The sequence below is a fragment of the Pseudomonas sp. LAIL14HWK12:I10 genome, assembly GCF_900184205.1.
GTDB classification, from domain to species: domain Bacteria; phylum Pseudomonadota; class Gammaproteobacteria; order Pseudomonadales; family Pseudomonadaceae; genus Aquipseudomonas; species Aquipseudomonas kermanshahensis.
In genome coordinates this window covers 1-57,671 of the sequence record NZ_FXWU01000018.1, presented here as the reverse complement: position 1 = coordinate 57,671, position 57,671 = coordinate 1, and the positions used below count along the sequence as shown (strand labels likewise).

47 protein-coding genes, 4 tRNA genes, 1 rRNA gene and 2 pseudogenes (1 of these 54 running past the window's edge) are annotated in these 57,671 nt (G+C 60.2%); 18 read left to right on the top strand and 36 right to left on the bottom strand.

Going from position 1 to position 57,671, the window contains the following annotated elements:
* The 3 genes from gdhA to QOS90_RS25920 form a co-directional block, all read right to left on the bottom strand.
* On the bottom strand, positions 1 to 1,001 hold the 5' portion of the coding sequence (gene gdhA / locus QOS90_RS25930; protein WP_027594530.1) for an NADP-specific glutamate dehydrogenase. 340 nt of this gene lie to the left of the window's left edge; only the first 1,001 of its 1,341 coding nucleotides appear in the window; it begins with the start codon at positions 999 to 1,001; its stop codon lies beyond the left edge, outside the window.
* Between the two features lie 323 nt (positions 1,002 to 1,324).
* Positions 1,325 to 2,992 carry an energy-dependent translational throttle protein EttA gene (gene ettA / locus QOS90_RS25925; RefSeq protein ID WP_085274306.1) on the bottom strand — a complete coding sequence of 556 codons (1,668 nt, stop codon included), beginning with the start codon at positions 2,990 to 2,992 and terminating at the stop codon, positions 1,325 to 1,327.
* 261 nt (positions 2,993 to 3,253) lie between these two features.
* The gene (locus tag QOS90_RS25920) at positions 3,254 to 3,664 is read right to left on the bottom strand and encodes a hypothetical protein (protein WP_085274305.1); all 411 of its coding nucleotides are present in this window, start codon (positions 3,662 to 3,664) and stop codon (positions 3,254 to 3,256) included.
* A 270-nt stretch (positions 3,665 to 3,934) separates the two neighbouring features.
* Between QOS90_RS25920 and QOS90_RS25915 the strand changes: the two genes are divergently transcribed.
* The 7 genes from QOS90_RS25915 to QOS90_RS25885 all read left to right on the top strand — a co-directional run bounded on the left by QOS90_RS25915 (position 3,935) and on the right by QOS90_RS25885 (position 15,186).
* Positions 3,935 to 7,765 carry a sensor domain-containing protein gene (locus QOS90_RS25915; RefSeq protein WP_027594533.1) on the top strand — a complete coding sequence of 1,277 codons (3,831 nt, stop codon included), beginning with the start codon at positions 3,935 to 3,937 and terminating at the stop codon, positions 7,763 to 7,765.
* A 301-nt stretch (positions 7,766 to 8,066) separates the two neighbouring features.
* Entirely contained in the window at positions 8,067 to 9,320 is a 1,254-nt protein-coding gene (gene glyA, locus QOS90_RS25910; RefSeq protein ID WP_027594534.1) for a serine hydroxymethyltransferase, read from the top strand.
* A 143-nt stretch (positions 9,321 to 9,463) separates the two neighbouring features.
* Positions 9,464 to 10,054, top strand: coding sequence for a hypothetical protein (locus QOS90_RS25905; protein ID WP_027594535.1), 591 nt, complete (start codon positions 9,464 to 9,466; stop codon positions 10,052 to 10,054).
* 70 nt (positions 10,055 to 10,124) lie between these two features.
* The gene (locus QOS90_RS25900) at positions 10,125 to 11,084 is read left to right on the top strand and encodes an arsenic resistance protein (RefSeq protein ID WP_085274304.1); all 960 of its coding nucleotides are present in this window, start codon (positions 10,125 to 10,127) and stop codon (positions 11,082 to 11,084) included.
* 99 nt (positions 11,085 to 11,183) lie between these two features.
* The gene (locus tag QOS90_RS25895) at positions 11,184 to 11,717 is read left to right on the top strand and encodes a sigma-70 family RNA polymerase sigma factor (RefSeq protein ID WP_027594537.1); all 534 of its coding nucleotides are present in this window, start codon (positions 11,184 to 11,186) and stop codon (positions 11,715 to 11,717) included.
* Positions 11,710 to 12,678: a FecR domain-containing protein gene (locus QOS90_RS25890; protein ID WP_085274303.1), complete on the top strand. Its 969-nt coding sequence runs from the start codon at positions 11,710 to 11,712 to the stop codon at positions 12,676 to 12,678. The genes QOS90_RS25895 and QOS90_RS25890 overlap by 8 nt, the downstream gene beginning before the upstream one ends.
* A 78-nt stretch (positions 12,679 to 12,756) precedes the next feature.
* Complete coding sequence (locus QOS90_RS25885; protein WP_085274302.1) at positions 12,757 to 15,186, top strand: TonB-dependent siderophore receptor; 2,430 nt, start codon at positions 12,757 to 12,759, stop codon at positions 15,184 to 15,186.
* A gap of 70 nt (positions 15,187 to 15,256) precedes the next feature.
* Here QOS90_RS25885 and QOS90_RS25880 read toward each other — a convergent pair whose 3' ends face one another.
* From QOS90_RS25880 to QOS90_RS25830, 11 genes and pseudogenes are all read right to left on the bottom strand, one after another.
* Entirely contained in the window at positions 15,257 to 15,673 is a 417-nt protein-coding gene (locus QOS90_RS25880) for a hypothetical protein (protein ID WP_085274301.1), read from the bottom strand.
* A complete protein-coding gene (locus QOS90_RS25875) occupies positions 15,670 to 16,152 on the bottom strand; it encodes an ImmA/IrrE family metallo-endopeptidase (protein WP_085274300.1) in 483 nt (160 codons plus the stop codon). The genes QOS90_RS25880 and QOS90_RS25875 overlap by 4 nt, the downstream gene beginning before the upstream one ends.
* Positions 16,153 to 16,315: 163 nt before the next feature.
* On the bottom strand, positions 16,316 to 17,245 hold the full coding sequence (locus QOS90_RS25870; RefSeq protein ID WP_085274299.1) for a malate dehydrogenase: 930 nt from the start codon (positions 17,243 to 17,245) through the stop codon (positions 16,316 to 16,318).
* Between the two features lie 142 nt (positions 17,246 to 17,387).
* Complete coding sequence (locus QOS90_RS25865; protein ID WP_085274298.1) at positions 17,388 to 17,615, bottom strand: hypothetical protein; 228 nt, start codon at positions 17,613 to 17,615, stop codon at positions 17,388 to 17,390.
* 536 nt (positions 17,616 to 18,151) lie between these two features.
* Positions 18,152 to 18,397 (bottom strand): hypothetical protein, encoded by a 246-nt coding sequence (locus QOS90_RS25860; RefSeq protein ID WP_085274297.1) that lies wholly within the window; start codon positions 18,395 to 18,397, stop codon positions 18,152 to 18,154.
* A gap of 386 nt (positions 18,398 to 18,783) precedes the next feature.
* On the bottom strand, positions 18,784 to 20,235 hold the full coding sequence (locus tag QOS90_RS25855) for a hypothetical protein (RefSeq protein WP_085274296.1): 1,452 nt from the start codon (positions 20,233 to 20,235) through the stop codon (positions 18,784 to 18,786).
* Positions 20,232 to 25,211: an AAA domain-containing protein gene (locus tag QOS90_RS25850; protein WP_085274295.1), complete on the bottom strand. Its 4,980-nt coding sequence runs from the start codon at positions 25,209 to 25,211 to the stop codon at positions 20,232 to 20,234. The genes QOS90_RS25855 and QOS90_RS25850 overlap by 4 nt, the downstream gene beginning before the upstream one ends.
* 193 nt (positions 25,212 to 25,404) lie before the next feature.
* Positions 25,405 to 25,799, bottom strand: a pseudogene (locus tag QOS90_RS25845) (integrase domain-containing protein); the annotation flags it as partial.
* A 1,076-nt stretch (positions 25,800 to 26,875) separates the two neighbouring features.
* A pseudogene (locus tag QOS90_RS25840) lies at positions 26,876 to 27,804 on the bottom strand (Fic family protein); the annotation flags it as partial.
* A 283-nt stretch (positions 27,805 to 28,087) separates the two neighbouring features.
* Positions 28,088 to 28,163 (bottom strand) — tRNA-Thr (locus tag QOS90_RS25835).
* Positions 28,164 to 28,233: 70 nt separating this feature from the next.
* Positions 28,234 to 28,644, bottom strand: coding sequence for a pilin (locus tag QOS90_RS25830; RefSeq protein ID WP_027594556.1), 411 nt, complete (start codon positions 28,642 to 28,644; stop codon positions 28,234 to 28,236).
* 217 nt (positions 28,645 to 28,861) lie between these two features.
* On the opposite strand from QOS90_RS25830, the gene QOS90_RS25825 reads away from it, so the two are divergent.
* Genes QOS90_RS25825 through yacG form a run of 4 tightly spaced genes read left to right on the top strand, consistent with a single transcriptional unit; the run spans position 28,862 to position 31,759 of the window.
* Positions 28,862 to 30,070 (top strand): type II secretion system F family protein, encoded by a 1,209-nt coding sequence (locus QOS90_RS25825; RefSeq protein ID WP_085274294.1) that lies wholly within the window; start codon positions 28,862 to 28,864, stop codon positions 30,068 to 30,070.
* Between the two features lie 2 nt (positions 30,071 to 30,072).
* Entirely contained in the window at positions 30,073 to 30,939 is an 867-nt protein-coding gene (locus QOS90_RS25820; protein WP_085274293.1) for a prepilin peptidase, read from the top strand.
* Positions 30,939 to 31,562 (top strand): dephospho-CoA kinase, encoded by a 624-nt coding sequence (gene coaE, locus QOS90_RS25815; RefSeq protein WP_027594559.1) that lies wholly within the window; start codon positions 30,939 to 30,941, stop codon positions 31,560 to 31,562. Before QOS90_RS25820 ends, coaE begins: the two co-directional genes overlap by 1 nt.
* Entirely contained in the window at positions 31,559 to 31,759 is a 201-nt protein-coding gene (yacG, locus tag QOS90_RS25810) for a DNA gyrase inhibitor YacG (RefSeq protein WP_027594560.1), read from the top strand. Before coaE ends, yacG begins: the two co-directional genes overlap by 4 nt.
* A gap of 165 nt (positions 31,760 to 31,924) precedes the next feature.
* On the opposite strand, the gene QOS90_RS25805 is transcribed toward yacG, so the two are convergent.
* Positions 31,925 to 32,605 (bottom strand): energy-coupling factor ABC transporter permease, encoded by a 681-nt coding sequence (locus QOS90_RS25805; RefSeq protein WP_085274292.1) that lies wholly within the window; start codon positions 32,603 to 32,605, stop codon positions 31,925 to 31,927.
* A gap of 259 nt (positions 32,606 to 32,864) precedes the next feature.
* Between QOS90_RS25805 and QOS90_RS25800 the strand changes: the two genes are divergently transcribed.
* From QOS90_RS25800 to QOS90_RS25790, 3 genes are all read left to right on the top strand, one after another.
* Positions 32,865 to 33,494 (top strand): DUF1780 domain-containing protein, encoded by a 630-nt coding sequence (locus tag QOS90_RS25800; protein ID WP_013970766.1) that lies wholly within the window; start codon positions 32,865 to 32,867, stop codon positions 33,492 to 33,494.
* Positions 33,495 to 33,626: 132 nt separating this feature from the next.
* Complete coding sequence (locus QOS90_RS25795; RefSeq protein ID WP_013970765.1) at positions 33,627 to 33,800, top strand: DUF3094 family protein; 174 nt, start codon at positions 33,627 to 33,629, stop codon at positions 33,798 to 33,800.
* 84 nt (positions 33,801 to 33,884) lie between these two features.
* A complete protein-coding gene (locus QOS90_RS25790; protein ID WP_027594562.1) occupies positions 33,885 to 35,180 on the top strand; it encodes an NAD(P)/FAD-dependent oxidoreductase in 1,296 nt (431 codons plus the stop codon).
* 306 nt (positions 35,181 to 35,486) lie between these two features.
* Here the strand turns inward: QOS90_RS25790 and QOS90_RS25785 are convergent.
* From QOS90_RS25785 to rluD, 6 genes are all read right to left on the bottom strand, one after another.
* Positions 35,487 to 35,562 (bottom strand) — tRNA-Lys (locus QOS90_RS25785).
* Positions 35,563 to 35,568: 6 nt separating this feature from the next.
* Positions 35,569 to 35,645: transfer RNA gene (locus QOS90_RS25780), tRNA-Pro, on the bottom strand.
* Between the two features lie 4 nt (positions 35,646 to 35,649).
* Positions 35,650 to 35,725 (bottom strand) — tRNA-Asn (locus tag QOS90_RS25775).
* 400 nt (positions 35,726 to 36,125) lie between these two features.
* Entirely contained in the window at positions 36,126 to 38,690 is a 2,565-nt protein-coding gene (gene clpB / locus QOS90_RS25770; RefSeq protein WP_027594563.1) for an ATP-dependent chaperone ClpB, read from the bottom strand.
* A gap of 185 nt (positions 38,691 to 38,875) precedes the next feature.
* On the bottom strand, positions 38,876 to 39,616 hold the full coding sequence (pgeF, locus tag QOS90_RS25765; RefSeq protein WP_085274291.1) for a peptidoglycan editing factor PgeF: 741 nt from the start codon (positions 39,614 to 39,616) through the stop codon (positions 38,876 to 38,878).
* Positions 39,613 to 40,575 (bottom strand): 23S rRNA pseudouridine(1911/1915/1917) synthase RluD, encoded by a 963-nt coding sequence (gene rluD, locus QOS90_RS25760; RefSeq protein WP_085274311.1) that lies wholly within the window; start codon positions 40,573 to 40,575, stop codon positions 39,613 to 39,615. Before rluD ends, pgeF begins: the two co-directional genes overlap by 4 nt.
* Positions 40,576 to 40,722: 147 nt before the next feature.
* Between rluD and QOS90_RS25755 the strand changes: the two genes are divergently transcribed.
* Together QOS90_RS25755 and QOS90_RS25750 are read left to right on the top strand one after the other, a co-directional pair.
* Positions 40,723 to 41,742 carry an outer membrane protein assembly factor BamD gene (locus QOS90_RS25755; RefSeq protein ID WP_085274290.1) on the top strand — a complete coding sequence of 340 codons (1,020 nt, stop codon included), beginning with the start codon at positions 40,723 to 40,725 and terminating at the stop codon, positions 41,740 to 41,742.
* Positions 41,743 to 41,836: 94 nt separating this feature from the next.
* A complete protein-coding gene (locus tag QOS90_RS25750; protein WP_027594567.1) occupies positions 41,837 to 42,067 on the top strand; it encodes a PP0621 family protein in 231 nt (76 codons plus the stop codon).
* Between the two features lie 129 nt (positions 42,068 to 42,196).
* Here QOS90_RS25750 and thiO read toward each other — a convergent pair whose 3' ends face one another.
* The 5 genes from thiO to QOS90_RS25725 are packed head-to-tail and all read right to left on the bottom strand — an operon-like array spanning position 42,197 to position 45,052.
* Entirely contained in the window at positions 42,197 to 43,294 is a 1,098-nt protein-coding gene (gene thiO / locus QOS90_RS25745) for a glycine oxidase ThiO (protein ID WP_085274289.1), read from the bottom strand.
* A 55-nt stretch (positions 43,295 to 43,349) separates the two neighbouring features.
* Positions 43,350 to 43,739 carry a type IV pilin protein gene (locus QOS90_RS25740; protein WP_027594569.1) on the bottom strand — a complete coding sequence of 130 codons (390 nt, stop codon included), beginning with the start codon at positions 43,737 to 43,739 and terminating at the stop codon, positions 43,350 to 43,352.
* 1 nt (position 43,740) lies between these two features.
* Positions 43,741 to 44,205 carry a hypothetical protein gene (locus QOS90_RS25735; RefSeq protein ID WP_085274288.1) on the bottom strand — a complete coding sequence of 155 codons (465 nt, stop codon included), beginning with the start codon at positions 44,203 to 44,205 and terminating at the stop codon, positions 43,741 to 43,743.
* Positions 44,202 to 44,849 carry a PilW family protein gene (locus QOS90_RS25730; protein WP_085274287.1) on the bottom strand — a complete coding sequence of 216 codons (648 nt, stop codon included), beginning with the start codon at positions 44,847 to 44,849 and terminating at the stop codon, positions 44,202 to 44,204. The genes QOS90_RS25735 and QOS90_RS25730 overlap by 4 nt, the downstream gene beginning before the upstream one ends.
* Positions 44,846 to 45,052, bottom strand: coding sequence for a prepilin-type N-terminal cleavage/methylation domain-containing protein (locus QOS90_RS25725; protein WP_085274286.1), 207 nt, complete (start codon positions 45,050 to 45,052; stop codon positions 44,846 to 44,848). Before QOS90_RS25725 ends, QOS90_RS25730 begins: the two co-directional genes overlap by 4 nt.
* Before the next feature lie 109 nt (positions 45,053 to 45,161).
* Between QOS90_RS25725 and QOS90_RS25720 the strand changes: the two genes are divergently transcribed.
* On the top strand, positions 45,162 to 45,644 hold the full coding sequence (locus QOS90_RS25720) for a GspH/FimT family pseudopilin (RefSeq protein ID WP_085274285.1): 483 nt from the start codon (positions 45,162 to 45,164) through the stop codon (positions 45,642 to 45,644).
* On the opposite strand, the gene ispH is transcribed toward QOS90_RS25720, so the two are convergent.
* From ispH to murJ, 6 genes are all read right to left on the bottom strand, one after another.
* Positions 45,645 to 46,592, bottom strand: coding sequence for a 4-hydroxy-3-methylbut-2-enyl diphosphate reductase (ispH, locus tag QOS90_RS25715; protein WP_085274284.1), 948 nt, complete (start codon positions 46,590 to 46,592; stop codon positions 45,645 to 45,647).
* 14 nt (positions 46,593 to 46,606) lie between these two features.
* Positions 46,607 to 47,044 carry an FKBP-type peptidyl-prolyl cis-trans isomerase gene (gene fkpB / locus QOS90_RS25710; protein WP_085274283.1) on the bottom strand — a complete coding sequence of 146 codons (438 nt, stop codon included), beginning with the start codon at positions 47,042 to 47,044 and terminating at the stop codon, positions 46,607 to 46,609.
* Positions 47,037 to 47,552 carry a signal peptidase II gene (gene lspA / locus QOS90_RS25705; RefSeq protein ID WP_027594576.1) on the bottom strand — a complete coding sequence of 172 codons (516 nt, stop codon included), beginning with the start codon at positions 47,550 to 47,552 and terminating at the stop codon, positions 47,037 to 47,039. Before lspA ends, fkpB begins: the two co-directional genes overlap by 8 nt.
* Entirely contained in the window at positions 47,545 to 50,376 is a 2,832-nt protein-coding gene (gene ileS, locus QOS90_RS25700; protein WP_027594577.1) for an isoleucine--tRNA ligase, read from the bottom strand. Before ileS ends, lspA begins: the two co-directional genes overlap by 8 nt.
* Positions 50,373 to 51,323 carry a bifunctional riboflavin kinase/FAD synthetase gene (gene ribF, locus QOS90_RS25695; RefSeq protein WP_027594578.1) on the bottom strand — a complete coding sequence of 317 codons (951 nt, stop codon included), beginning with the start codon at positions 51,321 to 51,323 and terminating at the stop codon, positions 50,373 to 50,375. Before ribF ends, ileS begins: the two co-directional genes overlap by 4 nt.
* A 118-nt stretch (positions 51,324 to 51,441) precedes the next feature.
* Positions 51,442 to 52,980 carry a murein biosynthesis integral membrane protein MurJ gene (gene murJ, locus QOS90_RS25690; protein ID WP_085274282.1) on the bottom strand — a complete coding sequence of 513 codons (1,539 nt, stop codon included), beginning with the start codon at positions 52,978 to 52,980 and terminating at the stop codon, positions 51,442 to 51,444.
* Positions 52,981 to 53,229: 249 nt separating this feature from the next.
* On the opposite strand from murJ, the gene rpsT reads away from it, so the two are divergent.
* Positions 53,230 to 53,508, top strand: coding sequence for a 30S ribosomal protein S20 (rpsT, locus tag QOS90_RS25685; protein WP_003247625.1), 279 nt, complete (start codon positions 53,230 to 53,232; stop codon positions 53,506 to 53,508).
* Positions 53,509 to 53,714: 206 nt separating this feature from the next.
* On the opposite strand, the gene QOS90_RS25680 is transcribed toward rpsT, so the two are convergent.
* The 4 genes from QOS90_RS25680 to rrf form a co-directional block, all read right to left on the bottom strand.
* Positions 53,715 to 56,015: a PqiB family protein gene (locus QOS90_RS25680; protein ID WP_027594580.1), complete on the bottom strand. Its 2,301-nt coding sequence runs from the start codon at positions 56,013 to 56,015 to the stop codon at positions 53,715 to 53,717.
* Complete coding sequence (locus QOS90_RS25675) at positions 56,008 to 56,631, bottom strand: paraquat-inducible protein A (protein WP_027594581.1); 624 nt, start codon at positions 56,629 to 56,631, stop codon at positions 56,008 to 56,010. Before QOS90_RS25675 ends, QOS90_RS25680 begins: the two co-directional genes overlap by 8 nt.
* A complete protein-coding gene (locus QOS90_RS25670) occupies positions 56,618 to 57,277 on the bottom strand; it encodes a paraquat-inducible protein A (protein ID WP_085274281.1) in 660 nt (219 codons plus the stop codon). Before QOS90_RS25670 ends, QOS90_RS25675 begins: the two co-directional genes overlap by 14 nt.
* 163 nt (positions 57,278 to 57,440) lie before the next feature.
* Positions 57,441 to 57,556, bottom strand: a 5S ribosomal RNA gene (rrf, locus tag QOS90_RS25665).
* Positions 57,557 to 57,671 lie beyond the last annotated feature (115 nt).

Sequence of the window (57,671 nt, the reverse complement as noted above, 5' to 3'; positions counted from 1 at the left end):
AGCAGGGTGCGGGCGTCTTCGGTGTCCAGCTCGTTTTGCGTGGCGCACGGCAGGGCGATGTCGCACGGCAGGCTCCAAGGGGTCTGGCCCTTACGGAACTCAAGGCCAAATTCGCCGGCCAATGTGCTGAGGCGGCCACGCTTGACGTTTTTCAGCTCCATCACGGCGTCCCACTGGGCGTCGCTGAGGCCGGCTTCGGCGTACAGGGTGCCTTCGGAATCGGACAGCGAGATAACCTTGCCGCCCAGGTCCATGACCTTGCGCGCAGCATACTGGGCCACGTTGCCGGACCCGGAAATGGCCACGCGACGGCCATCGATGCGCAGGTCACGGCGCTTGAGCATTTCTTCAGCGAAGTAAACGCAGCCGTAGCCGGTGGCTTCCGGGCGAATCAGGCTGCCGCCATAAGTCATGCCCTTACCGGTCAGCACCGAGGTGAACTGGTTGGCCAGGCGCTTGTACTGGCCGAACATGAAGCCGATTTCGCGCGCGCCCACACCGATGTCACCGGCTGGTACGTCAACGTCGGCGCCGATGTGGCGGTACAGCTCGCTCATGAACGCCTGGCAGAAGCGCATCACTTCCGCATCGCTCTTGCCCTTGGGGTCGAAGTCCGAGCCACCTTTACCGCCACCCATGGGCAGCGAGGTCAGGGAGTTCTTGAACACCTGCTCAAAGGCCAGGAACTTGAGCACGCTCAGGTTCACCGACGGGTGGAAGCGCAGGCCGCCCTTGTACGGGCCGATGGCGCTGCTCATTTGGATGCGGTAGCCGCGGTTGACCTGGACCTTGCCTTGGTCATCGACCCACGAAACACGGAACAGCACCGCGCGCTCGGGCTCGACCATGCGCTCCAGGATACCGGCCTGCAGGTAATGAGGGTTGGCTTCGAGGAACGGCCACAGGGTACGCAAGACTTCTTCCACCGCCTGGTGGAATTCAGGCTGGGCAGGATCGCGTTGCTTGAGGCGCGCGAGGAAATTGTCGACAGATTCGATCATGGTAGACATCTCACCAAGAGGGATTGGACTTATTGGTTTTTTTTCGAATGTACCAAGAAGCAATCGCACGAGAACAGGGCGTAATGTCGTTTTTTTGAAATTATTTGGTGCGTTTTATATAAATGTATACAAAACGATGAAAATATTGTTAGCAGAATCGGCCTCTTCGCGGGCAAGCCCGCTCGCACAGGGCCCTGTGCAAGACTGAGATTGCGGGTGATTCAGTGGGAGCGGGCTTCCCCCGCGAAGGGGCCAACGCCGATGCCTGCCAGGCACAAAAATGGGGCCCCTGAGGGCCCCATTCTAGTGCAGCTAAAACCGGCTTACTGGGCCAGCTTCTTGTGCCGTACACGGTGCGGCTGGGCAGCAGCATCGCCCAGGCGCTTCTTGCGGTCGGCTTCGTACTCGGTGTAGTTGCCTTCGAAGAACATCACGTTCGAGTCGTCTTCGTACGCCAGGATGTGGGTCGCCACGCGGTCCAGGAACCAACGGTCGTGGGAAATCACAATGGCGGCGCCCGGGAAGTCCAGCAGGGCTTCTTCCAGGGAACGCAGGGTTTCGACGTCGAGGTCGTTGGACGGTTCGTCGAGCAGCAGGACGTTACCGCCCTCCTTCAGGGTCAGGGCCAGGTGCAGACGGCCACGCTCACCACCGGACAGGTCCTTGACGAACTTCTGCTGGTCGCCGCCCTTGAAGTTGAAACGGCCCACGTAGGTGCGCGACGGGATCTCGTAGTTGCCGATGCGGATCTGGTCTGAACCGTCGGAGATCTGCTGGAACACGGTCTTGGAACCGTCCAGGTCTTCGCGGCTCTGGTCGACGCAGGCCAGTTGCACGGTTTCGCCGATTTCGATGCTGCCCGAGTCCGGCTGCTCCTTGCCCATCAACATGCGGAACAGGGTCGACTTACCGGCGCCGTTACCGCCGATCACGCCGACAATGGCGCCCTTCGGCATGGCGAACGACAGGTTGTCGATCAGCACGCGATCGCCATAGCCTTTGGAAACGTTCTTGAACTCGATGACCTTGTCACCCAGGCGCGGGCCGGCCGGGATGTAGATCTCGTTGGTCTCGCTGCGCTTCTGGAACTCTTGCGACTGCATTTCTTCAAAGCGCTGCAGACGTGCCTTGGATTTGGACTGGCGGGCCTTGGCGCCTTTGCGCACCCACTCCAGTTCCTCTTTCATGGCCTTTTCGTGGGCGCTCTGCTGCTTGGATTCCTGCGCCAGACGGTCCGACTTGGCTTCCAGCCAGCCCGAGTAGTTGCCTTCGTACGGGATGCCGGCGCCGCGGTCCAGTTCGAGGATCCAGCCGGCGACGTTGTCGAGGAAGTAACGGTCGTGGGTAATCGCTACCACGGTGCCCGGGAAGTCGTGCAGGAAGCGCTCCAGCCAGGCCACCGAGTCGGCGTCCAGGTGGTTGGTCGGTTCGTCGAGCAGCAGCATGTCGGGGGCCGACAGCAGCAGGCGGCACAGGGCCACACGGCGCTTTTCACCACCGGACAGGTGTTCGATTTTCGCGTCCCAGGCCGGCAGGCGCAGGGCGTCGGCGGCGACGTCCAGTTGGCGCTCGAGGTTGTGGCCGTCGGAAGCCTGCAGGATCGACTCGAGCTTGGCCTGTTCGGCGGCCAGCTTGTCGAAGTCGGCGTCGGGTTCGGCGTAGGCGGCGTAGACCTCGTCCAGGCGAGCCTGGGCGTCCTTGATCACGCTGACCGCCTCCTCGACCACTTCACGCACGGTCTTGGCGGGGTCGAGTTGTGGTTCCTGCGGCAGGTAGCCGACGTTGATGTCGGGCATCGGACGGGCTTCGCCGTCGAATTCCTTGTCGACGCCCGCCATGATGCGCAGCAGGGTCGATTTACCCGCGCCGTTCAGGCCGAGTACGCCAATTTTGGCGCCTGGGAAGAACGACAGGGAGATGTTCTTGAGAATTTCGCGCTTCGGCGGCACGACCTTGCTCAGCCGATGCATGGTGTAGACGTATTGAGCCAAAACCAAGCCCTCTAAATAGGTAAAGACATCGACCAACGCCCCGGCAGTGGGCCAGGGGGATGTGTTTACGGGGTGTCATTGAACAAAGTCGACCATTCTACGCCAACGCGCGGCGTTGCATAGGAGGGTCGGATGGGGGATGAACAGGGGCCGCTGTGCGGCCCATTCGCGGGCAAGCCCGCTCCCACAGGTCCGTAAGTTTGGCAATACCTGTGGGAGCGGGCTTGCCCCGCGAAGAGGCCAGAACTGACCTTGAAAAGCTCAGACGTGACGCTGCTTGACCTTGCCCCGCGGCAACCGGCAACGGTCGCCCTGCTCGGCCAGGCGCGCGGCCCAGGCAGACTTGACGCTGAACCCGCCACTGCGAGCAGGCTGCTCAACGGCCTTGGCCGGCTGCGCCGCAGGCACGCTAACGACCTTGGCCGCGACCGCGGGCACTGCCGGTGCTGCCGGTGCTGCCACGGCTGCCGGTGCTGCTGCCGCCTTGGCGGTCTTGCGCAGTTCGGCCAGCGACGGGGCCTTGCTTTTCGAGGCGGCGGCCGCCTCCGGTTTGACCAGCGAACGCTGGCACGACTTGCAAGATACGTCCGCGGTCACGGCAGTGCTGACAAGGGTCTGACTGCTGCGCCCACAGGCGGAATCGAGGCCATTGGAGGAAAAGTGAGTAACCAAAACCGAACATCTCCGAAGCGTTGTCATTGAAGCGGGCGGCATTCTCGCACAGGTTGCAGGGGCTTGCCGAACCACAGGGCGCCACCACGACCGTCGGCAGGGCGACCATCACCGGACAAGGGGACTGGCACTTTGCCATAATCCTAGGCATGCTAGCCCGTTTAGGGTGTCCGGCCTTATAGTGCGCCACCGCGGTCTGGCAACCAGACACCGGCACCAACCGTGCATGATCAATCCCTGCCATCGCCAGCCCAATCGCAGGACCAACGCTTGACCAATCTCTCTCAACCGTCGTCGCTGCGTCCCGCACCAATGGCCCCCGTCGCTTCCCTGCGCGGGTCGATCAAGGGTGCGCTGGCCCTATTGGCCCTGATTCTGCTGGGCCTGTTGCTGTGGCAGCTGTTCGCCCAGTTCCGCCACACCCAAGCCGACCTGCGCAAGCAAAGCCTGGAGGCCACCGCGGAGCTGGCCGACCACCTCAGCCTGAACATGGCGTTGAAGGCCCAGCAGGCCGTGAATGTGGTGCAGCCCTACGTCAATGCGCCGACGCCGGCAGCCCTGCCCAGCCTGCTCGATACCCTGCGCACCCGCCTGCCCGCCCTGCGTGACCTGGCCTGGCTAGACACCAGCGGGCAGATCCGCGCCGACAGCCTGGCCGGCAGCCCTGACCGCCAATTAATTGGCGAGCTGCTGACGCTGAACCAGGGTCGCCCGTATTTCTTTGCCAACTCGGCGGACAACCGCACCATTTACCTGTTGCTGCGCCAGTCCACCGAGCAGGATCGCGGCTACTGGCTGCTGCGCCTGTCCGACGCGTATTACCGCACCCTCACCGTGCACCTGGACAGCCCAGGCCACCCCTTGTGGCTGCTGGAAAACAGCCGCAACGGCGCGGTGCTGGACCGCCACGCCATCGCGCAGACCAGCCCGGCACCGCTGCAGAGCGTGATGCTGGCGTTCATCGACAACAGCACCTGGCAACTGCGCGGCCTGTTCGACGCCCAGCGGGCCCAGCAGAAGCTACTACCGGCACTGATCGGCAAGTGCCTGCTGGTGCTGTTCTGTGCCCTGCTGCCGGTGCTGGCGTTGATCAACATGCGCCGCCGCCAGCGCGCACTGCAGGAAGACCGCCGGCGCTATCAAGAAATTTTCGAAGGCACCGGTGTTGCCTTGTGCGTGCTCGACCTTTCCAGCCTGCCCGGCCAGCTCGACCGCTACCACCTGCGCAACCACGCTGCGCTCAAGCACAGCCTGGCCCTGGACCCTAACCTGCGCCGCTCGCTGTTGCAGGAGCTGAAGATCACCGAGATCAACCAGGTGGCGCGCCAGTTGCTCAACGTCGAATGCCACGAAGGTGCCTGGCAGCGCCTGATCGACGGCAGCGGCGATGGCCGCGACAGCATCGGCATGCAACTGATCGATGCACTGATCGAACAGCGCTCGCTGCTGGAATTGGAAGTGCGCCTGCCGGCGCCACTGGGCGGCGAACTGCACCTGTGGCTGATGGCCCGCCTGCCGCTGCAACGCCGCGACTACCAGGCGGTGATCCTCAGCATCAGCGACATCACCAGCCGCAAACAAGTGGAGCTGTCCCTGCTCGAACGCGAGAGTTTCTGGTCGGACGTGGTGCGTACCGTGCCCGACCAGCTCTACGTGCAGGACGTGCCGAGCCAGCGCATGATCTTCAGCAACCGCCACCTCGGCCAAACCCTGGGCTACGACCGCACCGAGCTGGCGCAGATGGGCGACCGCTTCTGGGAGCTGCTGCTGCACCCCGAAGACGCCACGCACTTCCAGGCCCTGCGCCAGCATCAACGAGCCACCGGCCACAGCCAGCCACTGCACTGCCAATTGCGCTTCCGTCACCACGACGGTGGCTGGCGCTGCTACGACATTCGCGAACAGGTGCTGACCCGCGACCACGACGGCCAGGTGATGCGCATCATCGGCGTGGGCAAGGACGTTACCGTACAGATCGAGGCCAGCCAGTCGCTGCGCGACAGCGAACAGCGCTACCGCATGCTGGCCGAAAGCATCAGCGACGTGATTTTCTCCACCGACAGCCAACTGCAGCTCAACTACGTCAGCCCCTCGGTCAAAGCGGTACTGGGTTATCAGGCTGAGTGGATTTTCGACAACGGCTGGCAATCGATCATCGCCAACCCGGCCCAGCTGACCGGCATCTACAGCCTGATGGAGCGCGTCAGCAATGCCATGGGCGACGGCGAGCAACTGGCCCAGTTGCGTGGCCAGTTGCCCACCCAACTGTTCCTGTTCGACTGCCTGCGCGCCGATGGCCGCAAGATCCCGATCGAGCTGCGCCTGGTATTGGTGTGGGACGACCAGGAACGCTTCGAAGGCGTGCTTGGGGTTGGCCGCGACATCAGCCAGCAACGCCGCGCCGAAAAAGACCTGCGCATGGCCGCCACGGTATTCGAGCACTCGACCTCGGCCATCCTCATCACCGACCCAGCCGGCTACATCGTCCAGGCCAACGAGGCGTTCAGCCGGGTCAGCGGCTATGCCGTCAGCGACGTGCTCGACCAGCTGCCTGGCATGCTCACCGTCGAGCAACAGCAGGAAGGCCACCTGCGCTACGTGGTCAAGCAGTTGCACCAGCGTGGCAGTTGGGAAGGCGAAGTGTGGCTAAAACGCCGCGACGGCGACCACTACCCGGCCTGGGTCGGCATCACGGCAGTGCTGGACGACGAAGGCGACCTGGCCAGCTACGTGTGCTTCTTCACCGACATCAGCGAGCGCAAGGCCAGCGAACAGCGCATCCACCGCCTGGCCTACTACGACGCCCTCACCCACCTGCCCAACCGCACGCTGTTCCAGGACCGCCTGCACACGGCCCTGCAACAGGCCGAACGGCAAAAGGCGTGGGTGGTGCTGATGTTCCTCGACCTGGACCGTTTCAAGCCGATCAACGACTCCCTCGGCCATGCCGCAGGCGATCGCATGCTCAAAGACATGGCCCTGCGCCTGCTGGCCTGCGTGGATGACGACGACACCGTGGCACGCATGGGCGGCGACGAGTTCACCTTGCTGCTGCAACCGCGTGCGACCCGCGAGATGGCGCTGAACCGCGCCATCCATGTGGCCGAGAACATCCTCGCCAGCCTGGTACGGCCCTTCGTGCTGGAGAACCGCGAGTTTTTCGTCACGGCCAGTATCGGCATCGCCCTCAGCCCGCAAGATGGCAGCGAACTGAGCCAGTTGATGAAAAACGCCGACACCGCGATGTACCACGCCAAGGAGCGCGGCAAGAACAACTTCCAGTTCTACCAGGCCGAGATGAACGCCAGTGCCCTGGAGCGCCTGGAGCTGGAAAGCGACCTGCGCCATGCCATGGAGCAGAACGAGTTCATCCTCTACTACCAGCCGCAGTTCAGTGGCGATGGCAAACGCCTGACCGGCGCCGAAGCCTTGCTGCGCTGGCGCCACCCCACCCGCGGCCTGGTGCCGCCGGGCGACTTCATCCCGGTGATCGAAGAGCTGGGCCTGGTGGTGGACGTCGGCGACTGGGTACTGCGTGAGGCCAGCCGCCAACTCAAGGCCTGGCACAAAGCCAAAGTGCGGGTGCCGAAGGTGTCGGTAAACATCTCGGCGCGGCAGTTCTCCGACGGCCAGCTGGGCACGCGCATCGCCACCATCCTGGAAGACATCGGGCTACCGCCGGCGTGCCTGGAACTGGAGCTGACCGAAAGCATCCTGATGCGCGAGGTGAATGAGGCCTTGCAGATTCTCGCCAGCCTGAAGAATCTTGGCCTGAGCATTGCGGTGGACGACTTTGGCACCGGGTACTCGTCGCTCAACTACCTCAAGCAGTTCCCCATCGACGTGCTGAAGATCGACCGCACCTTCGTCGACGGCTTGCCCGAGGGCGAGCAGGACGCGCAGATTGCCCGGGCGATCATTGCCATGGCCCACAGCCTGAACCTGGCGGTGATTGCCGAGGGCGTGGAAACCCATGAGCAGTTGGAGTTCTTGCGTGAGCATGGTTGCGACGAGGTGCAGGGCTACCTGTTCGGGCGGCCGATGCCGGCGCATCAGTTCGAGGCGCAGTTCGCCAACGAGACGCTGTTCATGTTCCAGTAGCAAACCACTGCCGTCTTTTTTGTAGGAGCAGCCTTGTGCTGCGAAGAGGCCGGCGACCGCGCCCTGAATCTTTGCTGCTGTCACCGGCCTCTTCGCAGCACAAGGCTGCTCCTACAGGCACAGCGCCGACGTTGTATTTTGCACCGCAAAAAAACGGACCTTGAAGTCAACTCCAGCCCAGGCAGGCCGCGGGATGCAACATGAAGGCCTTTGGTCCGCGACTTGACGTCACTTCATATGCCAGGCCCGAAGCAATCGGTTAGAATGCCCCCCCAATTCAGCCCGATCCTTGAGGACCGCCATGTTCAGCCGTGATTTGACCATTGCCAAGTACGACGCCGAGCTCTTCGAAGCCATGCAGCAAGAAGCTCTGCGCCAGGAAGAGCATATCGAGCTGATCGCTTCGGAAAACTACACCAGCCCGGCTGTCATGGAAGCCCAGGGTTCGGTTCTGACCAACAAGTACGCTGAAGGCTACCCAGGCAAGCGTTACTACGGTGGTTGCGAATACGTCGACGTGGTCGAGCAACTGGCCATCGACCGCGCCAAAGAGCTGTTCGGCGCCGACTACGCCAACGTCCAGCCGCACGCTGGCTCCCAGGCCAACGCCGCCGTTTACCTGGCCCTGCTATCGGCCGGTGACACCATCCTGGGCATGAGCCTGGCCCACGGTGGTCACCTGACCCACGGCGCCAGCGTCAGCTCTTCGGGCAAGCTGTACAACGCCATCCAGTACGGCATCGACGGCAACGGCCTGATCGACTACGACGAAGTCGAGCGCCTGGCTGTAGAGCACAAGCCGAAGATGATCGTTGCCGGCTTCTCGGCTTACTCGCAGGTGCTGGACTTCCCACGCTTCCGCGCCATTGCCGACAAGGTCGGTGCCTACCTGTTCGTCGACATGGCCCACGTTGCTGGCCTGGTTGCCGCTGGCGTGTACCCGAACCCTGTGCCGTTCGCCGACGTGGTCACCACCACCACCCACAAGACCCTGCGCGGTCCACGTGGCGGCCTGATCCTGGCCCGTGCCAACGCCGACATCGAGAAGAAGCTGAACTCCGCTGTTTTCCCAGGCGCCCAAGGCGGCCCGCTGGAGCACGTCATCGCGGCCAAGGCGATCTGCTTCAAAGAAGCCCTGCAGCCTGAGTTCAAGGCTTACCAGCAGCAAGTGGTGAAGAACGCCCAGGCCATGGCCAGCGTGTTCATCGAGCGTGGTTTCGACGTCGTTTCCGGCGGCACCCAAAACCACCTGTTCCTGCTGTCGCTGATCAAGCAGGAAATCTCCGGTAAGGACGCTGACGCCGCACTGGGCAAAGCCTTCATCACCGTCAACAAGAACTCGGTACCGAACGACCCACGTTCCCCGTTCGTCACCTCGGGCCTGCGTTTCGGCACCCCAGCCGTGACCACCCGTGGCTTCAAAGAAGCAGAGTGCAAGGAACTGGCCGGCTGGATCTGCGACATCCTGGCTGACCTGAACAACGAAGCGGTGATCGATGCCGTGCGTGAGAAGGTCAAGGCCATCTGCAAGAAGCTGCCGGTTTACGGCAACTGATTAGCGCCAGCCTGATGTGAAAAAGCCCGGCCTTGCGCCGGGCTTTTTTATGCTTGCCCGCTTCGCGGAACCTGTTCCAAATGGGTCCCCTGCGCAAGACACCCTAGCCTGCAGCCTCCCCTACGCCAAACCGGAGGCACCCCATGGCAGATAACAAAACACGTTCCTTTACAGCCACCCTGCAGATCGCCGAATCACCGGTGAACAGCTTGGACTGCCTGTGCACAGGGCCCGTGAGCCTGGTCACACCCAACGAAGTGCCGGGGTACGCCATTGAAGGCGCCCACGCACTCGGCATGCTCAACGGCACGGACGATGATTGGCAGCACGGTCAGGAGTTTGGGTTGATCCCGTTCGACAAAGGCGACGATCAGTGCGCGATGCTGCTGTATTTTCGCTACAGCGATGCGGGTTATCGACTGTATGTGCGCAGCGGGCCTCATTTCGGTAAAGGCATATTCACCACCGCCGAAGGCCTGGTGGCCGCTCAGGCCATCAAGGCCCAAGACCCTAGCCTGTGGACCTTGATCGATGCGCAGACCGGCGCCCCGTTCGACCTGGCACAACTTGAAGATGACCGGCGAGAAATCCAGATGATCGCCAGCAACGGCCACCCCATGGAGATCCACAACCTCTACCCAGTGGGCGGCTTTCTGGCGTGCTACGCCGCTGCCCAGCAATGCACCCTAAGCCTGTTGATCACGCAACGCGGGGTGGATTGGCTGAACACCTGATGTCGCCTGCACGGGCCTTCACGTATTACCCTGTGCCGCTTCAAAACCCGAGCGCGCACAGGACCCTGCCTTGACCAGAGAGCAACTCGAAACCCATCAAATCCCGGTCTACTTCGCAGCCGTGCTCGCAGCCCTTGCCTTCGGCCTGCTGGCCACCGACACCGCACACCACCTGCAAGCCCTGATCACCCCCGCCATTGCCGTGCTGATGTACGCGATGTTCCTGCAGATCCCCTTCCTCGACCTGCGCCAAGGCCTGGGCAACCGCCGCTTCATCAGTGCACTGCTACTGGCCAACTTCGTCCTTATCCCACTGCTGGTCTGGGCCATCACCCGCGGCTTGGTCGCGCACCCGGCCATCCTGATCGGCGCCCTGCTGGTGTTGCTAACCCCCTGCATCGACTACGTGGTGGTGTTCACCCACATCGGCAAAGGCGACTCACGCCAGACCCTCGCCGCCACGCCGCTGCTGCTGTTGGTGCAATTGGTCCTGCTGCCGGTGTACCTGGCGTTGATGCTGGGTGACGGCAACGCCGTGGCAATTTCCATCGCGCCCTTCGTGGAAGCGTTTGCCCTGTTGATTGTGTTGCCGATGATTCTCGCCGTGCTGACCAGCGCCAGCGCCCGCCGCTCCCGCGCGGCATCGAAGTGGAACGACGCCTGGGCGTGGATGCCGGTGCCGGCGATGGCATGCGTGCTGGTGGTGGTGATCGGCTCGCAGATTGCCGCCGTGCTGCGCGATTTCGAGCGCTTGCTGCCCGTGATCCCGGTGTACCTCGGCTTCATGCTGCTGGCGCCGGTGATCGGCTTTGCCACCGCGCGGCTGATGCGTTTGCCAGTGGCCGAGGTGAGGTCGGTGACGTTCAGCGCTTCGACGCGCAACTCGCTGGTGGTGTTGCCGTTGGCGTTGGCGTTGCCGGAAGACCTGCGCGGGTTGGCGGCGGCAGCGGTGATTACCCAAACGCTGATGGAGTTGGTGAGCGAGTTAATTTATGTGCGCGTCGTGCCCGCATGGGTGCGAGACAGATGACGCTATGAGGGTTCAGCAAACGCTGAACCTTTTGCTTGCACCTGGCCGAACGTATGCTGATAGAATGCGATGAATTCTCATTAACATCTATCGTATCCCGTGCAGTCCACCTCATCGGCAAATCATCACCCGCATCAGGCCATCGATCAGCTCTACAGCCACCACCACGGCTGGCTGCAGACCTGGCTGCGCAAGCGCTTGGGCAGTGCCGCCGATGCTGCGGACCTGGCCCAGGATACCTTCGTGCGGCTGCTCAGCAGCGCAACCGGCGAGGCGCTGAACTACACGGCCCCGCGCGCCTATCTGGCCACAATCGCCAATCGCCTGGCCCTCAACTTCTATCGCCGCCGCTCGCTGGAGCACGCCTACCTGGCCGCGCTGGCGGAAACGCCAGAAGCGCTGGCACCGTCGCTGGAACACCAGGCGCTGGTGCTCGAAGCCCTCGATGAAATCGACCAGGTACTCGCCCTCCTGCCCGCTCAAAGCCGACAGGCGTTTCTGATGGCGCAGCTGGAAGGCTATACCCAAGAAGAGATCGCCAGCCGGCTCAAGCTCAGCGTCCGTACCGTGCAACGCCACCTGGCGCGGGCGTTTGAAGAATGCATCGTGCTCGCCAGTACGCACGATGAGTAATGCACCCATCGACCGGCGCATTGCCCGCGAAGCCGCCAGCTGGTTCGTGCGTTTGCAGAACAGCAGCGCCGGCGCCGCCGAACATGCCGCCGGCGCCGAATGGCGGGCGCGGCACGCTGACCATGAGCGCGCCTGGCAACTGGCCGAGCGCTTCAGCAGCCGTGCCCAGCAACTTAGCGGGGACCCCACCCGCGCGGCGCTGGAGCGCCCGCGCAGCCTGGAGCGCAGGCAGGCACTCAAGACCCTTGCATTGCTGATTGCCACCGCCCCGCTTGGCCTCGCAGCCTACCGCGGGCTGCCGTGGCGCGAGTGGCAGGCGGACGTGCGCACGGCCACCGGGGAGCAGCGCAGCGTGCCCTTGCCGGATGGCGGGCAACTACGCCTGAACACCGGCAGCGCGGTCGATATCGCCTACGACGACAGCGTTCGCCGCGTGCGCCTGATCGCCGGTGAGATGCTGGTCGAAGTACCCCGTGAGCCTGCCAGGCGCCCGTTTATCGTCGATACCGCCGAAGCGCACATCAGCCCGCTCGGCAGCCGCTTGCTGGTGCGTCAGTACCCAGGCAGCACATTCCTCGCCGCGCTGGAGGGCGCTGTCGAAGTGCGCCCGCGCCTGGCACGGGGTGACGACGGCCTGGTGCGCCTGGCGGCCGGCCAGCAAACCCAGGTCAGCCTCCAGGCTGTGCAGCCCCCCATGCCACTGGCCGAGCAGCGCCTCGACTGGCTCAACCATGTGCTGCGGGTCGAAAAGACGCGCCTGGATGACTTCATCAGCGAGCTGGGGCGCTATCGGCCTGGCTTGCTGCGTTGCGACCCCGCCGTGGCCAGGCTGCTGATCTCCGGCACCTTCCAGCTGCGCGATACCGATCAGGTTCTGCGCGCCTTGAGCCAGACGCTGCCGGTGGACATCCACTTCCGCACGCCCTACTGGGTCACCGTCACGGCGCGCGCGAATACGTAACAAGAATCATTGTCGTGTTTTGCTCAGGTTGCGTGTCCCTTCCGTAAGCACATCACTTTTACAGGGCGGGACGAACACATGGCGACGACGCAGGGCATGCAACCATTGGCGCGGGCAGTACACGCTGCTGCATTGGGCCTGATCATCACAGGTGGCGGCCTGACTGCAGCCGTGTCGCAAGCCGCCGAGCACAGCGCGCAGCAGGGCCGGACCTTTCAGGTGCCCGCCGGCAACCTGAGCAGCGCCCTTTCCGATTTCGCCAGCCAAGCCGGTATCACCCTGCCCATCGAACCAGGCCTGGTCGAAGGTTTGCGCAGCCCAGGCCTGAACGCCGCCACCAGTGTGGAAGGCGGCTTGCAGCAACTGCTGCAAGGCACCGGCCTGCAAGCGTCACCGCAGGGCAATGGCCTCTACCTGCTGACACCACAGGCCACGGGCACTGGCCTGGAACTGGGCGCTACCAGCATTACCAGCCAAGGCCTGGCGGCGACCACCGAAAACAGCGGGTCGTACACCACCGGGACGATGCAGACGGCCACCAAGCTGCCCTTGAGCCTGCGCGAAACCCCGCAGGCCGTCAGCGTGGTCACGCGCAAGCGGATGGACGACAAGGCCATGACCACCATCAGCGATGTGGTCAAAAGTGCGCCGGGGATCTTCCTCAGCAACTCCGGCGGTGCCGGTCGGCCCTCATTCAGCGCCCGCGGTTTTGACGTCGACAACATCATGTACGACGGCTTCCCCACCAGCTTCCTGACTTACCTGCCCAGCGGCGAAGCCAACCTGGCCATGTACGACCGGGTCGAGATCGTGCGTGGGGCCACCGGGCTGGCCCAGGGCGCTGGCAACCCCGGGGGTGCCATCAACCTGGTGCGCAAGCGCCCGACCCATGAATTCCAGGGCACCCTCACCGGCAGTGCCGGCAGTTGGGACGATTACACCGGCACGCTGGACATCGGCGGCCCATTGAATGAAACCGGCACCCTGCGCGCCCGTACCGTGGTCTCCAAGCAGGACGCCAAAAGCTTCCGCGACTCGGTGGAGAGTGACCATGACCTGTTCTACGGCGTGGTCGACGCCGACCTGAGCGAAAGCACCACCATCACCCTCGGCGCCTACCGGCAGAAAAACCACACCAACTACATTTGGGGCGGTTTGCCCATGGCCCGTGGCGGCGGCCACCTCGGGCTGCCACGCGACACCTTCCTCGGCCATGACTGGGAATATTCCGACAACCGTACCACCGGCTATTTCGCCACCCTCGAGCAAGGCTTCGCCAACGACTGGACACTGCGCCTGGCGGCCATGCAGACCAAGACCGACACCGACGTGCTGGCCTCTTCGATATGGGAATACGACCGCCACTATCTGTGGACCGAAGCCATGGAGCAAAAGGAAAAAGGCTACGACCTGGCCGTCAGCGGCCCCTTCCAGTTGCTCGGTCAAACCCATGACCTGACCGTTGGCGTCAGCAAGCGCCAGCTGGATTATCGGTCTGGCAAGGCCTGGAGCGATTTCATCGACGACGGCAGCAACCTCTTCGAATGGAACCCCCGCGGCCATGCCAAGCCGGATTACGTCACGGGCCCTAACGGCCTCCCCGAGACCACCACCCAGGACAGCGTCTATGCCAGCAGCCGCCTGCGTTTGACCGACCCGCTGTCGCTGATTCTGGGTGGCCGTCTCGACTGGTACGAATTCGACGACAGCGAAAGCAGCGAAAACAACTACAAAATCACGCGCAACCTGACCCGCTATGCCGGCCTGGTCTACGACCTGGACACCAACCACTCGGTCTACGTCAGCTACACCGATATCTTCAAGCCGCAGACCAGCAAAGGCCTGGACAGCAAAGCTCTCGACCCTGTGGTGGGCGAAAACTACGAAGTGGGCATCAAGGGCGAGTACTTTGGTGGCGCGCTGAACGCCAGCCTGGCGGTTTTCCAGATCGACCAAAAGAACCGCGCCCAAGAGCTGCCCGACGTCAAAGGGTGCGGTTCAGGCGCCGCCAGTGCTTGTTACGAGGCGGCCGGCCTGGTGCGCAGCAAAGGCATCGACCTCGAAATCCAGGGTGCCCTCACCGACAACTGGCAACTGGCTGCCGGCTACACCTACACCCAGACCAAGTATGTCAGCGAGGCCAACAAAGCCCGCGAAGGCGAAGACTTCGACCGCGCCAAACCGCGCCAACTGTTCAAGCTGTCGACGATCTACACCCTGCCCGGCGAACTGCAGCGCTGGCGCGTGGGTGGTGATATCTACCAACAGAGCCGCATCCGCACTTCGGGGGGCGCCGGTTCTACAGCATGGGACAACCAGCAAGGCTCATACACCGTGGTGGGGTTGGTGGCAGGCTACAAAGCCAGCGAACAGCTGGACCTGCAGGTCAACGTCAACAACCTGTTCGACCGCACCTACTACAGCAGCGTAGCCAATGGTGGGTGGAGCCCGTATGACATTTATGGCGACCCACGGAACGTGAAACTGACTGCGCGGTATAGCTTCTAGTCGCTATAAAAAGGGCCACGCATTGCGGGCCCTTTGGCCGCGGGTGTTGGGTGTGGTTTGAGCGGCGACGCTAATGCGCCTTCATCGCATCAGTCGTTGCCTTGATAATCTCTTTCGCTGCTTCAACGCTGATCGGCAAGGGGGCCTGCGAATCATCCTGCTCAGGCTTTGGCCGATGATGGAAGTAGCGTAGTAACGCAATCAGTAGCAAGGTTGGGACAGTCGATAAAGCCACGATGATGGGAATATCACCCGTCGAATGAGGTTTGACGGAAGTGAAAAAGTACCAAGCGCCTGCGGAAATACGAATATTGCCGAGGAATACGAAACCTAGCAGTGCGAGGTAAAAAATGATGACCAACGCCACGGTGACAGTAGTCAACCGCTTTTCCCATCTGAAACGCCAGGATTCACGCCTCAGATAGTCGCTGACCAAGCCGGTATTTTCCGCTTCTCCAAGAGACAGATCATCACTCGTGTCTGTCATAAGAACCCAATCGCTTTCAGCCTGAACTCCATGGCTGCCGTCGATACGCCGAAGGCTCTCGCCAACCGAGCAAGGTCAGTGACCCTCTGCTCCATAACCATATGTTTGACCAAGGCAGCAGGCATCAACAAAGCCGCAGCGAACCTATTGGCAGCCACCTCTTTGGGGTCTCGTGCTTTTGCACTGAATTGCTCGAAGGTATCCCGCGGAGCATCCAGATCACCATGCACATGGTGGCCGATTTCGTGAGCGATGGTGAAGCGCTGACGTACAGGCGCATCCGTGACGTTGTAGGTAATCAACGGTTTGCCATTCCGATAGGAATAGTGGCCGCTCTCGTTCGGACGCCAGCACTCCTGATCGAATGGGGTGAGCGGCTTGACCTCAATACCCATGGCCTGAGCGATGGCGAGCGGGTTTACCGGCACTCGACCATCCCAATGCGCTTGCAGGACGTCGTTTGCAGTGCGGTACTCCATTCGGCCTCCTGAATCTGGGTGGGTTTTTATCAAAACTGAGGGGCAATTCTGCGCAAGTCATGGAAGTGTGTTCAAACTCAGGTGAATACACGATGTATCTGTCGTTCTTACGATGAATAAGGGCCGGTACGCCATTCCCCAACCGGCCCCACTATCCCGCTGCTTACAACGCATTCATCTCAGCAATATCCCGCACCACCTGATCCGCAGAGTGGTCAAACATCGCCTGCTCCTGCCCATCCAGCGGCAACTCGATCACCCGCACAATCCCCTCCTCCGCCAGCACACACGGCACCCCCATGGCGATGTCGGTTCGCCCATACTCGCCCTCCAGCACCACCACCGCCGGCAAAATGCGATTTCGCCCATTGGCGATGGCATCCACCATCTGCGCAATCGCTACACCCGGCGCATCACAGGCACTGCCCATTTTCTTCAACCCCAAAATCTCACCGCCCCCCTTGCGCGTGCGTTCCACAATCCGCTCTATCTGCTCGCTGGACAGGAAGTGCGACAACGGCACCGACCCCACCTGGCAGTAGCGCATCAACGGCACCATGCTATCGCCATGCCCGCCCAGCACCAGCGCCGTGATATCCCGAGCAGAAAACCCCGTCTCCTCGGCAATGAAGCACTTCATGCGCGCGGTATCCAGCACCCCCGCCTGCCCGAACACCTTGTTACGGCCCTGCCCGCTGAGCGACCAGGCGCGATAAGTCAGCACGTCGACAGGGTTCGACACCACCAGCACCGTCGCCGCTGGCGCATGGCGTTTGATATCCCGCATGACGCCATCGAGAATCGGCAGGTTGATACTCAGCACATCCTGCCGCGACTGCCCCGGCTTGCGCGGCACACCTGCCGTGATCACCACCAGCTCAGACCCCTTCAGCATTTCGGCCTTGGCCCCGCCGTAAACTCGCGTATCGGACCCAGCCTCGACCGCCGCCTGCCACACATCCAGCGCCTTGCCCTGCGCCAACTCACCCTGCACATCGATCAACGCCAGCTCACGGCAGAACTCATCCCGGGCGATGATCTGAGCCGCCGCCTCGCCCACCATCCCGGCACCCACGATTGATAGCTTGTTCACCTGACACCTCCCAGCGGCGCGTGCCACCAGGAACACGCCTGCGTATAGAGAGAAGTATTGCCTGCTAATGCCCAAAGGCCACCCTGAGGTGGCCAGTGGTCGTTTAAAAGGGGGGACGGTTGGCTTGCAGGCACTACGCCGGTTAATCGGCCGGGCACTGCTCGCGCTGTGACATCACCTTCCCGCACTGCTCACTGGCCAGGCGGCTGATGATCTGGATCGCTTGATGGATGCCCGCCGTGTTGCGGAAGCTCAGGCGCGGGTTGTGTTCGCATTCCAGCATTTCGTCGTGCTGGACCAAGGCTTCACCGAGCAGTTCTAGGGTCCAGGCGTAGCTTTGGATCGTGGAGAGGCGTTCGTGGTCAGTCATGGGGGGCCTCCTGGGGTTTGGAGGTGGGGTGGGATTGGGTGTTGAGGGGGTAGAAACGGTGGGGGGTGGCGGCCGGCGAAGGGCGGCGGCGGAGAGCGGATGCGAGGATCCTTAATGGACTTAAAGTGAGCATGCATGAGGTCCTTTTCGGTTGAAGCACCACGCTGACCGTCGCCAAACGATTAGGGTGGCAGCTGTACGCGGGTTGGCGAACCGAGGAAAAGGAACCCGGCAGACCCGAAGGTCTCCCACGCACAGCCGCCATTACACGAAACTGCGGACGCAAAAAAAGCGCCTGCAATCGTGATCGGGGCGCCGTTGCGCCTTTTCGTACGGGTCGCCAAACCCGGTCGCGGAATGGTCCGCGACTTGAGCAAGTTATCTGGGTGGGCTTGGTATTGCAAGGTTCGGGGGTGTGTGAATATTCGCCGAGAAGCGTAGGTTTCTCGGCGCTGGCCAAGGACTCTACTGTCGAGGCTGAACGATAAATTCTGGGCAGCGTGGCGCATCCAGTTTCCAATACGTCCCGGCGCTTTTCAGCGGAGCAAGCTACGAATCACCACAAACAGTATTACCGAGCCCACAATCCCAGAGGCGACCAGCCAGCCCGTTGAGGCCATCGCGTGGAAAAACCCAGGGAAGAGTGGCGTCTTCTCAAGCTTCACAAGCACAAGGCAGAGCCATGGCATGAGGATGACGTAAAGCAGTGGAACATAAACGATTGTCTGAAGGACCAGTGTCAGTCCGCCAGCCCAGTCGTTCCAGTCGTGTGGTTTGGCCATGGTGTTTTCCTTTTCTTGAATGAGATGAGTGAATCATCCGCTTCCTATTGACTCAACCCGGGTCCTTACGATCGGGACGCCGAGACTGCTACGAAACGCTTTAATGGTGCGGAGACAGGAATCGTATCAACACAAAAGCCATTGAATTTGGTAGCTATCATGCGTAATGGCGGGACTCTTTATCTCTAAAATTATCCTCAGGCTTTCTCCAGCTTGCGAACGTCTATGAAAAGTAGCCCTAGCAGAATAGTGGAAGGTGCCAATGGGTTCAGCCAGCCATGGGGCAAAGTCCCACTCAGGTGCTTCTCACGGATGGCTTACATCGACCCAAGCTGTGTGGGGGAATGCAAGACCCAAGCAGATGGTTCTGCCTGGGCGTGGAGTGGTTACTCTTCTGGTAGATCAAGATCTTCTTCGGCTACCCGCTCTTGGGGAACTACCAGAGGGCCGTATTGCTTGAGATATTCCTCTGTTCGGAAAATTACAAGTGGATCAACACTCATGAACCCTAGAGGAACAACATGACCGGAGGTGGAGGTGCCTGGTAAGTGGATCAATACGCCAACTGCTACTCCTGGCACCAAAAATATTTCCACCGACTTAGGGGGGCTGCCAGTATCGAAGTACTGCTTTTCCGTGAAGGCTCTGTGAGGACCATGCCATTTTTTTTCAAGCATAATTACTGACGCTGGAGGTGCCTCCTCATCTCCTAGTTTGTCGGCAATTAGCGATTGAACTTTCCCCACAATATTTGGGAGTGCACGAGTTGCTCCCCAGAAGCGTCTAAGAGGTGCCCGCCAGTAGAATTTTGCGGGAATGCAGATTGCAGGAGTGTAGACAACCGCACGAGCCACTGCTTCGAGAAGCACTTCCGCATTTTTATCCGAGAAGAAAGGGCCGACTATGGCTACGGTTTTTCTGTTGATTTTAAACTTATGATCCTTAAGACTTACGGCATCGCGAAGATACCGATCGACAGCGAGCCCACTCTTCGTTGAATAACTGCGAAGAAATTCTGGCGCGAGTTCAAGCAGTAGTTTGTAGTCAGCCATAACATGTTCGTGATACTGCACGCGAAGGCTTTCAACAAACCGTCCAATTGCTCCCGCAATAGGTGCTCGGTCATCGAGCTCATGATCCGGGCGCCACTCAAGAAGATCCGGTTCGCCAATATTAAGAGAGGGTTGCGACGCCTTTACGATAATTGGAACGACTGCGGAAAATTTGTCCTCCGGCGAAACACTGTCGATCGAGTACAAGGACCTCTTGAGCAGCGAACGTAAGCCTTGCTTGGCCGTAATTTCCGCAAAATGTTTTTTGAAGGATGGAGGAACTTGATCCTTGCCTCTACTAACCAAATTCTGGTCCACTTCAAGTACATGAAGATGATTGTCGAAAGGCTCGGTTCTATCTTTATCTTGGGGAGCAAATGAGACCAGATCGAAACCGTGAGTCCAAGTACGCTTTTCGACATTGAATATCTGGGGTTCGTCGTCGTTCTGCAAGAAAAGCCCTCTGCCAGCAGGTGTTAGCCACAGGCGCCCAGCCTCTCTGCTGACATAGTCAAGACTGACCGCATCATTGAGCAGGAAGGTCATCTCTTGAGGTGAGAAGTCGAAAAATTTCGCGACCTCGGCTTCAGGAATTCCATCGACAGAATGAACCAGTCTTAGTAGGAATTCTGTAGTCAAAGAGACCTTCCCAACCTCGGCAATCTTATGTTCGATCTTATAGTTTCGACATGGAAGAAGAGCGTCATAAACGCCGATAATTACTTCTGTCGATTGCTCTTCGTCCTGAGAGGCATTATTACGATTCAATGTCAGCGTTCTGTTCATGACACCACCTTCTTAGAGCGCGAAATTTTAGATGAAGTCGAAGATGGTTCTTGCGCTGCCCGTTGCTCTTCCAGCAGCTTTCCTGCTTCAACGTGCACAGCATTACCCAGTGTTTCCTCTACATCGAAATATCTGCGCAGCTCGGCCATAGGTCCGCCCTCCAGCCATCGATCTCTAGCGCCGACAATAACCAGCTTGTCCATTGCCCGACTGACCGCGACGTTGATGCGATTAGGGCGTGACATAAACCCAGGTTTAATGGTCGGCTTGCCGTTTACTAGTCTCCCGTCGGCGTTGTTTCGAACAAGAGAAAGAATGACGATGCAGTTCTCTTTCCCTTGGTAGCTATCGACCGTATCAATCTTTAGCGTTGACCTCATAGCATCGCTAAGACTAACTACGCGCAACTTATGCTTCAGAGCGCTCGCCTGAGCTCCGTATGTGCAAATGATACCAATTGCGGGCGCTGGATCTGCTCGGTTGGTGAGCCAGTCAACGAACGGGGGATGGCTGTCCCATTCAAGAATCATACTAATGATAAGTTCAATCTCTTTGGGATTGGTCAGTGACTTTCTAGATTTACCTTGTTCAGGCTTTTGATGCCCCTTATCTAAAAGGTCATCGGTATATACCCATGTAAGTGGCTGCTTCAGGCTCTCCGGGAATATTGTCGAGCCCGCCTGGGGAACATTGCGACCTGGACTCAGGTCTCCGCCATAGAATGCGTTCGATACGACATTGCCAATTGGAGGCAGCATACGGTATTGCGTTGTGATGCGCTCCGATATCTCCCGACCAACGGACGATTCAAAAACCCTCTCAAAATCGCTCTTAATGATCTCGCTTGGAGAAAATCCAGTCGCGTCAGCTACCAACGAAACAACATTTTCCTTGTATCTTGGCTCAAGTTGCTTTTGATCGCCGACCAGTACCACCCAACTACCAGCTTGCATTGGTACGGCCAGTTCGCCAGCCGTCGCCCGAGCGGCTTCATCGATCACAACAAGGTCAAAGACTGTGGATGTTAGTCCTAAAGAGGATCTGCCTAAACCAACGCAGGTTCCCGCGACGATATGTCGAGTGCCAGCAAGAAAGGTTTCAAAACTTCGGTCGACCGTTGATACGCTCCCGATGATGTCCCTTGTGAGTCTGGCGATCGAGCGGAACCTTGCTACTAATTCCGTTGAGCACCCATAGCGATCAGCAACAGCATCGAAGATTTCGGCTTCAAACTCCTCGAGAGGAAGGTCCACCAAATTTGGAAGTTCGATGCCGAGGTCATGATTAGAGCTCAGGCTATCTAGAGTCCCAAAAAGACTTTGGATCCGCTGCAAACTTCCTTCTTGTTCCGTATCTTCAGCCAATGTGTTGATTTGCTCAACGACTGGTCTAACGGTGATTTCAATCAGGATAAATATATTGGCGAGGTGCTCTGGAATACCAATCGCCGTCGCTACAGTGAGAAGCCGCTCCTTCACGGTGGCCTGAAACTTGTCTTTGTATAACTGTTCTACCCGAGCGACATGGAATGGCAACAGTTGATCTGAAACGTTACCTTCTTGTCCCACACGGATAATGCTAGGTGCCTCAAGTGGCGCAGGATAAAGCTTCAGAACCGCCTCTGCAGCGTTGTTCACTGCCTCATGGGACTGGCTTGAAAGCAGTACGTTGCGAACGTAACCTCGCGTCAATGCATAATGAATGAGCGCTCCGATGAAGCGGGTTTTTCCTGTTCCAGGGGGGCCTTGCAGAAGACCGAGCGGCCGTACCTTGAAAATCGAAGCAAAGGCACTCGCCTGGCTCTCATTGAAGCCGTAAAGTGCTCGGACCTCCTCAACATCGACGTCTATAGGGGCATGTGTGATGGTGGGGTTATTGTCCGGATTGAAGTAATCAATCAGATTTTTCACAGCCGATCGACGTTCAAGAATGCGGGTAACAGCTGCACTTCGCCGATCAATATTTGCTTGCTCCATCTGGCTTTGGAATCGTAACCGCTGATCAATTTCGACTAAGCTACCGCCTGCAGGCATCCAGCCCATAGCATCAACTAAGATGAATTTGTCACTTGATGAGCTAACATCAAGAATACCGATTTTTTGCCAGCCCCGAGCCCCCATCCGCTCGACAAATACTTTGTCATTGCGAGAGAATTCGAATGAGCCACACTCTAGCTCAATTGGAATGGCGTGAAGCTTGGTTTCCTTTCTATAGCTACTAGGTCCTGACGCTACAGCTTCTATGGTTAAGTCTTTCTCAACATCAACTAACGTGCGCCAAAGTTTAGGTACACTCGCAAACGATCTGTGTTGTTCGGATTCGACCAACTCAGTAATCGCATCTTCGTTAGTTTCGGCCTGAGTGAGAAGCTCCTCCGAATCATCTAGATCTTGGTCATCTTGCTCTTCAACCTCGGTGGATTCTCCAGGGGTATTATTTTTTAGCAATTCTGCAAATGGAGCCTCGTCGAAAAGGCTCTGAAAGTCAGCATATGAGTTCGTGATTTCGCCAAGAACCTCGACCTCAATAGCAATCGTTCCTATCTGTCGGCGAGATAAGCTGCCGTTCAGTAGGTGAGGCATTTCTACCAATTTAGCAGATGTGATTTTTTTATTTTTTACCATGAAGTAGATGGTTTTCGTAGCACCCCGAAGATAAAACTGTCCTTTGTCAAATCCGTAACCGAATACTCCTTCGTCAGAAAGGACTTCCTGCGACTTAAAATTACTCAGAGCTATTGTCAGCCGGCGAGCTGCATTCTGCGTTTTCGGAGCTAGAACCTCTTCCAATGCATCTTGCAAAGGAAGGAGCGTCGCGTTCTCCGGTACCTCGCCACGGCAGGTGTCAATAGCTTGGCGAATACGGTGCAGGGTTTCGGCAGGGGCATCTAATCCTTCGATAAGCTCGTTAGCAATGACAGTCACCGCGAAACGATCGCGCTCGTAGCGCCCGCCTTTCATTGGCGCGTATGCAGATGTCTGAATTTCGCCATCGGCGAGACATGAGAAGTCGTGATAGTCTACAAAGTGAGGCTCGAATGGTTCTTTTGACACAAGAATGTTGCTAGGCTTAAGGTCACCGTGTGCGACGCCAGAGTCATGCATCGCGATTACTGCTCGAGCCAGTGATAAGAGAAACGCGAGGACAGCATCAGGTGTTACATCGCTTCTAGCACAACTTAAAGCGTGTTCGCTTAAGTTCGGCGCGTCAAAGTACAGTTGTATTATAACGATCGCATCCTGTAGCCAAATTGCGTCTTTTATTGGCACGCAATTAGGTGGCGGGGAACTAGCTAGCTCACGCGCTCTTTCCAGGAAGTCCAGAATTTTGGGGTAATCAGAAGAACCGTCGCTCCAAGTAGCGCGTTTCCAAACCTTTACTACTAATCTCTGCTCGTCCTTATCTGACACCCACATTTCAACGTAGTTGTCTTGCTTAAGCTCCCTAGTAAACGGATAGAGCCTTATGAGTTGCATCTGGCTACCAACGGTCTTAAAAGCGTCAAGCCGCCTCAGGACGGTAACTCCGGAGTTCTGATTTCTCGACAAGGCGTTGAAGCAATCAAGCATTTCTACAGCATTTTTGAAGCGTTCTGAGGCATCCCACGACAAAGCGCGTGCAAGCACTTCATGGACCTGCATGTAAGTGCCATCGGCGTCAATGTCTGGATTCCACTCCGGCGGGTCGGTGTCTCTTGATTCGGGATAGGCCCCGAATAGGATTAAGTGCATCAAGCACCCGAGGTGATAGACATCTTTTTGCGGGGGTATCGAGGGAGCTTCTAAAATGTCTTCAGGCGTTTTTACGCTTGAGAGGAATTGGTACCTCGAATTCCCAAGCGAGTTGGCTTCTGGGTATCGGGCAGACATCAAGTGGGAAAGCCGTACTACAGACGGGAGTTCCACCCAGACACTGTGGGGACCAAGATCCAGGTGGGCTGCTTCGTAGGAGTGCAACACTTGAGTTTGAGCAAGCAGTTGGCGAACAAGCTCCATACGCTCATTGGGGCGAAGCGCTGGTAGCTCGCTGGTCACGAACTCAGAAAGTCGCTTCATTTTTCGACGCTTTTCGTACACCTCCCAGTAATCAACACCTTGCGTGATATCTTCAGCTTTAGGTTGAAGAACTGCGGCCTCACAGTCAGTACTGCGATCATTCAGCCACGAGATGACGCTCCGCTCACGGCCAGCGATCTCTCGTCGGCCATCTTCAGTTTGAAACCGTGTATCGGCTTCCGAAAAATCCCAGCGGCGAAGTAGGCCAGCGGATTGGGCAGCATTATCATCAACGACATTAAATTCGCTATAGATTCCAGCCTGGTGTCGGTATGTCCAACTGCGCGAATCCGTAGCGACATACCCACCATACCGGCGCATTCCCTCCCTGAAGTGCCCATCCCTCACATTAAAAAACTTCTGGAGCTTTGGTCTCCATTCATCCGAGGAGAGAGGTCGCTTGTAAAAGCTATGATGAGCTTCGGGAAAGCGTTTGAGCCGCTTTCTTGTGTCTGAGACAGTCGATGCAAAATCCTTAAGTGTGAATACATGCCCGACCTCAGTAGGAGCTATACCACTTAGATCATTACTGCTGGAAAGGACTACTACGCCCTCGACGCGAGGCGTGGGCAACCTGGTGTACTTGGTGCGTTTTGCATGCTCATCTAAAAAACTGCTCAGCAAAATCATCACTTGCTTAGCGTTGTCGAGAATTTTCTTTACCGGGGATCGGCCTTGGGAATGACCATTGTGACTCCAGTCGCCATCGACACTTTCATAGCACCCATGGCCATCCTTGAGGTCGATCAGGATGATTCGGTCGGAAGCAAACAGGATGACATCAATTTCCCTAGCCCCGTTTGAGAGTGACAAGTCGAGGTTTGTGTGCGCTACCCAGTCATCTGGAAGATTGTTTTTGAGGTAGTCGATTCCCGGTACTTCACGCTCGTGAATTCCATGGCCATGGTTGATGATTTTCATGAAGTCCCTTTTCCATCCTCGGCTGTAGATAGCGGTAAAGGTAAACTGAGTTGATGCCCAATTGCCAGCATGCAGCGCGACTGCTGGGAAACTCAGGTCAGCATTGGTAGCCCGACTTGTGATGCAATGACCCTCTGCTCAGCCACCGCAGCAAGCCTTGCCCATGAGACAGATGAGCTTCTCCGATTTTGAATCCCTTCGGCACCGAGTGACGACCTCCATTACGCTGTATACCCAGCGCCTCGCTCGGACTTGGCAATTTCAGCAAAGGATCACCACTATGGTTCGGCTAACGCTGGATAACCGGTTATGTGCGGTGCTGACAGTTAGGTCACCGCGCCCAACCACATCGCGCAGATACGCCGCATAGTCGGCCAATACCTTCCGCTCAATCTGCCGCGCATCATTGATACCGAGCCCCTGTTCGGAGCGGCACCACTTCACGAAAGCCAGCCACCGGTCATAGTGCGCTTTGACTGCGCCGTAATGGCCGCCGCCGAACATATCTTTCAACGCCTGCGATCCTGCGTAGCTCAGTTGCCTGCCGTAACCGAAGCTTCGGCCATTGCGTCTACCCACCAATACCATGTCGGTCACCTCATCTTCTGCTCTCCGGTCCTCGCCCCACGTCATCCCGCCAAGAATGCTGAGTGTTATCAGGGATCAAGGCCCCTGCGACCTGTGGGGGATGTCCTCTAACGCAGGACTGGCGGCTCCTTACGACCGGGAGCAAGGGCATCTCATGATCTGGCCTCCTGGACACCGTTACCGGTGGGCGGGTGGAGGCAGCACTGGCTGACGAAACCAGCGCCTGATGATCCTGAGCCGAGTGAACGCAGCGGTGCAATGACCGGGGCATGCCTGACTGTCAGTCAGGTGCAGTCCATTCCGTGGTCTGCGGCACCATCATCTACAGCGCTGTTGCTGGTGGCATCGGCGTTTGTCACGCCGATTGTCACGAGGGGGATTGCCGCAAAGCCATGTGCGTTCCGGGCTGCAGAAGTGGTTGTGACGCCCCTTAAAACACAGGTGAAAGAAAGGAGCGCAGGTTGGCTCAAGATTCGGCCAAACGGATAGGCTGCGTCAGGACTGCGAAGTAGGAAGGGTCGTCTAGCGCGCGAGGGCCGAGTATTGCGCCGCATTACGCACTGGATGGCACGGGCTTCGCCCGTTTCGCGGGCAAGCCCGCTCCCACAGGGTAAGCAACTCGCTTGCGATCGTTATTCTCTGCGCGAAAGCGCAGCCCAAAAGGCTGGGTCATCTCCCACAAGGATCACGCCTGTTTTAGATTTTTTGGGAGACGGTGGCTGCTACAGGGATCGCGCAAGCGCTGGAAATTCGTGCAAGGCGGCTGCACTAGCAGGTACGGTGCAATTTGTTCACTACATGTAATTGCCCGCCTTGGCAGACCAGGATCGACGCTGCTCCGAGATACCTTGAAAGACAGTCGTAGCGAGATTGGATTGGATAGCAGGGCGCATGATTACGGCAGGTCAAAAAATGCAGGGGCCGCGTTCCGACTCTTTGCGACCGGCGCGTCGCCCCGCCAAGGCCGCCACTACCCTCGATGTAGAAGCTTCGTGCAGCGCACTTGCATCTCGGCTTTCAGCGTCATTCATGATGAAAGGCAACATCAAGCTGATCCAACACGACCCTGCAATTTTTCAAGGCTTGTCGAGGGGGGCAGGAATGAAACCCTGCTCCCTCAGCGCCTTGATTACCCCACGCACCAGGTAGTTGTTGGAGAAGCCAATGGTGTATTGCCTCGCCCCCGGATTAACCGGCAAAAGCATCCATTGCTCAACCAGATTTTTAATCTGATACGTGCGTTGGTTGGGGGTGAGCGTAGGAAGCGCCCGAGCAATATCACTTGATTTCACTACTTTCGTCTTTATCACACAGACAAGGATCTGCTCCTCAGTCTCGGTGATCCACTCCCGACTGCGTGCAAAGCTCACCGCTGGGTGCAGAATGCATCTCGTGAGATAGGCATAGTCAGTGAGCTTGTCCACCTTATCCAGCTCGTCCCGAATGCCCTCCAGCACGTAGGTACACCATGCCTCCAAGCCCGCAGTGGTACCGGAGCCAGCCACCCCCAGCATGGTGTAGTAGTTGTCCCGGTCATTGCAGAACACTACCGTGGGGTTGAGCACTCGCCCACCCGTGTTGACGTTGTAGCCGTACTTCATCAACAGCGCATAGGTAAGCAGCCTCACCACCGCCCATTGCCATTGCCATTGCCATTGCCGAATGGATGAATCCAACCGAAGCGGTGGTGCGCCAGGGCGACCTTCATCAGGGCGTATTTAGGCGAGTCGTCACGGTTGATGAAGCTGACCAACTCTTGCATGTACTGCGGCACCAACACACCGTCCGGCGGTAGATGCTCCGCCTGAGCGATCCTGACGGCGCCTTCCCGGTAGGCGCCAGGCGTTTTATCGCCTTCGCGCTGCAGCCCCGGCACAGTCATGGCGTGCAGCTCTCGAATCGTATGCTCTGTCAGGTCTTCACCGTGCTTCATCACCTCTTAGATGTAGTCCATTGCCTTTTCGATATTGGCAATTTCCAGCAACTGGTCGGTGCTCTCAGCTTTGCTGCAGGTCGTAGTGACAAAACTGGGGCATCTGAAAATTCTCTCTAGACGAAAAAACATTATCTAGAAAAATTCGGCCTTTCCCCCCGTAATCGTTGGTCAAAACCGAATCAACAGATAACCACTATCTAGAAAGCCGTGCGACCTTAAGTGAAAAACCGCGCCGCATTAAGTCAAAAACAAGCAGATCAGCAGAGTAATAAGCAGGCACAAAAAAACCCGCACAAGGCGGGTTTCTTAGTACAGCCAACAAGCGAAAAATCGCCACGGGCCAATCTGAATGTGGTGCCGGAGACAGGAATCGAACCTGCGACCTTCGCGTTACGAGTGCGCTGCTCTACCGACTGAGCTACACCGGCGTGTAGCGCAACGTACCACTGCCGCAGCCGTTACGCAAACCCCTGTTTCCCTTCGTTTATTGCCCTACCCTCACGCCCCTTTGCAACCCTTCGGCGCCAGGTCTGCCTCGATGTTGGTGGTGCAGGTCCATCCGGTCGCGGAGCGGGTCAGGGTGATGGCCTTGCCAACCACGGTGGCCGGGGCGTCGACCAGGGTGCATTCGATGATCCCGGTGCCGTCAGCAGCCTTGCCTTCAGCTTTGATCGCGCAATGCGCCGTCGCTGGCTGGCCGCCTAGCGACCCTACATCCAGCACGTCCTTGCCTTCGTTCAAGCGCAGGTCCATGGGGGGCTTGAGTGAGGTGATCTCCAACAGCCCGGCCGCCGCCTTGGCGCGGGACTGGTGGTTGGTGTACATCGGGATGGCGATGGTCGCCAGAATGCCGATGATCGCGACGACGATCATCAGTTCGATCAGGGTGATACCGCGTTGCCCTTTCATGAACGTTTTCCTTGTTTATACGCATACACATTTGGGGTCACTCTCGACCCCAGGCCGGCAGCGGCGCAGTAGGCCTGAACAGACACCTTTTGTCACCCCTGCCCGCCTGGGCGTCACCTTCGCTGAACTACTCTAGTGAGCATCAGGGAAGCACGCCCTCTCATGGACACGGCAAGCTGTTTCCAAGCTTGTCGCTCGGGCAAAAAAGGACCTTTGTATGAACCATTCGATACGCCTCTACGCTTGGCAGGGCACCGACGCCAATGGCCTGGCCGTCCGCGGGCAAACACCTGGGCGCAGCCCGGCTTATGTGCGCGCGGGGTTGCTGCGCCAGGGCATTCTGGTGGCCAGTTTGCGGCCGGCCGGTGGGCTGGCGTGGCGGTGGCCGAAGCGGCCGGAAAAAGCTGACCCGGCGGGCTTCAGCCGGCAGCTGGCGACCTTGCTGAAAGCCGGAGTGCCGCTGCTGCAGGCGTTCGAGGTGATGGGGCGCAGTGGGTGTGATGCGGCGCAGGCGGCGTTGCTGGTGCGATTGAAACAGGATGTGGCGTCGGGGCTGGGGCTGGCGGATGCGCTGCAGCGCCACCCGGGGTGGTTCGATACGTTGTACTGCAACCTGGTGCGGGTGGGTGAGCAATCCGGCACGCTGGACCGGCAGCTCGAGCAACTGGCGGGCATGCTGGAACAGCGCCTGGCCCTGCACAAGAAGGTGCGCAAGGCGATGATTTACCCGCTGTTGCTGCTGCTGACGGGGTTGGGGGTGTCGGCGGTTTTGTTGCTGGAGGTGATTCCGCAGTTTCAGAGCCTGTTCGCGGGGTTTGATACTGCGCTGCCGGCTTTTACGCAGTGGGTGATCGACTTGTCCACAGGGCTGGGGCGTTATGCGCCGCTGTTGCTGGGCGGTATGGCGATGCTGGGTTTGGCTGGGCGCCAGCTTTACCGGCAGCATGCGCCAGCGCGCCTGTGGATATCTCAGCGGGTCCTGGGCCTGCCGGTGTTCGGTGCGCTGTTAAGGCAGGCGGCGATGGCCCGTTTTGCGCGTAGCCTGGCAACGTCGTACGCCGCTGGGGTGCCGCTGCTGGATGCCATGGGGACGGTGGCCAAGGTGAGTGGTGGTGAGTTGCATGAACACGCGATTTTGCGGTTACGCCAGGGCATGGCCAATGGGCAGGGGCTGAACCAGGCGATGGCGACTGAGCCGCTGTTCCCGCCCCTGCTGGTGCAGTTAGTGGCGATTGGTGAATCCAGTGGCACGCTGGACACGATGCTGGAAAAAGCCGCCAGCCACTACGAGGAACAGGTCAGCCAGGCGCTGGAGCAGTTGACCAGCCTGCTGGAGCCCGCCATCGTGCTGGTCCTGGGCCTGCTGGTTGGCGGCCTGGTGGTGGCGATGTACTTGCCGATCTTCCAGCTGGGTAGCTTGATCTGAACATGACTTTATGGACCTTCCTGGCTTTGCAGCCGGCTTACTTCATCACCTTGGCGACCGTGCTGGGGTTGTTGGTGGGCAGTTTTATCAATGTGGTGGTGTACCGCCTGCCGATCATGCTGGACCGCCAATGGCAGCGTGAAGCACAGGAGGTGCTGGGGTTGCCGGTGGCCGAGCATGCGCGTTTCGACCTGTGCCTGCCGGCCTCGCAGTGCACCCAGTGTGGGCATCGGATTCGGGCGTGGGAAAACGTCCCCATCCTCAGTTACCTGGCGTTGCGTGGGCGTTGCTCTGCCTGCAAGCAGCGCATCAGCGCGCGTTATCCGTTGGTCGAGCTGGGTTGTGCGCTGCTGTCGATGGCGGTGGCCTGGCGCTGCGGGGCCAGTGTCGAGGCACTGGCGCTTTTGCCGCTGACGTGGGGTTTGCTGGCCCTGAGCTTGATCGACCATGACCAACAATTGCTGCCTGACGCCATCGTGCTGCCGGGGCTGTGGCTTGGGTTGATCGTTAATTACTTCGGCGTATTGGTGCCCTTGCCCGATGCGGTGTGTGGTGCCGTGGTCGGGTACCTCACCCTGTGGACGGTGTACTGGCTGTTCAAACTGGTGACCGGCAAAGAAGGCATGGGCTATGGCGACTTCAAGCTGCTGGCACTGATCGGTGCCTGGGGTGGCTGGCAGGTGCTGCCGCTGACCTTGCTGCTGTCGTCGGTGGTGGGGGCGTTGGTGGGCGTGTTCCTGCTGCGGATGCGCAAGCATTCCATCGGCATGGCCATGCCGTTTGGCCCCTATCTGGCAATTGCGGGGTGGATTGCTGTGCTCTGGGGTGATGAAATATACGCCTCTTACCTGCAACTGCTTGGATTCTGATGACCACTGCAGCTTTCACCCCCTGGATTCTCGGCCTGACCGGTGGCATCGGCAGCGGCAAGAGTGCCGCCGCCGAGCGCTTCATCGAGCTTGGCGTGCACCTGGTCGATGCCGACCAGGCCGCGCGCTGGGTGGTTGAGCCTGGTCGCCCGGCGCTGGCCAGTATCGTCGAGCGCTTCGGCCCAGGCGTGCTGCTGGACGACGGCCAGCTCGACCGCGGCGCCTTGCGCCAGCTGATTTTCGCCGACCCGGCCCAGCGCCAATGGCTGGAAGCCCTGCTGCACCCGCTGATCGGGCAGGAGATTTTCAGCTACCTGGCCAAGGCGCAGTCGCCGTATGCGGTGTATGTGTCACCCTTGCTGATCGAGTCTGGCCAGCATCGCAAGACCCAACGCGTGTTGGTCATCGATGCCCCGCAGGCGTTGCAGGTGCAACGTACCCTGCAGCGGGACAACACCAGCCCCGAGCAGGTACAGGCCATTTTGCAGGCCCAGCTGGCCCGCGAAGAGCGCCTGCGCCATGCCGACGATGTGGTGGTTAATGACCGCGACCTCGCGGCGCTGCACGAGCAGATCGACCGTCTGCACCACTTTTACCTGACTTTACGAGGAGGCCAGCCATGAGCCAGCCATTGACCGTCGATTGCCCGACCTGTGGCGCACCTGTGGAATGGAACGAGAAAAGCGCGTTCCGGCCGTTTTGCTCTGACCGTTGCAAGCTGATCGACCTGGGGGCTTGGGCGGCTGAGGAGCACAAGATCGCGGGTTCGGAAGAGTCCGAAGATGAGCTGTATTCCGGAGACCTGGAGCCGCGGCACTAAGCTGATCCCTGGGTTGCTGTGAGGCCCTTTCGCGGGCAAGCCCGCTCCCACATGATTTGCGCAGACTCAAAGGTTAGCGCCACACCAGTGGGAGCTGGCTTGCCGGCGATGAGGCCGGAACAAGCAACAGAAAGCCAGTTACTGCCACAGGGGGCCCACCACCACTCACTGGTCATCCTTCCACGGCGCCTGCAGGTACCGCGTGCGGTTGAACGTTTCCAGCCACTCCGGACAAAACACCACCAGCGCACTGATCACCATGCCGTTGATGAACGCCTCGGGGAACATCATCAGCCACAGGTAGCCCACAAAGTCACTCAGCCACTCCGGCATGGCAAAACGCCCGTCCAGCCACAAGATACCCAGCCCGGCCAACAGGCACACCAGCACCGTCAGCGCCGCCGGAAAGAACCCTGAACAAAAGATATACACGAACAGGTTACGCGGTTGCGCGCGTTCGACCGCGATGGCGCACAGCTCGGTAATCAGCACCGGCAAGCCAATCAACAGCAGGCCGTTCACACCAAGTGCCGCCAGGTCCTGACGCCCCAGCGCCAGCAACCCCAACTGAGCCATAAAGCCCCCCAGCACAGCCAGCGGCCAGTCCAGCAGCAGGGTCACAGCCGTCATGCCAATGAAGTGATACGACACGCCCGTATCGAAATCGCGCCTGACCAACCACAGGACAAACAGGCAGAACACCGTGCCAAACAGAAGGTGCTGGCGGCGCCGGTCGGTGAACAGCTCCACCCAGCGAGCGCGGCTGGCGGCCCAGAGCAACAGTGGCACGTAACCCAGCCAGCCCAACGTGAGGCTGGTGCCCGACAACACCTGTGCACTGATCACCGGACGAATACCCCTCTCTCCCTTGTGGATAAAGCTGAGTCTACACCCATTCTCCGTTTCCTCCGGCTGCTGTAGGCTGGCGCCTCCCCGCGCTTAACCTGGCCTGATCTGGCGGCCGCCCTTTCTGCATGCGGATGCTTCTGCCTGGGGTTTGGCGTGGTGCATCTGCTAGGTATCGTGCAGCAGTGGCCGGTGCTGAGCTGATTTCTACGCACAAACAGCATCTTACCGTCATCGATTAGCGACTAAGCTTGTCTGCATGGATGACTCAGACTACCTGCGCCTGCTTACCATCCAGGCCGAACAAGCCAATGCTTTTCTCTCCAATGCACGCAAATGGGAGCGTGAGCGTTGGGTATGCCAACGCCTGCTGCAAGGGTTGAACATTCCCTACCGCAGCGAGGACTTCACGCCAGCCGGCCAGGAGCCACCAGACGTGCTGTTCCGCGATGCGGCGTTCGAGGTGTTTTTCGTGCTGGACGAAGGCCGTCGCCTCAACGATGAGTGGCGCGAAGAACTGCAACGCCGGCGCAGTGCGTTTTCCCTGGCGCAACTGGTGCGCCGTGAAGCACGCCCGCGGCGTATCAGCGCGACTGAACTGCTGGGGCGGTTGGCCCCGACCTTGCGCAAGAAGGCGCACAACTACCGTGAACGTGGGCTGGAGCTGAACGAGCTGGACATCATCGCCTTCGCCAGCCTCAAGCGAGAAGTGCTCGACCTCAACACTCACTTCCCGCCGCCCACCGAATACCTGCGCCAGGGTTGGCGCTCGTTGTCACTGGTCGGGCCGACGTTCGCCAGGGTGTTGTTCGCCCACCCGGATGCGCCAGACTTCTTGCGCGGCAACCTGGGGCGCAGCATTGTGTTCGATGTGGGGATCAGTCTTTGATCCAGTGCCGAGAGTCTTTGCGATGGCGTACACTCGGCGCCAGAGATAGAAAGCATTATCATTTGTTTCAAGCGCTTGCCTGAACGCTGTAGCGTTTGCGCAGTCACAAACGTCTATCTGACGAGGCCCACCATGACCAGCCGCCTGAATCCAGAAGATCAGCGTCGTGTCGATGAGTATCTACGCGCCCCCCAGCACCAAGTCGAGCGCAGGCCCTTCCGGCCGTGGTTGCTCCTTGTACTGGTGGTGGCCGTGACCATTGGTCTGGGCCTCATAAGCCGCCTGTTGAGTGGACTGGTGCTATGAGCTGCCTTGCGCTCGCCCTCCCCTCGTGCAGTTTGCGGCCGGCCCCCAGGGCCACGAATTCCGTAAACCTTATGAGATATCCCCATGACTCATCGCATCGTGATTGTCGGCGGCGGCGCCGGCGGCCTGGAACTGGCGACCCGCCTGGGTAAAAGCCTGGGCAAGCGCAAGCAAGCCGACATCACCCTGGTCGACGCCAACCTGACGCACATCTGGAAGCCGCTGCTGCACGAAGTGGCAGCCGGCTCGCTGAACTCCTCGGAAGATGAACTGAACTACGTGGCCCAGGCCAAGTGGAACCACTTCAACTTCCAGCTGGGGCGCATGAGCGGCCTGGACCGTGAAGGCAAGCAGATCCAACTGGCCGCCACCCTCGATGAAGAGGGCCGCGAGCTGGTGCCTGCGCGCACGCTGAGCTACGACACGTTGGTCATCGCCGTGGGCAGCAACACCAACGACTTCGGCACCTTGGGCGCGGCGCAGCATTGCCTGTTCCTGGACACCCGCAAGCAGGCCGAGCGTTTCCACCAGCAACTGCTCAACCACTACCTGCGCGCGCACGCTGGTGATGTGGCCAGCGAACAAATCAGCGTGGCCATCGTCGGTGCCGGTGCCACTGGCGTAGAGCTGGCGGCCGAGCTGCACCACGCGGCGCACGAGCTGGCAGCCTATGGCCTGGACCGCATCCAGCCCAAGGACATGCACATCACTTTGATCGAGGCTGGCCCACGGGTTTTACCTGCGTTGCCCGAGCGCATCAGTGTGCCGGTGCACAAGACCCTGGAAAAACTGGGGGTGAAGGTGATGACCAATGCTGCGGTCAGCGAAGTGACCGAGGATGGCCTGAAAACCAAGGACGGCGAAGTGATCCAGGCCAGCCTTAAGGTGTGGGCGGCGGGTATCCGTGCGCCGGGGTTCCTCAAGGACATCGATGGGCTGGAAACCAACCGCATCAACCAGCTGGTGGTACGCCCTACCCTGCAGACCACGCGCGATGACAACATCTTCGCCTTCGGTGACTGCGCCGCATGCCCGCAACCGGGTAGCGACCGCAATGTGCCGCCACGGGCCCAGGCCGCACACCAGCAGGCTTCGATGCTGGCGCAAAGCCTGAAGGCGCGATTGGAGAACAAGGCGCTGCCGACTTATGAATACAAGGACTACGGTTCGTTGGTATCGCTGTCGCGCTTCTCGGCGGTGGGTAACCTGATGGGCAACCTGATGGGCAGCGTGAAGCTGGAGGGCTGGCTGGCGCGGATGTTCTATGTGTCGCTGTATCGCATGCATCAGATGGCGCTGTACGGGTTCTTCCGTACAGCGATGATGATGTTGGGTAGCAAGATTGGGCGCGGGACAGAGCCGCGGTTGAAGCTGCACTGACAGCTAAGCCCAGCCCCTCAGGCTGGGCTTTTTTGTGGCAGATCACCCAGCCCTTTGGGCTGCGGCAAGCGGCTACCAAAACCTGTGGGAGCCGGCTTGCCGGCGATGGAGGCGCCGCGGTGCATGGCACCGGCTTCGCCGGTGTTCGCGGGGCCCGCTCCCACAATGCGTCAATTTTTAGAAATTGCGCAAGACAGTTGCTCCCAAAGGGCCCCGCTTAAACAGAAACCTTAACGGGTGCTTTTTTCGTGGGTTAAATTCGAGGCAAAAGAAAAAGGGCATCTCAGTCGAGATGCCCTTTTTACATGGTGGGTCGTGTAGGATTCGAACCTACGACCAATTGGTTAAAAGCCAACTGCTCTACCAACTGAGCTAACGACCCTGAAAATGGTCGGGGTGAGGGGATTCGAACTCCTGACATCCTGCTCCCAAAGCAGGCGCGCTACCGGACTGCGCTACACCCCGAGATTGGCTCCGCGACCTGGACTCGAACCAGGGACCCAATGATTAACAGTCATTTGCTCTACCGACTGAGCTATCGCGGAACTGAACTTCGGTACATCTTTACTACTTCGAAGTCTGTGTTAGCTTCGATCTCTTCAGCTTCTCTGCTTTCGCTTTGTCGCTGCTGAGGCCGGCTATTCTACATTCTTCGTTTTGCTTGTCAACCACTTTTTTTCATTCAACTTACTGATTTCTAAGTTGTTTTGCTAACACCGATGTTCCTGGTGATTCGCTTAGTGCCTGACAACGCGGCGTATATTAGGGGCACTCGATTTTAGATGCAAGCAGAAATTTCAAAATTTTCAGCAAGTTATCAAAAAAACCTGCGAGGCCCCGATTTTACGGTGTTTGCCGGGCCTCTTCGCGGGCAAGCCCGCTCCTGCAGTGGCATCAGGGGCATAAAAAAGCCCCGCAGGTGCGGGGCTATTTTTTTCAGCTGGATCAGGCAAAGACGATTTCGTCGCCTTCCACCTTGGCAGTAATCGCCGACCCTGGCAGGAATTTGCCAGAGAGGATCAACTGCGCCAGCGGGTTTTCGATCCAGCGCTGGATCGCACGCTTCAGTGGCCGTGCGCCATACACCGGGTCGTAACCCACTGCGATCAGCTTGTCCAACGCCTCAGGGCTCAGGCTGAGCGACAGTTCACGTTCCAGCAGACGGCTGCGCAGGCGGCCCAGCTGGATTTCGGTGATGCCAGCGATCTGGTCGCGGCCCAGGGGCTCGAATACCACCACTTCGTCGATCCGGTTGATGAACTCCGGACGGAAGTGCGAACCCACCGCATCCATCACCGCAGCACGCTGCGCCTCACGGTCACCGACCAGTTCCTGGATCTGTGCAGAGCCCAGGTTGGAGGTCATCACGATCACGGTGTTGCGGAAGTCCACAGTACGGCCGTGGCTGTCCGTCAGCCGGCCATCCTCAAGCACCTGCAGCAACACGTTGAACACATCCGGGTGCGCCTTCTCCACCTCGTCGAGCAGCACCACCGAATAAGGCTTGCGCCGTACCGCTTCGGTCAGGTAACCGCCCTCCTCGTACCCTACATAGCCTGGTGGAGCGCCGATCAGACGAGCCACGGAATGTTTCTCCATGAACTCGGACATGTCGATGCGCACCATCGCCTCTTCCGTGTCGAACAGGAACTCGGCCAGGGCCTTGCACAGCTCGGTCTTACCCACACCGGTCGGGCCGAGGAACATGAACGACCCACTTGGCCGGTTCGGGTCGGACAACCCGGCGCGGGAGCGGCGTACTGCGTTGGCCACGGCGGTAACGGCTTCGTGCTGACCGATCACGCGCTGGTGCAGCAGCTCTTCCATCTTCAGCAGCTTTTCGCGCTCGCCTTCGAGCATCTTGGCAACCGGGATGCCGGTCCACTTGGACACTACTTCTGCAATTTCTTCTTCGGTGACCTTGTTACGCAGCAGCTGGTTTTCCGACTTGCCGTGCTGGTCGACCATCTGCAGGCTGCGCTCCAGGTCTGGGATCACCCCATACTGCAGCTCGGCCATGCGGCTCAGGTCGCCTTTGCGACGGGCGCTTTCAAGCTCTTGGCGGGCCTGCTCGATCTTTTGCTGGATCTGCGCCGAGCCCTGCACCTCAGCTTTCTCGGAAGCCCAGATCTCTTCGAGGTCGGAATACTCACGCTCCAGCCGCTCGATTTCCTCGTGCAGTTTTTCCAGGCGTTTTTTCGCGGCTTCGTCTTCTTCTTTCTTCAGCGCCTGGGATTCCACCTTCAGCTGAATCAGACGACGGTCCAGACGGTCGAGCACTTCAGGCTTGGAGTCGATCTCCATGCGAATGCGGCTGGCCGCTTCGTCGATCAGGTCGATGGCTTTGTCCGGCAGCTGGCGGTCAGTGATGTAGCGATGGCTGAGCTTGGCCGCCGCAATGATCGCGCCGTCGGTGATGGCCACCTTGTGGTGCACTTCGTAGCGCTCTTTCAGGCCGCGCAGGATGGCAATGGTGTCTTCCTCGCTCGGCTCTTCTACCAGTACCTTCTGGAAGCGACGCTCCAGGGCGGCGTCCTTTTCGATGAACTGCCGGTACTCGTTGAGCGTGGTGGCGCCAACGCAATGCAGTTCGCCACGGGCCAGGGCCGGTTTGAGCATGTTGCCCGCGTCCATGGCGCCCTCGCCTTTACCGGCGCCGACCATGGTGTGCAGTTCGTCGATGAACAGGATGATCTGGCCTTCCTGTTTGGACAGCTCGTTAAGCAGCGACTTCAGGCGCTCTTCGAACTCGCCGCGGTACTTGGCACCGGCGATCAGCGCCCCCATGTCCAGCGCCAGCAGGCGCTTGCCTTTGAGGCCATCGGGCACTTCGCCGTTGATGATGCGCTGGGCCAGGCCTTCGGCGATGGCGGTTTTACCCACGCCAGGCTCACCGATCAGCACCGGGTTGTTCTTCGTACGCCGTTGCAGCACCTGCACGGTACGGCGGATTTCGTCGTCGCGGCCGATCACCGGGTCCAGCTTGCCCTCTTCGGCACGCTTGGTCAGGTCGACCGTGTACTTGTCCAGAGCCTGGCGCGACTCTTCGGCGTTGGCGTCGTTGACTGCCGCGCCGCCACGCAGGTTATTGATGGCGTTTTCCAGGGCCTTCTTGGTCACGCCCTGGCTCAACAGCAGCTTGCCGAGCTTGCTGTTCTCGTCCATGGCGGCCAACAGCACCAGCTCGCTGGAGATGAACTGGTCACCCTTCTGCTGGGCCAGGCGATCGGCCTGGTTGAGCAGACGCGCCAGGTCCTGGGACATGTTCACGTCGCCCGTGGGGTTCTGGATTTTCGGCAGTTGGTCGAGTTCTTTCACCAGTGCCTGACGCAGGCTGTTGATGTCGAAGCCGACTTGCATCAGCAGCGGCTTGATCGACCCGCCCTGCTGTTCGATCAGGGCCTGCACCAGGTGCAGGGGCTCGATGGCAGGGTGGTCCATGCCTACGGCGAGGGACTGAGCGTCGGATATTGCTAATTGAAGCTTGCTGGTCAAACGGTCTATTCGCATGGGAGTACCTTCCTGTTAGGGCAGGTCGGAGCGATGGACAGCGCCTTTAATGAAGAAACCTGCCAGAGATGACCAATAGATATGGGTGATTCTGGAAGATTCAAGCGTAGCGGGGTTGACCGAGGTCAACCTGATGGATTAGTGGTGGCTGCGTTGAGGGCTTGCCCGCGTAGAGGCGTGATACGTCAGCGAGGGGCTAGCCAGACCAACGAGGCAAACCGCCCACCTTGAGGCGTGCGGCGATACGAGAAGAACCGCGAGTCGCTGACCGTGCAGAAACCACCGCCATACACCGCTGTCACGCCACGTGCCGCCAGGCGAATACGCGCCAGCGCATAAATGTCGGCCATCAGCTTGCCCGGCCGCTCACCGTCGACAAAGGCCTTGGCAGCCTCCGGGTGCACGGCAGTAAAGGCATCACGCACTTCCAGCCCCACTTCGAACGCCTGTGGGCCAATGGCCGGGCCCAGCCACACCAGCACGTCTTCAGGCGGCAGGGCCAAACGGTCGAGGGTCGCTTCCAGCACCCCGCCCGCCAACCCGCGCCAGCCAGCATGGGCTGCAGCCACGCGGGTACCCGCACGGTCACAGAACAGTGCGGGCAGGCAATCGGCAGTCATTACGGTGCAGGCGATACCGGGCTGATCAGTCCAGCTGGCGTCGGCCTCGGCCACCACGGCCGGCTCGGCATCCGCCACCACCAAGCCATGCACTTGCTTGAGCCAGGCAGGCTGGATAGCAAATTCATCGCTCAGACGGCGGCGGTTTTCGGCGACTGCGACTGGGTCATCACCCACGTGATCACCCAGGTTGAACGCTTCATAGGGCGGCAGGCTGACGCCGCCCTGACGCGTAGTGACACAAGCGCGAACCGAGGCCGGGGCCGGCCAGTCAGGAAACAGCAGCGCCTGCGTCAGACCGTTCATCCGATAAAGCTCTCGCGGTCTTCGTTCAGCAGTGTCAGCAACCAGAGGAAATCATCCGGCAACGGCGATTCCCACTTCATGATTTCACCGGTAATCGGGTGGGCCAGCGCGAGGAAACGCGCATGCAGCGCCTGACGCGGGAAGGTCTTGACCGCCTCGACCATGGTTGGGCTGGCAGCCGGCGGAATGCGGAAGCGCCCACCGTACGTCTGGTCGCCGACCAGTGGGAAGCCCACATGGGCCATGTGCACACGGATCTGGTGGGTACGGCCGGTTTCCAGCTTGACCCGCACGTGAGTGTGGGAGCGGAAGCGCTTGAGCACACGGTAGTGGCTGACCGCCGGCTTACCGCCGTCGGTTACCGCCATGCGCTGGCGCATGCCGCCGTGGCGACCGATCGGGGCGTCGATCTTGCCGCCGGAGGTCACCACACCAATCACGATGCACTCATAGATGCGGCTGACCTTGCGGCTTTGCATTTGCTCGACCAGCCGGGTCTGCGCCTGCAGGGTCTTGGCCACCACCATCAGACCGGTGGTGTCCTTGTCCAGACGGTGGACGATACCGGCGCGCGGCACGTTGATGATGTCTGGCACGTGGTGCAGCAAGGCATTGAGCAGGGTACCGCTGGCATGGCCGGCGGCCGGGTGCACAACCAGCCCGGCAGGCTTGTTAATCACCATGATATGGTCGTCTTCGTAGACGATATCCAGCTCGATGTCTTCTGCGATCCACTCGCCCTGGGCCTCTTGTTCGGCCTGTAGGGCAAGCAAAGAGCCACCATAGACGGTGTCTCGAGGGCGCACGACGGCACCATCGACCGTCAGGCGGCCCTCTTTGATCCACGTAGTAAGCCGCGAACGCGAGTACTCGGCGAACAATTGGGCGGCGACCTGGTCGAGGCGTTGACCGCCCAGATCGGACGGTACCTCTGCGCTAAGTTGAATGATCTCGGACATGCTCGATTCGGCGGGCGCACAGCCTTTGGTTTCGGCTGCGAGCTTGTGGTTAAATACGGCTTCTTTTGTCCCGGGGTTGGCCGGGGCGCTCATCATAACAGGACGGCACCGCCCAAGACAGCGGCCGTCAAAGGGACGCAAGCCGCCATGCAAGTGAAACACCTGCTGCTGATCGCCATCCTCGGGCTTACCGCGGCCTGTTCCTCTAACAAGGAAGTCATTGACGAGAACCTCAGCGAAGCCGAGCTGTACCAGCAGGCCCAGGCTGACCTGGACAATTCCAGCTACACCAGCGCCGTGAACAAGCTCAAGGCTCTGGAGTCGCGTTACCCGTTCGGCCGTTACGCCGACCAGGCGCAGCTCGAACTGATCTACGCCAACTACAAGAACACCGAGCCGGAGGCCGCCAAGTCCGCCGCCGAGCGTTTCATCCGCCTGCACCCGCAGCACCCGAACGTCGACTACGCCTACTACCTCAAGGGCCTGACGTCGTTCGACCAGGACCGTGGCCTGCTGGCGCGCTTCCTGCCGCTGGACATGACCAAGCGTGACCCAGGTGCCGCCCGTGACTCGTACAACGAATTCGCCCAGCTGACCAGCCGCTTCCCGAACAGCCGCTACGCGCCGGACGCCAAGCAGCGCATGATCTACCTGCGCAACCTGCTGGCCTCCTACGAGATCCACGTGGCCGACTACTACCTGGGCCGCCAGGCGTATGTGGCTGCCGCCAACCGTGGCCGCTACGTGATCGAGAACTTCCAGGAAACGCCATCGGTCGGTGACGGCCTGGCAATCATGGTCGAGGCGTACCAGAAGATGCACCTGGACGAACTGGCTGCCACCAGCCTGGAAACCCTCAAGCTCAACTACCCTGACCACCCGAGCCTGGTCGATGGCGAGTTCCAGCCCAAGCAGACCGAGTCTGACGGCCGTGGCTGGTTGTCCAAGGCGACCCTGGGCCTGATCGAAACCGACGCCCCGCTGCCGCCGGGCGAAACCCGCGCCAACCAGGACGTGGTCAAGCAGTTCCAGGACGCGCGCTCCGAGATGCCGCAAGAACTGTTGCCGAAAGACGAAAACGGCGACGTGATTCTGCCGCCCGGCCCGAAAGAAGCCGAGCAGGACCGCTCGTGGTTCAGCTACATGACCTTTGGTCTTTTCGACTGATTGATCGCAATACAAGAAAGGGAGGCCTTGGGCCTCCCTTTTTTATTGGCTGCGTCCTAGACTGTCGGCTTCTTCATTCGACAAGCTGGACACCATGGTTCGCCTACTTTTCTGGATCGCCCTGATCGCCGCCGCGTTCTGGCTGTGGCGCAAGTTCAAGATCAGCCAGCAATCCCACCCTGAGCCCAAACTCGACGACCCGCTGAAGATGGTGCGCTGCGCCCATTGTGGCGTGCACCTGCCTAATGACCGGGCGCTGCAGCTGGGCAAGGAGTGGTACTGCAGCCAGGCGCACCTTGAGCAGGGGCCTGGGCGGCAGGGATAAGCCTCAAACCCCATAGGCCCCATCGCCGGCAAGCCGGCTCCCACAGGGACTGCGCAGCGCTCAAGGCCAGCGCGGCACCTGTGGGAGCTGGCTTGCCAGCGAAAGGCCCGCAAAGCGGGCCCGGCTCTCTCAGCCCAAGCGCCCTGCCGGCGCATACGGCGCCGGGTCGATGATCGGCTCAGCCCCGGTCAGCAAATCGACGAACAGCTGGCAAGACGCGGGCGCCAGCACCAGCCCATTGCGGTAATGCCCGCAATTGAGCCACAACCCATCATGCCCAGGCACCGGCCCGATATACGGAATACCTTCCGGCGACCCCGGGCGCAGCCCTGCCCAATGCCCCACCACCGTGGCCTCTGCCAGTTCCGGCAGCAACTCGACCGCCGAAGCCTTGAGGCTTTCCAGCGCCTGCTCGGTCGGGGTCTTGTCGTATCCAGCATGCTCCAGCGTACTGCCCACCAGAATATGCCCGTCACGGCGCGGAATGGCGTAACGCCCCTTGGCCAGCACCATGCTCGGCAAAAAGTCCTCGGCACACTTGAACAGGATCATCTGGCCCTTCACCGGCTCTACCGGCAGTTCCAGGCCCAGCGTGCGCAGCAGGTCGCCGCTCCAGGCGCCTGCGCTCAGTACCACTTCATCGGCATCGATCACGCCATCCGCCGTCTGCACACCGGTAACGCGCTCATCCTCATGCCGGAAGCCTGTCACCTGGCAGTGCTCACGCAAGCTCACGTTTGGTAGCGCCAGCAATGCTGCCTTGAGCGACTTCACCAAGCGTGGATTACGCACGTTGGCCACCCCCGCCATGTAGATGGCGCGCTTGAAGCCAGGGCCCAGCACCGGTACGGCGTCATAGGCCGCCGAGATATCCACAGCACTGAGCGGGCGTCGCTCGCGCTCGGCCCAGGCCAATGCCTCGGCTTCATCATCCAGGTCCAACCAATACAACCCGGTGGTATGAACCTGAGGATCAATGCCCGTGGTAGCGAACAGGTGCTCGCCCAGTTGTGGATAAAAATCCTGGGACCAATGCGCCAAAGCGGTTACCGCCGGGCTGTAGCGCCATGGGTACAGCGGCGAGATGATACCGCCGCCGGCCCAGGACGACTCGCGGCCGACCTCCCCCTGATCGCAGATCACGACCTGCCCGACGCTCGCCGCCAGGTTGAATGCCGTCAGCAGGCCGATAACCCCGCCACCGACCACCACTACTTGCTTGCTCATCTGTCGATCCAAACACCTGAAGTAAAACCGCGATGCGCCGGGCATCATTAATTCTTCAGCTTCCCCAGCATCGCTCGCGTCCTTCCAGGCTGCCCGGGTTGCTCTGCACGCCGCTTTGGTCGAGCTGAAAATCACCACAGCGGTCATCGGCCATCAGGCCATTCGGCAGCCGCCTTGCGCTCAGCGTAAAGGTATCGCTGCTGCGCTGGGCCTGCAGGCTGTAATGACGGTTGGCAGTGGGCAAGGCCAGCTCGCCTTCGGCGTATTGGCCCGTGCGCACGCGGTGGCGCTCCAGGCGCAAGGCAGCGTCATGCAGCAGGCCAACCACTTCGCTGCGTGCGGCTCGCCGAAGCTGGTCGCTGTAACTGGGGTAGGCAATGGCTGCCAGAATGCCGGTCACGGCCACGACAATCAACAATTCGATCAGGGTCAGGCCTTGCTGCATGTCAGGGCTCCCCCAATCGTTGTCGCCAGAGGATGCGCCGCACCTCATCACCTGACAGGGCATACACCGCTTCAAGTACATGGCGCGACTCGGCCTGTCGGCTGACGGCAGTCACCCTGAACAAGGTGGCCTGTTGGCCCTCGGGCAAGTGGGCGACGCGGTCGCTTGTGCCAAGGTTTTGCACCTGAAAATAGCCGCTTTGGGTACCCTGCCAGCTTCCTTGCAAGTCGTGCGGGCGTTGTGGCGGCTGGCAGGGCTTGCACAGCGGGGGCGTAACCAGCTTTAGCTGGTCAACAGCCAGCAGCAGTGTCTGTTCGGCTTCCTCAAGTGCCTTGAGCCCATCACGCCAGTAGCCGGCCATGCGTGTTTCAACCAGCGCGTCTCGCAGCGCCGAGGCCGCGATCAGGCCAAGCAGCAAGCTCAGCACCAGCGCCAACAGCAACACCACACCGCGTTGGCGCTTCACGGTTCGGGCACCGGGTTACGCAGCGCCACACTCAGCGCATGCTGCTGTTCGATGCGCAGGGTGGGCTCGTACAGGGTCAGGTGCACATCTACCCGCCCGCCCTGCGGTGTTTCGACGAATGCCACGCGCATCTGGCGCACATGGTCGACCAGCGGTTGCGGAGTGCCTCGTCGCCGGAACTTCAACGTACCGTCCTCCAGCGCATACACGTGCCGGCTGATAGGGAACGCCAATAGCTGACCGCGGCTTTCAGCTCGGCCCTTGTACACATGGGCCTCGTCGGTGCAGTTGGTCAGCAGCGTCCAACCTGGAGCACCGCTATGCCCTGGCAGCTCGGCGACCACCAGGCTCAGGCTAGTGGGGCTCACGTGCAGCGGTCGGGCGAACGCCTGAAGTGCTTCCGGGTCGTTGAAATCGCCGGGCTGCAAGCGCAGGCAACCGAACATGCCGGCCATGCGAATATCCTGGGCCATGCGCTGCAAGGCCAGCCGGGCATCATCCTGCAGGCGTGCGGCCACACCTTGCAGCCGCCAGGTTTGATGGGCAGACACGAACAGCTGGCTAGCCGCTGCCAGCAGCCCCAAACCGATGGCGAGCGCCAGTACCCCTTCAAGCAGGCTGAAGCCGCCTTGTGCGCGCTTCACCGCTGCACCTTCCGCGCATCAGCTGCCCTGCTCCGCTCTAGCTGCGTGTGTTTCAACAAGGCGGCCTGCGCGTCGTGCCGAGCGCTGTCGGTTGCCTGCAGTGCGCGCACCTGCAGTGCAGCAGCGGCAAACAGGCCCACCGCCACGACCACCATGGCCAGCAGTACCTCGAGAAGCGTCATGCCCCCTTCCATCGTTCGCATCCCTGCGCCCCCTGCGACTTTTCCTGCAGCTGTTTAATCACTGGGCGACTGGATCAATTGCCCTGCGACGTTGAAGCTGAAGCGAAGCACGTCCAGGGAGAAATGCACGGTGCGGCAACAGGGTGCAACACTGATACAAATGATGTTGGCGCTGGCCATGGCGGCCGTTCTGACACAGCTGGGGATGCCGGCCTACACCGGGCTTTCTGATGACTTACATAGCGCAGCCGCAGCGCGGGACCTGGCCCAGGCACTGCGCAGCGCGCGCAGCCACGCCTTGCTGCAAGGCCAGACAGTGCGGGTGCAGCCGATGGAAAGCGATTGGGGTAAGGGTTGGCGTGTGGTGCTAGAACACAATCAGCAGGTGCTGCGTGAACACCGCTTGTCGCGGCCGCTGAGAATTGCCCACAACACGCCGGGGCAGGTGAGGTTCAGTGCAGTAGGTGTTCCGCTGGGGCGTAGCAATTCAACACTGGAGATCTGCGAACGCGCCTCCCCCACCGGCCAGCATCACGTCGTGCTGTCGACCAGCGGCAGAATCAGCGTGCGCACAGGTGAGCCCGAGCGGGGCTCTCTGTGCGCACGCTCTTGATCAGATCAGCGAACGAACCCGCAGCTCTTTGGGCATCGAGAACGTGATGTTCTCTTCACGCCCATCGAGCTCTTCGGCGCCAGAAGCGCCCCACGCCTTGAGCTGCTCGATCACACCACGCACCAGCACCTCTGGGGCAGAAGCACCCGCCGTGATGCCGATGCGGGCGGCGTCGCCAAACCAGCTGCACTGCAGGTCCTCGGCACCATCGATCAGGTAGGCCGGGGTGCCCATGCGCTCGGCCAGCTCACGCAGGCGGTTGGAGTTGGAGCTGTTCGGGCTGCCGACCACCAGTACCACGTCACATTCGTCGGCCAGTTGCTTGACTGCATCCTGGCGGTTCTGGGTGGCGTAGCAGATGTCATCCTTGCGCGGGCCACCGATGTTCGGGAAGCGCGCACGCAGGGCATCGATGACACGGCTGGTGTCATCCATCGACAGCGTGGTCTGGGTCACGAAGGCCAGGTGGTCCGGGTCGCGCACCTGCAGCTTGGCAACATCCTCCTCGTCTTCGACGAGGTAGATGGCGCCGCCGTTGCTGGCGTCATACTGCCCCATGGTGCCTTCCACTTCCGGGTGCCCGGCGTGGCCGATGAGAATGCACTCACGGCCGTCGCGGCTGTACTTGGCCACCTCGATGTGCACCTTGGTGACCAGGGGGCACGTGGCATCGAACACCTTCAGGCCACGCCCGGCCGCTTCCTGGCGGACGGCCTGGGAAACGCCATGGGCGCTGAAGATGACGATGACGTCGTCAGGCACCTGCTCCAGCTCTTCGACGAAGATGGCACCGCGGTTGCGCAGGTCTTCGACCACGAACTTGTTGTGCACCACTTCGTGGCGTACGTAAATCGGCGGGCCGAAGACTTCCAGGGCACGGTTGACGATCTCGATCGCCCGGTCGACCCCCGCGCAAAAGCCGCGAGGGTTGGCGAGTTTGATTTGCATGCTCGGCTCCAGGCTTACAAGGCCTTCACATCGAGGATCTCCACCTCGAAGCTCAGGGTCTTGCCAGCCAGTGGGTGATTGAAGTCGATGGTCACCTGCGCGTCATCGAAGGCTTTGACCACGCCCGGCAGCTCGGCGTTGGCGGCGTCGTTGAAGATCACCAGCAGGCCTTCGGACAACTCCATGTCGGTGAACTGCGAGCGCGGCATCACTTGCACATTCTGCGGGTTCGGTTGGCCGAAGGCGTTCTCCGGGGCCACGGTGACGGTGCGCTTGTCGCCGGCCTTGAAGCCGAACAGCGCGGCTTCGAAACCGGGCAGCAGGTTGCCGTCACCTACCTTGAACATGGCGGGCGACTTGTCGAACGTGCTGTCGACCGTGTCGCCGTTTTCAAGGTGCAGGGCGAAGTGCAAGGTGACTTCGGTGTTCTGGCCAATACGGGTGTCAGTCATGGACAGGCTCCTCGGACTTCTTGCTCTTGAACATATCCAGCGCCAGCATCACCGCACCAACGGTGATGGCACTGTCGGCCAGGTTGAAGGCCGGGAAATAATGGCGGTTCTGCCAGTGCACCAGGATGAAGTCGACCACGTGGCCAAGCACGATGCGGTCATACAGGTTACCCAGCGCACCACCCAGCACCAATGCCAAGGCGACGGCCAGCCAGGTCTCGCTGCGCCCCAGGCGCTTGAGCCAGACCACCAGCACCGCACTGACCACCAGGGCGATCAGGGCGAACAGCCAACGCTGCCAGCCGGAGCTGTCGGCGAGGAAGCTGAACGCCGCGCCGGTGTTGTAGGCCAAGGTCCAGCTGAAGTAGTCAGGAATGACCACGATCTGCTGGTACAGGCTCAACTTGCCTTCGAAATAGACCTTGGTGACCTGGTCAAGGACCAGGACCACCAGGCTCAGCCAGAGCCAGGCAAGGCGCCCGAAGCGCCCCGCAACAGGGTTAGGCATAGTGGCGCACCTCGCCCGAACCGCTCAGGTTGTCGACGCAACGGCTGCAGATTTCCGGGTGCTCCGGGTGGCTGCCAACGTCGGCGCGGAAGTGCCAGCAGCGGCCGCACTTGGCGTGGCCGGACTTGACCACTTTCAGCTTGAGGCCTTCGACTTCGGTCGCCACGGCATCAGCTGGTGCCTGCACGAACGGCACCACGCTGGCAGCCGAGGTGATCAGCACGAAGCGCAGCTCGTCGCCCAGCTTGCTCAGGTCGGCGCTCAGGCCTTCTTCGGCGTACAGGGTAACTTCGGCTTGCAGGTTGCCACCAATGACCTTGGCGGTACGCTGGTTTTCCAGCTCCTTGTTGACCGATGCCTTGACCGCCATGACGCGGTCCCAATAGGCACGGTCAAGCTCGGTGCCTTCCGGCAGCTCGCTCAGGCCCTGGTACCAGCCGTTGAGCATCACCGACTCGTTGCGCTCGCCCGGCAGGTACTGCCAGATTTCGTCGGCGGTGAAGGCCAGGATCGGCGCGATCCAGCGCACCAGTGCTTCGCTGATGTGGTACAGCGCAGACTGGCACGAACGGCGCGCGACACTGTTGGCGCCGGTGGTGTACTGGCGGTCCTTGATGATGTCGAGGTAGAAGCCACCCAGCTCCTGCACGCAGAAGTTGTGGATCTTCGAGTAGACGTTCCAGAAGCGGTACTCGCTGTAGTGCTCTTCCAGCTCGCGCTGCAGCAGCAGCGTGCGGTCCACTGCCCAACGGTCCAGGGCCAGCATGTCCTCTGGGGCCAGCAGGTCGCGGGACGGGTCGAAGCCCGACAGGTTGGACAGCAGGAAGCGCGCGGTGTTGCGGATACGGCGGTAGGCGTCGGCGCTACGCTGCAGGATCTGCTCGGAAACCGCCATCTCACCGGAGTAGTCGGTGGCCGAAACCCACAGGCGCAGGATGTCGGCACCCAGGGTGTTGTTGACCTTTTCCGGCTCGATGGTGTTGCCCAGCGATTTGGACATCTTGCGGCCGTTCTCGTCCACGGTGAAGCCGTGGGTCAGCAACTCGCGGTACGGCGCGTGGTTGTCGATGGCGCAACCGGTCAGCAAGGACGAGTGGAACCAGCCGCGGTGCTGGTCGGAGCCTTCCAGGTACAGGTCGGCGACCGGGCCGGTAGCGTGGCCGATGTCGTGCGAGCCACGCAGCACGTGCCAGTGGGTGGTGCCGGAGTCGAACCACACGTCCAGGGTGTCGGTGATCTTGTCGTACTGGCCGGCTTCGTCACCGAGCAGTTCGGCGGCGTCCAGCTTGAACCAGGCCTCGATGCCTTCTTGCTCGACGCGCTTGGCCACGGCTTCCATCAGCTCGACGGTACGCGGGTGCAGCTCGCCGGTCTGCTTGTGCAGGAAGAACGGGATCGGCACACCCCAGTTGCGCTGACGCGAGATGCACCAGTCCGGGCGGTTGGCGATCATCGAGTGCAGGCGCGCCTGGCCCCAGGCCGGGACGAACTTGGTTTCTTCGATGGCCTTGAGCGCGCGCTCACGCAGCGGCTCGCCGGTGGTAGGCTGCTTGTCCATGCCGACGAACCACTGCGCGGTGGCGCGGTAGATCAGCGGGGTTTTGTGGCGCCAGCAGTGCATGTAGCTGTGGCTGATGGTTTCGGAGTGCATCAGCGCGCCGACTTCGCCCAGCTTCTCAACGATGGCCGGGTTGGCCTTCCAGATGAACTGGCCGCCAAAGAACTCCAGCGACTCGACATACACGCCGTTGCTTTGCACCGGCGTGAGGATGTCGTCGTTGACCATGCCATAGCGCTTGCAGGTGACGAAGTCGTCTTCACCGTAGGCAGGTGCGGAGTGGACCACACCAGTACCGGCGCCCAGCTCGACGTAGTCAGCCAGGTAGAGTGGCGACAGGCGGTCGTAGAACGGGTGGCGGAAGTTGATCAGCTCCAGGGCCGAGCCTTGGGCAGTCGCAACCACCGAGCCTTCCAGGTTGTAACGCTTGAGGCACGACTCGACCAGCTCTTCAGCCAGCACCAGCAGGCGCTCGCCGGTGTCGACCAGGGCGTACTTGAACTCCGGGTGGATGTTCAACGCCTGGTTGGCAGGGATGGTCCACGGGGTGGTGGTCCAGATCACGATGGCGGCAGGCTTGGCCAGCGAGGCCAGGCCAAAGGCGGCGGCCAGCTTGTCGGCGTCGGCGACCGGGAAGGCCACGTCGATGGTCTGCGACTTCTTGTCGGCGTATTCGACTTCGGCTTCGGCCAGTGCCGAACCGCAATCGAAGCACCAGTTCACAGGCTTGAGGCCCTTGAACACGAAACCTTGCTTGACCATCTCGGCCAGGGCACGGATTTCACCGGCCTCGTTGGCGAAGTTCATGGTCTTGTAAGGGTTGTCCCAGTCGCCCAGCACACCCAGGCGGATGAACTCGGTCTTCTGCCCTTCGATCTGCTCGGCGGCGTACTCGCGGCACAGCTCGCGGGTGCGGTCGGCGGACAAGTGCTTACCGTGGGTGACTTCGACCTTGTGTTCGATCGGCAGGCCATGGCAGTCCCAGCCCGGCACGTAGGGCGCGTCAAAGCCCGCCAGGGTCTTGGAACGGACGATCATGTCCTTGAGGATCTTGTTCAGCGCATGACCGATGTGGATCTTGCCGTTGGCATAGGGCGGGCCGTCGTGCAGGACGAACTTCGGACGATCCTTGCCAATTTCGCGCAGCTTCTGGTACAGGCCAATGCTGTCCCAGCGCTGCAGAATCTGCGGTTCGCGCTGAGGCAGGCCGGCCTTCATCGGGAAGGCGGTGTCCGGAAGGTTTAGCGTGGCTTTGTAGTCGGTCATTTCAGGCTCTTCGTTAGCGGTTGAGCGTGCCAATGTGCACGTGCGGCGGCGATGTCCGCGTCGATCGCCGACTTCAGCGCCTCAAGGGAGGCGAATCGCTGCTCTTCACGCAGCTTGTGGTGGAACTCCACCGTCAGACGCCGGCCATACAGGTCGCCGGCATAATCCAGAAGATGAATCTCCAGGTGCGGGCGCCCATCACCGGCAACGGTGGGGCGCACGCCGATATTGCCGACACCCGGCCAGGCCTTGCCGTCGATTTCGATGCTGGCCAGGTAAACCCCGGACAACGGCACGCGGCGGCGCTTGAGCTGGATGTTGGCGGTGGGCGTGCCAAGTTGGCGCGCGAGTTTTTGGCCGTGCAAGACCCGGCCAGTGATGCGGTACGGGCGGCCCAGCAGATGCTCGGCCAGTTCGAAGTCGCCTTCGGACAACGCCTTGCGCACTTCGGTGCTGCTGACCCGCAAACCATCTTGGATAACCGTGTTGGCGGCTTCGACGGTGAACCCGTACTTGTCGCCGGCCTCGACCAGGAAGGCAAAATCGCCTGCGCGGTCGCAGCCAAAGCGGAAGTCGTCGCCCACTTCGAGGTGCCGCACGCCCAGGCCGTCGACCAGGATGGCCTTGACAAACTCATCGGCGCTGAGCTTGCTCAGGCGCTGGTTGAATGCCAGGCACAGCACGCGGTCGATGCCTTCGGCGGCCAGCAGCTCGACCTTGTCGCGCAGCCGAGCCAGACGCGCCGGGGCGGTATCGGGGGCAAAGTATTCGCGCGGCTGTGGCTCGAAGATCACCACGCAGGTCGGCAGGCCAAGTGCTTGGCCGCGCTCGCGCAGACGCGCCAGGATTGCCTGGTGGCCGCGGTGAACCCCGTCGAAGTTGCCAATGGTGGCGACACAGCCCCGGTGCTCGGGGCGCAGGTTGTGAAGACCTCGAACCAGCTGCATAACGCGCTTCTTGCTCATAAAGTGGCCGATTATAACCACACCCGGGCGCCGGTGACAGGCAGCAGCGCCCAGGGGTGGCGTGGAATGCGAAAAACCGACGCCTGACGTGCGCTAGGCCTCAGTGCAGGGCCTTGCGGGCAAAATGCCGAGGCCGGAAGCCGCACAGGTACAGGCAGCCGAAATACGTCACGACGCCCGCCAGGATCAGCGCCCCGAGACGCACGAAGCGCTCGATCATGCCGCCCTGCTCCCAGGCCGGCATGACGTGCATGCCCACCAGCAAAACCGCCGACATCAATGTAACTGCCAATACCAGCTTGAACAGAAAGCGTGCCCAGCCCGCTTGCGGCTCGAACAGCCCTTGGCTGCGCAACTTCCAGAACAGCAGGCCAGCATTGAGGCAGGCACCCAGGCTGATCGCCAGGGCCAGGCCAGCATGCGCAAGCGGGCCGACCAGGACCAGGTTCAACAGCTGAGTACAGACCAGCGTGAACACCGCGATCTTCACGGGGGTCCGGATATTCTGCTGCGCATAGAAGCCTGGTGCCAGTACCTTGACCAGAATGATCGCCAACAGGCCCACAGAATAGGCCATCAACGCTCGCTGGGTCATGGCCGCATCGAACGCGCTGAACTTGCCGTACTGGAACAGCGCCACAGTCAGCGGCTCGGCGAGAATGGCCATGGCCAGTGTGCAAGGCAACACCAGCAGGAAGCACAGGCGCAGGCCCCAGTCGAGGATGCGCGAGTATTCTTCGCGGTCCTTGTTGGCGTAGGTCTTGGCCAACGTCGGCAGCAGGATGGTGCCCAGGGCCACGCCGAGCACGCCGGACGGCAGCTCCATCAGGCGATCGGCGTAATACATCCACGACACCGAGCCGGCCACCAGGAACGAGGCGAAAATGGTGTTGATGATCAGCGATATCTGGCTGACCGAAACGCCGAGGATTGCCGGCAGCATCTGCTTGAGCACGCGCCATACACCGGTGTCGCGCAGGTTCAGGCGTGGCAGTACGAGCATGCCGATCTTCTTCAGTGCCGGCAGCTGGTACAGCAGTTGCGCCAGGCCGCCGGCCAGTACACCCCAGGCCAACGCCATGATTGGCGGGTCGAAATACGGCGTGAGCACCACGGCGAAGAAGATCATCGCCACGTTCAGCAGGGTCGGGGTAAACGCCGGGACCGAGAATCGGTTCCAGGTATTGAGGATCGCCCCCGCCAGCGACGACAGCGAAATCAGCAATATATAAGGAAAGGTCACCCGCAACAGGTCGGTGGTAAGCGCGTATTTTTCGGCGCTGTCGACGAACCCAGGCGCTGTCGCCCACACCACCCAGGGCGCCGCGAGGATGCCAACGGCCGTGACCAGGGCCAGGACCAGGGTCAGCAGGCCGCTGACATAGGCAATAAAGGTACGGGTCGCTTCCTCGCCCTGCTGGGTCTTGTATTCGGCCAGAATCGGCACGAACGCTTGCGAAAACGCCCCCTCGGCAAAAATCCGCCGCAGCAGGTTGGGCAGCTTGAACGCGATGAAAAAGGCATCAGTGGCGATGCCGGCACCAAATACACGCGCCAGGATGGTGTCGCGTACAAAGCCCAACACCCTGGAAATCATGGTGATTGAGCTGACTGCGGCCAGGGATTTGAGCAGATTCATCGAAAAGATTCACGTCAGAGACAGAGGACGCTGCAGACAGCGTTCGAATGTGCGATACTCCCGCGCCTTCGCAGGGGAGCCAAAAATTCCCGAGTTTACAGGTCGCGCAGCAGAAAGGAATCTTTCCCTCTTGTTGGCGCACCGCTCGGCGGAACCTTGCAGGTGGCCTTGACATCCGTTCGACTGATCGGCATGATTCGCGGCCTATTTTGTTTGCTATTTACCTAAAGTCTTTCGAGGAGCTCGACGGTGGCCAACACACCTTCCGCCAAGAAACGTGCAAAACAGGCTGAGAAGCGTCGCAGCCACAACGCCAGCCTGCGTTCCATGGTCCGCACCTACATCAAGAATGTAGTTAAAGCCATCGACGCAAAAGACGCTGAAAAAGCGCAAGCCGCTTACGTTCTGGCTGTGCCTGTAATCGACCGTATGGCCGATAAAGGCATCATCCACAAGAACAAAGCTGCTCGCCACAAAGGCCGTCTGAATGGCCACATCAAGGCGCTGAAAGAAGCTGCAGCTGCCTAAGCGACATGCTTGTCAAAAAACCGACCCTAGGGTCGGTTTTTTGTTGCCTGCGATTTTTCATTGCACGGGCTTTGTGTAGGAGCAGCCCTGTGCTGCGAAGAGGCCGGTGTAAGCACCTGACATCAAGGGTGCCTGCACCGGCCTCTTCGCAGCACAGGGCTGCTCCTACACAAAGCTAGGGCCGCATTAGGCGGCCCTGGCATCCATCACTTGGCTATCTGGATCTTCGGCGCCCACTGCAGCCATTGATCCTCTGCCTTGTCGAACAGGGCAAAGGTTTGTTGCGGCCGCGCCGGGTTGCCCATCTGCTCACCATCCGGGGTGGCAAAGGCAATACCGCCATCGATCAGTGTCTCCAGCGACTCGGTACGCACCGTAGCGCCCTTCAACAGCCCCCAATCGAAGCCAAAGCCACTGCTGTTCCAGAAGCGGCTGCCGCTGCGCACCAATGCGGCATAGCGCGGCTCGATAAGGATATGGATCAGCACGCGGTCGGCGCTCTGGCCCAGCTCGAAGCCTGTCACCTTGCCGACTGCAACTTCACGGTAGGTCACCGGCACACCCGGCTTGATCGAGCCACGCCGCGGTGCACTTAGCGTCAACGGCAAGCCCACCTCAGGGCCAGCCACCTCTGGGGCATCTGCCAGGGCAATGAAATCACGCTGCGTGCCTCTGTCTTTGGCCGCCGGCTGCACTTCCAGGTATTGCCCACCAATTAAGGTGTCGAGGTTTTCAGTGCGCACCAGGCCCAACGCAGGCTTGACCACCCAGAACTGGGTGCCGACCCGGGCAATACGCTCCGCCGCTTCAGTAATGCGTGCCCGCAACAGCACCGCCTGCAAGTCTGCGGTCAGGTCGACGCTTTCGATACTGCCAACGTCCAGGCCACGGAAGCGGATCGGCGTGCCTGGCTTCAAGCCATCGGCACGGTCGACACGAATGGTGATCAAGGTACCCGCACGATTGACCGCCTCCTCGCTGTCATGCAGGCGGAAGCGTGGAATATGACGCTTGAGCGCCACATCAGGCCTTGGCGTGTCGAAGGCGATACCGCCCGCCATCAGCGTTTGCAGTGATTCACTTTTGATCTTGATGCCCGACAACCCACCGGTCAGGGTAATACCACTGACATTCCAGAAGCGCGACGAGCCGTTGACCAGCTTCTCGTACTCCTTCTCGATGTGCACACCGATCAGGATGCGGTTGCTGTTGCGGGCGAACTGGTAGCTCTGCACGCTACCCACTTTCACCTGGCGATACATCACCGGGCTACCGACTTCCAACGACCCCAGGGTATCGGCGAACAGCACCATGTGCAGGCCCGGTGCCTTGAGGTCCAGCGGCGGCGCCTTGGGCCGAGCTTCGAACTCACGCAGCGGCTTGGCGCCCTTCTCGCCGGGGCGAATGGCAATGTAGTTACCTTTTACCAAAGCCTCCAGGCCTGTGATGCCCGCCAGCGAGATGGACGGTTTGACCACCCAGAACTGTGTCCCTTCGACCAGGTAGTCCTCGGTCAGCGGGTCGAGGGTGAGCTCGGCCATGGCGCTGCCGAGGTTATCCTCCATCTTCAGCGCTTTCAGCGAGCCGACCTGTATGCCTTTGTACATCACCGGCGTGCGGCCAGCCTGCAGGCCTTCGTAGTCACTCAGCTTGACCTTGATGCGGATGCCGGCCTGGGCAGCATCAAAGTCTTCGTACAGGCGGAACGGCAGGCTGGGGTCGGTTGGCGGGCTGTCCTTGCGGTATTCCGGTGTCGCAAAGGCAATACCGCCGGCGACGATGCTCGAGAGCGACTCGCTGCGCACCTTCACGCCCGACAGGCTGGCATCGATACTGATGCCGCTGGCATTCCAGAAACGCGTGTGTTTGCGCACCAGGCTGGCGTAGGCGGGCTGGATGAATACCTTGACCTCGACCGTATCCTGATCATCGGAAAGCCGGTAGCTCTTCACCCGGCCGACCTGAATCTGCTTGTAGAAAACCGGGCTGTCGCGGTTGAGCGACCCCAATCGATCGGCCTTGAGCGTCAGGTGCAAGCCGGGCTCACTGTCGGACAAGGGCGGCGCCGTGGACAAGGCGGTAAAGCGCTTGGCCTTCTCCCCTTCGCCAGGGCTGACGGCGATGTAGTTACCCGAGACCAAGGTTTCCAGGCCGGAAATACCCGCCAGGCTGACGCTTGGCTTGACCAGCCAGAAGCGCGTACCGGTTGTCAGGTGTGGTTCTGCCGCCTTGTTCATCTCAATGGTGGCGATCACCCCTTGGTTGTCGCCCTTGGCGTCCAGCACCAGGGACGTCACCTTACCGACCGGCATGCCCTTGTAGATAACTTCGGTCTTGTTGGCGACGATCCCTTCACCGGTGGTGAAACGAACTTCGATTTCTACACCCGCATCCCGATACGCCTGCCATGCCAACCAGCCGCCGATCATCAACGCAATCAGCGGCAGAATCCAGATGGCCGACCAGTTCGAGGCTGGGCGGGTTTTTGCCGTAGGCAGGTCACTCATGGTCGTCATCCGACTCCGTGTTATCCCAAATCAGTCGGGGATCGAAAGTTAAAGCAGCGAGCATCGTCAGGATCACCACAGTGGCAAAGGCGACAGCACCCAGGTTGGCTTCGACACTGGCTATTCGGCCGAAATTCACTACCGCCACCAGAATGGCGATGACGAAAATATCGAGCATGGACCAGCGTCCGATGAATTCGATGAAGCGGTACATCAGGATCCGCTGGCGCGCAGAAAGCGGCTGTCGGCGTTGAACGGAGTACAACAGTAAGCCGATGCCCACCAGCTTGAAGGTGGGCACCAGGATGCTGGCAATGAAGACCACCGCCGCAATGGGCACCATACCGTGCTTGAGCAGGGTAATGACGCCCGACATGATGGTATCGGGGCTGCCCTGGCCGAGCGTGCTGACGGTCATGATCGGCAACAGATTGGCAGGGATGTACAGAATGGAAGCCGCAATCAACAGCGCCCAGGTACGCACGATGCTGTTGGGTCGACGGCCATGCACGATGGCGCCACAGCGCGTGCATGCCTGCGAGGCGCTGTCGGCCTCCTGCCTGTTCAGTTCGTGACACTCATTGCAGACAAGGATGCCTGCATCAATCGCCCGCATGGAGATCCTCCCCGGAAAGCGCACTCCAGATCTGATGCGGTGACATCACCACTTCAAGCCACACCTGAATCAATAACAAACTGATGAAGCAGAATAGGCCCAACCCGATGGTCAACTCGGCCAGGTCTACCAGTTTGACGATCGCAACCAGCACGCCCATGAAGTAGACCTCGAGCATGCCCCAGTCGCGCAGATGGTGATAGATGCGATAGCACAACAGGCCATAGCTGCGCCCTACATCCAGGCGAATACTTAGCAGCACTGCCAGCTGGCACAGCAGCTTTGCCAAGGGAATGGCCATGCTGCACAGGAAAACCACGACGGCCACGCCACGCATTTCGGAGTTGTAGAGGCCTAAGACGCCACTCCACACCGTATCGTCGGACGTCTGGCCAAGCAGGTGCAGCTGCATGATCGGCAGAAAATTAGCCGGCACGAACAGCAAGAGGGCGGTGAGCACGAGGGCTAGGCTACGGTTGACCACGTTATGCCGGTGGGCGTAAAGCTCATAGCCGCAGCGCGGGCATTGGGCCTTTTGGTCATGCTGCAGCACGGGTTTGCGCATCAACAGGTCGCATTCGTGGCAAGCAACGAGTTCGTCCAGCGGCAATTGGGCCAGTGCTTCGGGTTCGACAGGGTTGGGCATATCGAGCTTCTGAATGGATGCGTGGGCTCTATTCTAGTGATCTGGCTCAAAATGTGGGAGGCGACTATTGACCGGTGTGCAACTGCAGGTTCCCGCCGGTGCTGAAGCCCGGAAAAGACAAAACCCCTACCTGCTCGCGCAGATAGGGGTTTTGCGAAATGAATCTTGACGATGACCTACTCTCACATGGGGAAACCCCACACTACCATCGGCGATGCATCGTTTCACTACTGAGTTCGGGATGGGATCAGGTGGTTCCAATGCTCTATGGTCGTCAAGAAATTCTGTAGCCAGAATGCCCAGATGGACAGCCCAGCGAATTCGGATATGCGATTTTGTGGTTACGAACTTTCGGTTCTTTCGTCTTCACCACCGCAATCTGCGTTAGCAAATT

What these genes read in the sequence shown, in the direction of transcription:
- glyA (WP_027594534.1), top strand. Translation starts at nt 8,067, where the DNA reads ATGTTCAGCCGTGATTTGACCATTGCCAAGTACGACGCCGAGCTCTTC.
- QOS90_RS25905 (WP_027594535.1), top strand. Translation starts at nt 9,464, where the DNA reads ATGGCAGATAACAAAACACGTTCCTTTACAGCCACCCTGCAGATCGCC.
- QOS90_RS25890 (WP_085274303.1), top strand. Translation starts at nt 11,710, where the DNA reads ATGAGTAATGCACCCATCGACCGGCGCATTGCCCGCGAAGCCGCCAGC.
- QOS90_RS25885 (WP_085274302.1), top strand. Translation starts at nt 12,757, where the DNA reads ATGGCGACGACGCAGGGCATGCAACCATTGGCGCGGGCAGTACACGCT.
- QOS90_RS25880 (WP_085274301.1), bottom strand. Translation starts at nt 15,673, where the DNA reads ATGACAGACACGAGTGATGATCTGTCTCTTGGAGAAGCGGAAAATACC.
- QOS90_RS25875 (WP_085274300.1), bottom strand. Translation starts at nt 16,152, where the DNA reads ATGGAGTACCGCACTGCAAACGACGTCCTGCAAGCGCATTGGGATGGT.
- QOS90_RS25865 (WP_085274298.1), bottom strand. Translation starts at nt 17,615, where the DNA reads ATGACTGACCACGAACGCCTCTCCACGATCCAAAGCTACGCCTGGACC.
- QOS90_RS25860 (WP_085274297.1), bottom strand. Translation starts at nt 18,397, where the DNA reads ATGGCCAAACCACACGACTGGAACGACTGGGCTGGCGGACTGACACTG.
- QOS90_RS25855 (WP_085274296.1), bottom strand. Translation starts at nt 20,235, where the DNA reads ATGAACAGAACGCTGACATTGAATCGTAATAATGCCTCTCAGGACGAA.
- QOS90_RS25850 (WP_085274295.1), bottom strand. Translation starts at nt 25,211, where the DNA reads ATGAAAATCATCAACCATGGCCATGGAATTCACGAGCGTGAAGTACCG.
- QOS90_RS25830 (WP_027594556.1), bottom strand. Translation starts at nt 28,644, where the DNA reads ATGAAAGGGCAACGCGGTATCACCCTGATCGAACTGATGATCGTCGTC.
- QOS90_RS25825 (WP_085274294.1), top strand. Translation starts at nt 28,862, where the DNA reads ATGAACCATTCGATACGCCTCTACGCTTGGCAGGGCACCGACGCCAAT.
- QOS90_RS25820 (WP_085274293.1), top strand. Translation starts at nt 30,073, where the DNA reads ATGACTTTATGGACCTTCCTGGCTTTGCAGCCGGCTTACTTCATCACC.
- coaE (WP_027594559.1), top strand. Translation starts at nt 30,939, where the DNA reads ATGACCACTGCAGCTTTCACCCCCTGGATTCTCGGCCTGACCGGTGGC.
- yacG (WP_027594560.1), top strand. Translation starts at nt 31,559, where the DNA reads ATGAGCCAGCCATTGACCGTCGATTGCCCGACCTGTGGCGCACCTGTG.
- QOS90_RS25800 (WP_013970766.1), top strand. Translation starts at nt 32,865, where the DNA reads ATGGATGACTCAGACTACCTGCGCCTGCTTACCATCCAGGCCGAACAA.
- QOS90_RS25795 (WP_013970765.1), top strand. Translation starts at nt 33,627, where the DNA reads ATGACCAGCCGCCTGAATCCAGAAGATCAGCGTCGTGTCGATGAGTAT.
- QOS90_RS25790 (WP_027594562.1), top strand. Translation starts at nt 33,885, where the DNA reads ATGACTCATCGCATCGTGATTGTCGGCGGCGGCGCCGGCGGCCTGGAA.
- clpB (WP_027594563.1), bottom strand. Translation starts at nt 38,690, where the DNA reads ATGCGAATAGACCGTTTGACCAGCAAGCTTCAATTAGCAATATCCGAC.
- pgeF (WP_085274291.1), bottom strand. Translation starts at nt 39,616, where the DNA reads ATGAACGGTCTGACGCAGGCGCTGCTGTTTCCTGACTGGCCGGCCCCG.
- rluD (WP_085274311.1), bottom strand. Translation starts at nt 40,575, where the DNA reads ATGTCCGAGATCATTCAACTTAGCGCAGAGGTACCGTCCGATCTGGGC.
- QOS90_RS25755 (WP_085274290.1), top strand. Translation starts at nt 40,723, where the DNA reads ATGCAAGTGAAACACCTGCTGCTGATCGCCATCCTCGGGCTTACCGCG.
- QOS90_RS25750 (WP_027594567.1), top strand. Translation starts at nt 41,837, where the DNA reads ATGGTTCGCCTACTTTTCTGGATCGCCCTGATCGCCGCCGCGTTCTGG.
- thiO (WP_085274289.1), bottom strand. Translation starts at nt 43,294, where the DNA reads ATGAGCAAGCAAGTAGTGGTGGTCGGTGGCGGGGTTATCGGCCTGCTG.
- QOS90_RS25740 (WP_027594569.1), bottom strand. Translation starts at nt 43,739, where the DNA reads ATGCAGCAAGGCCTGACCCTGATCGAATTGTTGATTGTCGTGGCCGTG.
- QOS90_RS25725 (WP_085274286.1), bottom strand. Translation starts at nt 45,052, where the DNA reads ATGCGAACGATGGAAGGGGGCATGACGCTTCTCGAGGTACTGCTGGCC.
- ispH (WP_085274284.1), bottom strand. Translation starts at nt 46,592, where the DNA reads ATGCAAATCAAACTCGCCAACCCTCGCGGCTTTTGCGCGGGGGTCGAC.
- fkpB (WP_085274283.1), bottom strand. Translation starts at nt 47,044, where the DNA reads ATGACTGACACCCGTATTGGCCAGAACACCGAAGTCACCTTGCACTTC.
- lspA (WP_027594576.1), bottom strand. Translation starts at nt 47,552, where the DNA reads ATGCCTAACCCTGTTGCGGGGCGCTTCGGGCGCCTTGCCTGGCTCTGG.
- ileS (WP_027594577.1), bottom strand. Translation starts at nt 50,376, where the DNA reads ATGACCGACTACAAAGCCACGCTAAACCTTCCGGACACCGCCTTCCCG.
- ribF (WP_027594578.1), bottom strand. Translation starts at nt 51,323, where the DNA reads ATGCAGCTGGTTCGAGGTCTTCACAACCTGCGCCCCGAGCACCGGGGC.
- murJ (WP_085274282.1), bottom strand. Translation starts at nt 52,980, where the DNA reads ATGAATCTGCTCAAATCCCTGGCCGCAGTCAGCTCAATCACCATGATT.
- QOS90_RS25680 (WP_027594580.1), bottom strand. Translation starts at nt 56,015, where the DNA reads ATGAGTGACCTGCCTACGGCAAAAACCCGCCCAGCCTCGAACTGGTCG.
- QOS90_RS25675 (WP_027594581.1), bottom strand. Translation starts at nt 56,631, where the DNA reads ATGCGGGCGATTGATGCAGGCATCCTTGTCTGCAATGAGTGTCACGAA.
- QOS90_RS25670 (WP_085274281.1), bottom strand. Translation starts at nt 57,277, where the DNA reads ATGCCCAACCCTGTCGAACCCGAAGCACTGGCCCAATTGCCGCTGGAC.